The organism is Romboutsia sp. 1001216sp1 (assembly GCF_039841805.1).
Classification (GTDB): Bacteria; Bacillota; Clostridia; order Peptostreptococcales; family Peptostreptococcaceae; genus Romboutsia_C; species Romboutsia_C hominis.
Genome location: NZ_JBDPHA010000004.1, coordinates 115,343 through 173,013, shown reverse-complemented (window position 1 = coordinate 173,013; position 57,671 = coordinate 115,343). Strand labels below are relative to the sequence as shown.

57 protein-coding genes and 1 other annotated feature (2 of these 58 running past the window's edge) are annotated in these 57,671 nt (G+C 28.0%); of the genes, 5 read left to right on the top strand and 52 right to left on the bottom strand.

From position 1 onward, the window contains the following. The 3 genes from ABHC41_RS06330 to ABHC41_RS06320 form a co-directional block, all read right to left on the bottom strand. A protein-coding gene (locus ABHC41_RS06330; RefSeq protein ID WP_271892294.1) for a hypothetical protein crosses the window boundary here: on the bottom strand, positions 1 to 987 show its 5' portion. It extends 234 nt beyond the left edge of the window; only the first 987 of its 1,221 coding nucleotides appear in the window; its start codon is at positions 985 to 987; its stop codon lies beyond the left edge, outside the window. Between the two features lie 159 nt (positions 988 to 1,146). Then, positions 1,147 to 2,430 carry an FAD-dependent oxidoreductase gene (locus ABHC41_RS06325; protein WP_271892296.1) on the bottom strand — a complete coding sequence of 428 codons (1,284 nt, stop codon included), beginning with the start codon at positions 2,428 to 2,430 and terminating at the stop codon, positions 1,147 to 1,149. A gap of 11 nt (positions 2,431 to 2,441) precedes the next feature. Next, complete coding sequence (locus ABHC41_RS06320; RefSeq protein ID WP_271892298.1) at positions 2,442 to 3,410, bottom strand: hypothetical protein; 969 nt, start codon at positions 3,408 to 3,410, stop codon at positions 2,442 to 2,444. 202 nt (positions 3,411 to 3,612) lie between these two features. On the opposite strand from ABHC41_RS06320, the gene ABHC41_RS06315 reads away from it, so the two are divergent. Continuing rightward, positions 3,613 to 4,266 carry a YwaF family protein gene (locus ABHC41_RS06315; RefSeq protein WP_092924661.1) on the top strand — a complete coding sequence of 218 codons (654 nt, stop codon included), beginning with the start codon at positions 3,613 to 3,615 and terminating at the stop codon, positions 4,264 to 4,266. A gap of 201 nt (positions 4,267 to 4,467) precedes the next feature. Here the strand turns inward: ABHC41_RS06315 and ABHC41_RS06310 are convergent, their stop codons facing one another. The 3 genes from ABHC41_RS06310 to ABHC41_RS06300 form a co-directional block, all read right to left on the bottom strand. Next, the gene (locus ABHC41_RS06310; protein ID WP_092924659.1) at positions 4,468 to 4,908 is read right to left on the bottom strand and encodes a MarR family winged helix-turn-helix transcriptional regulator; all 441 of its coding nucleotides are present in this window, start codon (positions 4,906 to 4,908) and stop codon (positions 4,468 to 4,470) included. Positions 4,909 to 5,105: 197 nt separating this feature from the next. Next, complete coding sequence (locus ABHC41_RS06305; protein ID WP_242977251.1) at positions 5,106 to 5,498, bottom strand: spore germination protein GerW family protein; 393 nt, start codon at positions 5,496 to 5,498, stop codon at positions 5,106 to 5,108. Beyond that, on the bottom strand, positions 5,482 to 6,081 hold the full coding sequence (locus tag ABHC41_RS06300) for a DUF2953 domain-containing protein (RefSeq protein WP_195237298.1): 600 nt from the start codon (positions 6,079 to 6,081) through the stop codon (positions 5,482 to 5,484). Before ABHC41_RS06300 ends, ABHC41_RS06305 begins: the two co-directional genes overlap by 17 nt. Positions 6,082 to 6,271: 190 nt before the next feature. On the opposite strand from ABHC41_RS06300, the gene ABHC41_RS06295 reads away from it, so the two are divergent. Continuing rightward, a complete protein-coding gene (locus ABHC41_RS06295) occupies positions 6,272 to 6,514 on the top strand; it encodes a small, acid-soluble spore protein, alpha/beta type (protein WP_240275646.1) in 243 nt (80 codons plus the stop codon). Positions 6,515 to 6,700: 186 nt separating this feature from the next. Here the strand turns inward: ABHC41_RS06295 and scpB are convergent, their stop codons facing one another. The 10 genes from scpB to ABHC41_RS06245 form a co-directional block, all read right to left on the bottom strand. Then, positions 6,701 to 7,231, bottom strand: a complete 531-nt coding sequence (gene scpB / locus ABHC41_RS06290; protein WP_092924653.1) for an SMC-Scp complex subunit ScpB — start codon at positions 7,229 to 7,231, stop codon at positions 6,701 to 6,703. A 4-nt stretch (positions 7,232 to 7,235) separates the two neighbouring features. Beyond that, positions 7,236 to 7,958, bottom strand: a complete 723-nt coding sequence (locus ABHC41_RS06285; RefSeq protein ID WP_092924651.1) for a segregation/condensation protein A — start codon at positions 7,956 to 7,958, stop codon at positions 7,236 to 7,238. A gap of 15 nt (positions 7,959 to 7,973) precedes the next feature. Next, complete coding sequence (locus ABHC41_RS06280; protein ID WP_092924649.1) at positions 7,974 to 8,561, bottom strand: site-2 protease family protein; 588 nt, start codon at positions 8,559 to 8,561, stop codon at positions 7,974 to 7,976. Positions 8,562 to 8,727: 166 nt separating this feature from the next. Further along, positions 8,728 to 9,159 carry a M24 family metallopeptidase gene (locus ABHC41_RS06275; RefSeq protein ID WP_195237539.1) on the bottom strand — a complete coding sequence of 144 codons (432 nt, stop codon included), beginning with the start codon at positions 9,157 to 9,159 and terminating at the stop codon, positions 8,728 to 8,730. An 85-nt stretch (positions 9,160 to 9,244) separates the two neighbouring features. Then, complete coding sequence (locus ABHC41_RS06270) at positions 9,245 to 9,547, bottom strand: spore coat protein (RefSeq protein WP_166505808.1); 303 nt, start codon at positions 9,545 to 9,547, stop codon at positions 9,245 to 9,247. A 5-nt stretch (positions 9,548 to 9,552) separates the two neighbouring features. Then, positions 9,553 to 9,768: a hypothetical protein gene (locus ABHC41_RS06265; RefSeq protein ID WP_092924643.1), complete on the bottom strand. Its 216-nt coding sequence runs from the start codon at positions 9,766 to 9,768 to the stop codon at positions 9,553 to 9,555. A gap of 203 nt (positions 9,769 to 9,971) precedes the next feature. Continuing rightward, positions 9,972 to 11,147, bottom strand: coding sequence for a Xaa-Pro peptidase family protein (locus tag ABHC41_RS06260; protein WP_195237294.1), 1,176 nt, complete (start codon positions 11,145 to 11,147; stop codon positions 9,972 to 9,974). Positions 11,148 to 11,169: 22 nt separating this feature from the next. Then, on the bottom strand, positions 11,170 to 12,729 hold the full coding sequence (locus ABHC41_RS06255) for an AbgT family transporter (protein WP_092924639.1): 1,560 nt from the start codon (positions 12,727 to 12,729) through the stop codon (positions 11,170 to 11,172). A 167-nt stretch (positions 12,730 to 12,896) separates the two neighbouring features. Next, entirely contained in the window at positions 12,897 to 14,075 is a 1,179-nt protein-coding gene (locus ABHC41_RS06250; protein WP_166505810.1) for a MalY/PatB family protein, read from the bottom strand. 21 nt (positions 14,076 to 14,096) lie between these two features. Continuing rightward, the gene (locus ABHC41_RS06245) at positions 14,097 to 15,797 is read right to left on the bottom strand and encodes an FAD-dependent oxidoreductase (RefSeq protein WP_271892308.1); all 1,701 of its coding nucleotides are present in this window, start codon (positions 15,795 to 15,797) and stop codon (positions 14,097 to 14,099) included. A 196-nt stretch (positions 15,798 to 15,993) separates the two neighbouring features. Between ABHC41_RS06245 and ABHC41_RS06240 the strand changes: the two genes are divergently transcribed. Further along, on the top strand, positions 15,994 to 16,887 hold the full coding sequence (locus tag ABHC41_RS06240; protein ID WP_195928531.1) for a LysR family transcriptional regulator: 894 nt from the start codon (positions 15,994 to 15,996) through the stop codon (positions 16,885 to 16,887). A gap of 52 nt (positions 16,888 to 16,939) precedes the next feature. On the opposite strand, the gene ABHC41_RS06235 is transcribed toward ABHC41_RS06240, so the two are convergent. From ABHC41_RS06235 to ABHC41_RS06215, 5 genes are all read right to left on the bottom strand, one after another. Beyond that, positions 16,940 to 18,088 carry a D-alanyl-D-alanine carboxypeptidase family protein gene (locus tag ABHC41_RS06235; RefSeq protein WP_092924631.1) on the bottom strand — a complete coding sequence of 383 codons (1,149 nt, stop codon included), beginning with the start codon at positions 18,086 to 18,088 and terminating at the stop codon, positions 16,940 to 16,942. A 28-nt stretch (positions 18,089 to 18,116) separates the two neighbouring features. After that, a complete protein-coding gene (locus ABHC41_RS06230) occupies positions 18,117 to 18,308 on the bottom strand; it encodes a CD1290 family small acid-soluble spore protein (protein WP_092924629.1) in 192 nt (63 codons plus the stop codon). 110 nt (positions 18,309 to 18,418) lie between these two features. Then, positions 18,419 to 18,706, bottom strand: a complete 288-nt coding sequence (locus ABHC41_RS06225; protein ID WP_195237290.1) for a DUF503 domain-containing protein — start codon at positions 18,704 to 18,706, stop codon at positions 18,419 to 18,421. A gap of 47 nt (positions 18,707 to 18,753) precedes the next feature. Further along, positions 18,754 to 19,089, bottom strand: coding sequence for a YlbF family regulator (locus ABHC41_RS06220; RefSeq protein WP_092924625.1), 336 nt, complete (start codon positions 19,087 to 19,089; stop codon positions 18,754 to 18,756). Positions 19,090 to 19,145: 56 nt separating this feature from the next. Continuing rightward, on the bottom strand, positions 19,146 to 20,819 hold the full coding sequence (locus ABHC41_RS06215) for a ribonuclease J (RefSeq protein ID WP_092924623.1): 1,674 nt from the start codon (positions 20,817 to 20,819) through the stop codon (positions 19,146 to 19,148). Positions 20,820 to 21,121: 302 nt separating this feature from the next. On the opposite strand from ABHC41_RS06215, the gene ABHC41_RS06210 reads away from it, so the two are divergent. Beyond that, a complete protein-coding gene (locus tag ABHC41_RS06210) occupies positions 21,122 to 21,895 on the top strand; it encodes a metal-dependent hydrolase (protein ID WP_271892315.1) in 774 nt (257 codons plus the stop codon). Between the two features lie 149 nt (positions 21,896 to 22,044). On the opposite strand, the gene ABHC41_RS06205 is transcribed toward ABHC41_RS06210, so the two are convergent. The 21 genes from ABHC41_RS06205 to ABHC41_RS06105 all read right to left on the bottom strand — a co-directional run bounded on the left by ABHC41_RS06205 (position 22,045) and on the right by ABHC41_RS06105 (position 44,517). Continuing rightward, a complete protein-coding gene (locus ABHC41_RS06205) occupies positions 22,045 to 22,782 on the bottom strand; it encodes a flagellar motor protein MotB (protein WP_271892316.1) in 738 nt (245 codons plus the stop codon). A gap of 2 nt (positions 22,783 to 22,784) precedes the next feature. Then, positions 22,785 to 23,588 carry a MotA/TolQ/ExbB proton channel family protein gene (locus tag ABHC41_RS06200; RefSeq protein WP_166505816.1) on the bottom strand — a complete coding sequence of 268 codons (804 nt, stop codon included), beginning with the start codon at positions 23,586 to 23,588 and terminating at the stop codon, positions 22,785 to 22,787. A gap of 250 nt (positions 23,589 to 23,838) precedes the next feature. Next, positions 23,839 to 24,276: a Fur family transcriptional regulator gene (locus ABHC41_RS06195; protein ID WP_092924614.1), complete on the bottom strand. Its 438-nt coding sequence runs from the start codon at positions 24,274 to 24,276 to the stop codon at positions 23,839 to 23,841. A gap of 85 nt (positions 24,277 to 24,361) precedes the next feature. Beyond that, a complete protein-coding gene (locus ABHC41_RS06190; RefSeq protein ID WP_166505817.1) occupies positions 24,362 to 25,249 on the bottom strand; it encodes an LCP family protein in 888 nt (295 codons plus the stop codon). Between the two features lie 273 nt (positions 25,250 to 25,522). Beyond that, positions 25,523 to 25,795: a DUF1292 domain-containing protein gene (locus ABHC41_RS06185; RefSeq protein WP_092924610.1), complete on the bottom strand. Its 273-nt coding sequence runs from the start codon at positions 25,793 to 25,795 to the stop codon at positions 25,523 to 25,525. 67 nt (positions 25,796 to 25,862) lie between these two features. Beyond that, positions 25,863 to 26,288 (bottom strand): Holliday junction resolvase RuvX, encoded by a 426-nt coding sequence (ruvX, locus tag ABHC41_RS06180; protein WP_092924608.1) that lies wholly within the window; start codon positions 26,286 to 26,288, stop codon positions 25,863 to 25,865. Between the two features lie 53 nt (positions 26,289 to 26,341). Continuing rightward, positions 26,342 to 28,519: a hypothetical protein gene (locus tag ABHC41_RS06175; RefSeq protein ID WP_092924606.1), complete on the bottom strand. Its 2,178-nt coding sequence runs from the start codon at positions 28,517 to 28,519 to the stop codon at positions 26,342 to 26,344. A 9-nt stretch (positions 28,520 to 28,528) separates the two neighbouring features. After that, positions 28,529 to 28,786 carry an IreB family regulatory phosphoprotein gene (locus ABHC41_RS06170; RefSeq protein WP_092924604.1) on the bottom strand — a complete coding sequence of 86 codons (258 nt, stop codon included), beginning with the start codon at positions 28,784 to 28,786 and terminating at the stop codon, positions 28,529 to 28,531. A 21-nt stretch (positions 28,787 to 28,807) separates the two neighbouring features. After that, positions 28,808 to 31,453 carry an alanine--tRNA ligase gene (gene alaS / locus ABHC41_RS06165; RefSeq protein WP_166505818.1) on the bottom strand — a complete coding sequence of 882 codons (2,646 nt, stop codon included), beginning with the start codon at positions 31,451 to 31,453 and terminating at the stop codon, positions 28,808 to 28,810. Between the two features lie 65 nt (positions 31,454 to 31,518). Then, positions 31,519 to 31,735, bottom strand: a binding site (T-box leader). Positions 31,736 to 31,868: 133 nt separating this feature from the next. Further along, complete coding sequence (gene mnmA, locus ABHC41_RS06160) at positions 31,869 to 32,960, bottom strand: tRNA 2-thiouridine(34) synthase MnmA (protein ID WP_092924600.1); 1,092 nt, start codon at positions 32,958 to 32,960, stop codon at positions 31,869 to 31,871. Positions 32,961 to 33,118: 158 nt separating this feature from the next. Continuing rightward, on the bottom strand, positions 33,119 to 33,574 hold the full coding sequence (nifU, locus tag ABHC41_RS06155) for a Fe-S cluster assembly scaffold protein NifU (RefSeq protein ID WP_092924598.1): 456 nt from the start codon (positions 33,572 to 33,574) through the stop codon (positions 33,119 to 33,121). A 43-nt stretch (positions 33,575 to 33,617) separates the two neighbouring features. After that, complete coding sequence (gene nifS / locus ABHC41_RS06150; protein ID WP_271892321.1) at positions 33,618 to 34,811, bottom strand: cysteine desulfurase NifS; 1,194 nt, start codon at positions 34,809 to 34,811, stop codon at positions 33,618 to 33,620. A gap of 17 nt (positions 34,812 to 34,828) precedes the next feature. Beyond that, positions 34,829 to 35,275: an Rrf2 family transcriptional regulator gene (locus ABHC41_RS06145; RefSeq protein ID WP_092924594.1), complete on the bottom strand. Its 447-nt coding sequence runs from the start codon at positions 35,273 to 35,275 to the stop codon at positions 34,829 to 34,831. A 245-nt stretch (positions 35,276 to 35,520) separates the two neighbouring features. Then, positions 35,521 to 36,054, bottom strand: a complete 534-nt coding sequence (locus tag ABHC41_RS06140) for a VanZ family protein (protein WP_166505819.1) — start codon at positions 36,052 to 36,054, stop codon at positions 35,521 to 35,523. Between the two features lie 174 nt (positions 36,055 to 36,228). Beyond that, a complete protein-coding gene (locus ABHC41_RS06135; RefSeq protein ID WP_166505820.1) occupies positions 36,229 to 36,999 on the bottom strand; it encodes a GNAT family N-acetyltransferase in 771 nt (256 codons plus the stop codon). Between the two features lie 115 nt (positions 37,000 to 37,114). Continuing rightward, entirely contained in the window at positions 37,115 to 38,389 is a 1,275-nt protein-coding gene (locus ABHC41_RS06130) for a replication-associated recombination protein A (RefSeq protein WP_092924588.1), read from the bottom strand. 65 nt (positions 38,390 to 38,454) lie between these two features. Continuing rightward, positions 38,455 to 39,240 (bottom strand): GTP-sensing pleiotropic transcriptional regulator CodY, encoded by a 786-nt coding sequence (gene codY, locus ABHC41_RS06125; protein ID WP_092924586.1) that lies wholly within the window; start codon positions 39,238 to 39,240, stop codon positions 38,455 to 38,457. A gap of 139 nt (positions 39,241 to 39,379) precedes the next feature. Continuing rightward, on the bottom strand, positions 39,380 to 41,488 hold the full coding sequence (gene topA, locus ABHC41_RS06120; RefSeq protein ID WP_092924553.1) for a type I DNA topoisomerase: 2,109 nt from the start codon (positions 41,486 to 41,488) through the stop codon (positions 39,380 to 39,382). Between the two features lie 28 nt (positions 41,489 to 41,516). Next, positions 41,517 to 42,617 (bottom strand): DNA-processing protein DprA, encoded by a 1,101-nt coding sequence (gene dprA, locus ABHC41_RS06115; protein ID WP_271892327.1) that lies wholly within the window; start codon positions 42,615 to 42,617, stop codon positions 41,517 to 41,519. Between the two features lie 9 nt (positions 42,618 to 42,626). Beyond that, complete coding sequence (locus ABHC41_RS06110) at positions 42,627 to 44,162, bottom strand: YifB family Mg chelatase-like AAA ATPase (protein WP_195237286.1); 1,536 nt, start codon at positions 44,160 to 44,162, stop codon at positions 42,627 to 42,629. Between the two features lie 10 nt (positions 44,163 to 44,172). Next, positions 44,173 to 44,517: a YraN family protein gene (locus tag ABHC41_RS06105; protein ID WP_166505823.1), complete on the bottom strand. Its 345-nt coding sequence runs from the start codon at positions 44,515 to 44,517 to the stop codon at positions 44,173 to 44,175. A 128-nt stretch (positions 44,518 to 44,645) separates the two neighbouring features. On the opposite strand from ABHC41_RS06105, the gene ABHC41_RS06100 reads away from it, so the two are divergent. Next, on the top strand, positions 44,646 to 45,941 hold the full coding sequence (locus ABHC41_RS06100; RefSeq protein ID WP_166505824.1) for a CapA family protein: 1,296 nt from the start codon (positions 44,646 to 44,648) through the stop codon (positions 45,939 to 45,941). Positions 45,942 to 45,982: 41 nt separating this feature from the next. Here ABHC41_RS06100 and ABHC41_RS06095 read toward each other — a convergent pair whose 3' ends face one another. From ABHC41_RS06095 to rimM, 10 genes are all read right to left on the bottom strand, one after another. Then, a complete protein-coding gene (locus tag ABHC41_RS06095) occupies positions 45,983 to 46,999 on the bottom strand; it encodes an alpha-hydroxy-acid oxidizing protein (RefSeq protein WP_271892330.1) in 1,017 nt (338 codons plus the stop codon). 69 nt (positions 47,000 to 47,068) lie between these two features. After that, positions 47,069 to 47,836 carry a ribonuclease HII gene (locus ABHC41_RS06090; protein ID WP_092924541.1) on the bottom strand — a complete coding sequence of 256 codons (768 nt, stop codon included), beginning with the start codon at positions 47,834 to 47,836 and terminating at the stop codon, positions 47,069 to 47,071. Between the two features lie 181 nt (positions 47,837 to 48,017). Further along, complete coding sequence (gene brnQ / locus ABHC41_RS06085) at positions 48,018 to 49,319, bottom strand: branched-chain amino acid transport system II carrier protein (protein ID WP_271892333.1); 1,302 nt, start codon at positions 49,317 to 49,319, stop codon at positions 48,018 to 48,020. Between the two features lie 479 nt (positions 49,320 to 49,798). Then, entirely contained in the window at positions 49,799 to 51,172 is a 1,374-nt protein-coding gene (locus tag ABHC41_RS06080) for an MATE family efflux transporter (protein WP_271892335.1), read from the bottom strand. A gap of 13 nt (positions 51,173 to 51,185) precedes the next feature. After that, positions 51,186 to 51,605: a MarR family transcriptional regulator gene (locus ABHC41_RS06075; protein WP_271892336.1), complete on the bottom strand. Its 420-nt coding sequence runs from the start codon at positions 51,603 to 51,605 to the stop codon at positions 51,186 to 51,188. 581 nt (positions 51,606 to 52,186) lie between these two features. Beyond that, entirely contained in the window at positions 52,187 to 54,259 is a 2,073-nt protein-coding gene (locus tag ABHC41_RS06070; protein ID WP_271892337.1) for a methyl-accepting chemotaxis protein, read from the bottom strand. Between the two features lie 851 nt (positions 54,260 to 55,110). Next, positions 55,111 to 56,007, bottom strand: coding sequence for a ribosome biogenesis GTPase YlqF (gene ylqF, locus ABHC41_RS06065; RefSeq protein WP_271892699.1), 897 nt, complete (start codon positions 56,005 to 56,007; stop codon positions 55,111 to 55,113). Between the two features lie 215 nt (positions 56,008 to 56,222). After that, positions 56,223 to 56,567 carry a 50S ribosomal protein L19 gene (gene rplS / locus ABHC41_RS06060; RefSeq protein WP_092924533.1) on the bottom strand — a complete coding sequence of 115 codons (345 nt, stop codon included), beginning with the start codon at positions 56,565 to 56,567 and terminating at the stop codon, positions 56,223 to 56,225. A 98-nt stretch (positions 56,568 to 56,665) separates the two neighbouring features. After that, entirely contained in the window at positions 56,666 to 57,358 is a 693-nt protein-coding gene (trmD, locus tag ABHC41_RS06055; RefSeq protein WP_271892339.1) for a tRNA (guanosine(37)-N1)-methyltransferase TrmD, read from the bottom strand. Between the two features lie 8 nt (positions 57,359 to 57,366). Continuing rightward, on the bottom strand, positions 57,367 to 57,671 hold the 3' portion of the coding sequence (gene rimM / locus ABHC41_RS06050; protein WP_271892702.1) for a ribosome maturation factor RimM. 211 nt of this gene lie beyond the right edge of the window; the window shows 305 of its 516 coding nt (coding positions 212-516); its start codon lies off the right edge, out of view; its stop codon occupies positions 57,367 to 57,369.

Below are 57,671 nucleotides of genomic sequence, written 5' to 3'. Positions count from 1 at the left end.
AAAAAAATTGTTATCTTCAAATAACATCGTTATAGGCAATGTACTCATTATAACGTCTTCTGTTTCTTCATCTGTATAAGAATAATCCACCTGTATTTTGAATCCTATTATACTTTTTCCTTCTTTTATTTCTTTTTTTATTTTATTATGATTTTGTAAATTTTCTCCACCATATATTAAATCTGTTATTTTACAATCATTCTCAGTCTCGATTACTTCATTATTAAAGTATATCATCTTTATACCACACCCTGAGAAACATCCATCTTCTACTTCAAAGTGATTTAATAAATCCAGCATATGAACTGTTATTGGAGAAATACTATTACTTATTTTCTGATTACGTTTTATCCATTGCTCTGATATATTATTGTTAAATTTTGGGGCATTTATTTTTATCTTGTTTTCTATAATTAACTCTTCATTGTTAAACACTTGTTGTAAAAAAACTTTTATCGTCTTACTTTCAGTAATATTTTTTGAATGGATATAAATCAACCCATAATTAAAATAAATTTGTATATCAGCTTCTATTTGCTGTCTAAAAAATCTACTTTTTTCTTCCTCATAATCATATATTGCTTGCCTTTTAGTTCTTTCAATAGTAAATAAAAGATTATCTCCTAATTTTCTTATATTAAGTATATTTATTTTTATATTATTATTACTTTTTATTAATGCTGTCTTATTTAAGATGGATATAAACTTATCAATATTTAAGTCTATCATTTCCGTATTAAATTTATAAAAGAAACCGTCATAGAAATTTTTATTTATAGAAAAAGACCTTTGATGAACTTCCAAGTATACTTTTTCATTTAATTTGTTTTCATCCAACATTTTTAATAGACTATCTATAATCTCTACTTTTTTTAGTTTTTCGTCTATTTTTATATCATTTCTTTGAAATATATTTACAATTTCATTTATAGTTAAATTTGTTAAAGCATGTTCAAATGTACTCTTATCTATTACAATTTTAGACACTGTATATTTTCTCCCTTATTTAAAGTATTTTCACTATATAATATACCATATTTTTACATAAATATATAATTATATTAGCTCTAATACATTCTATAATTAAGTCTATTCCCACTAATCTCGCAACTATATAATCCCTATAAAAAAGGCTAGGCAAAATGCCTAACCTATAACCTTCTTGTCATATATACCTTCCAGACTAGCCTTTCTAACCCTATCCCTTATAACATCCTTATCTATAGTATAAAATCCTAGCTCCTTCATCCTATTAAAATAAATACTTCCTGCAAATGTAAATCTTAACTTATCTCCACCTTCTTTTTGCATTTCATTATTAGAATAAGCTAAAAAATCACCTATTAATAAATTAGTTGGAAGTTGAAGTAAATACATTCCAACACAGCTTCTAGCTGCATTATGTCCTGCCAAGCTTCCTGTACATATTGCCTCTGTATGACCTACATAAAATCCTGATTTTTCTCCACCAACAAATAAGTTATTTATACCTTTAGCTCTCATATAGTTATCTCTTTTGGCTACAGATAAATATCTAATAGAATTACCCTTACCACCAGCATATGGGTCAACTATACAAGCATTCTCAAAGCCTTTAACTTTTCTTAGTTTTTCTATAGCAAAAAATGGACTCATAAGTTTTGCATGACCTGTATCTAGTAAAACTATATTATCAGAAAATGCAGGTAGAGCATATTGTTGACATACCTTTAAGTCTAACTTCTTTTCATTTTTAAGTTCATCAGGTAGCGCTATTACTGCACATCCTTTTTCATTTAATTCCTTTTGTATATCTTCACTTAAAGATTCTTTTAATAGTTTCATAGAACCACTAAATGCACCAAAGTCACCATTATTTCTTCTTCCCATCATATCTTCTAATCCACAAGTTTCACTTATACTCACTCTTCCTCCAAAAGATGGACATCTTAGTACACACATTGCACACCCATTACCATACTTTGTACAGTTACCCATAGGACCTGCTGAACCTGTTGTTTCAACAAATGCTTCACCATATACTTTTTCTCCATCTTCTAAAATTACAGCTTTTATATTACCGTTTTCAACCTCTGTATCTACAACTCTGCTAAATAATCTAACGTCTATTCCCATTTCTATTAATTTATTTCTTACTTGTCTTTCTACCTTTGTTACATTATACAATGTAGCATGATCATGTCCTGGGAAATTTATATCTTTATGAGTACAATATTTATCAGTGATTTCAAATAACTCTCTAGCACCTAGTGCTATTGCTTCTTCTGCTGCTGTATATCTTCCGTTATTTCTCATTATTCCACCAACATTACCTAAACCTATTAATAGGTCTGTTTTTTCTAATACGGTAACATCAGCACCTGCTTTTTTAGCAGATATGGCAGCAGCACATCCTGACCATCCACCACCAATAACAACTACTTTAGGCATTACAACTCCCCCTATACATTGTTAGAATTTAAAAAATCTCTACTGTTTATTTGCATCTTACAAGATTTAACTTTTTCTCCATTTACATTGACTATGCAAGCACCACATATTCCTTCACCGCAACATATTAAATTATTATTTGATATAGCAAATTTTATATCTTTACTGCATTCATCTACAATGTCCATAATATATTTACTGAATCTATTGCCTCCAGCTGAATATACTAAGCTTATATCATTTCTTTTTATATAGTCTAATAAGAAGTCTTTATTTTCATTTATATCAGTTATATATACATTTATTCCTAATTTTTCTAACTTATCTACTACTTCATCTAATATATCTGCTTGGTTATTTATAAACACTTCTACCTTGTTATTATTCTCTATAAGTCTTTTGACTACATTTATAGAGTTTACTAAAGATAATCCATTGCCTATTACAACTACATTTTCTCCGGATGTAGATTTTATTTCTTTAATCCCAAATATTCCATTAAAATACGGTCCTTTTACTCTTATTTTTTTAAAGTTTATTATATTTTTAGTCTTTACTCCTACTGGCTTTATGATTATTTCTAGTATGTTTTCTTTATCATCCACATCCATAACAGATATAGGCGTGTTAAATATATCTCTATCCTTGTCTATCCCCTTAATAAGCATGTAAGCGCCTGGGCTTTTTAAATCTATTATGATATTTTTAGGAACTTGTATTTTTATAAGGTATACATTATCCTTAATTTCTTTTATATCTTTTATATCACAGATATATTCTTCTCTTTGTTTAATTTTTGAATTCTCACTATGCTTAAGTTCATTATAAATACATACTCCTTGCCATGAACAACTTGAGCATTTTTCTCCTCTTATAAGAGGACATTTTATACAATCCCCTGAGTAAGCAAGATGACACGGGCAATACTTGCTCCCAGCATCTGCACATATTTTCCCACTACCCTTTTTCAATATATTCACATCCTTAAATTGTTTATTTTTTAATGTCTTGAATAGTATATTATCAATTTATTATTTTAATTTTTTTTTGTTACACTACCACAAATTAATACAAATTTTATTACTTCTATTTTTGTAGCCTCAAAATATACTTTAGTATATATAAAATTTTTGGATATGCCGTATACTTGATTTTATTAAATTTATCTTAGGAGAGTTATTTATGAATGGAGATTTCATTTTTTCTAAAGAACATCTAACTATACTTTTATTATTTTCAATATTTCTATATGTTTGTCCAAAGCTTACTAAAAATTTATTACCTTATAGTTATATTGTTGAGAAAGTAATATGTGCACTTATTATATTAGAAATAGTATCTGAACAAGTTTCATTAATATCTATGGGAGGCTATGATACATTAAATTCACTACCTATTGGACCAGGTCGATTTTGTTCTTATATTTGCATAGCAATTTTATATTTTAAAAGATATCAATTGTTTAATGTATTTTTTTCATGGAGTTTGGTTTGTTCTATAGGTGAGATAATATTTTTTAAAAGTATTCCTTATAGATTTCCAAATATACTTTATTTCTTACTTATATTTTCTAAAATGATATTAGTATATGCTAATGTATATCTAATAGAAGTTAGAAAATTTAAGGTAAGCTCTAGTGCTATTAAAGATAATTTAATTACTTGTATAATATATTTTTCATTTTTATTTTTCTTAAATATTTTTACAAACTTTAATTTTAATCGTGATTTTTCCAATTTTAATATTTTAAATATCATTGTATTTATAATTTCAACTAATATAGTATATATACCAGTACTTTTATTTGATAAATTTAATTTTAATATTAAAAGGTAAATTTTTAAACCTATTAATATATATTATTTTCATGAGTTATCAATAGATTTATGCTTAATATAATTTAATTACATGTAAAAAAATGCTCGCTAATTTAGCGAGCAAATATACTTTTATTTCCTAATAATAAATGTAAGAAGAAAATAAAAATCTTAGGTTATTTTCATTATAACATAATTTGGTATGATTTTTTATTTTATTTTATAATAATTCCTTAAATATAACGCTTGATTCAACCATACAGTTGTATAACCTTTCTTTTTTATCTTCATCTAACTTTTCTATTCTATGACCTATTACATCTAGTAAATGGTCTACTTCAGCTTTGATTAAAACATGCCCTTTTTCAGTTATACAGTAGAAAGTATTTCTTCTATCCTTTGGATCTTCTTCTCTGTACACATATCCTTGTTCCACCAATTTGTTTAATAATATACATAAACTAGAAGTTGATACATATAAATCTTTACTTAAATTTTTAAGCTCGATTTTTTTATGCATATTTATTCTGCTTAATGTAACAAATTGCCTCTCTGTTAAAACACTATCATGTTGCACCCTCTCCGCACTTATAAGCTTTACTAAGTTAGCAAAGTCATTCATACTGTCCACCATTAATGTAGAAATTTCTCTGTTGTTCATAGCTCTTCACCTCGAAATTTTGCTCTATACACCCTATAATACCCTCTACATTAGTTAGTATTTTAACTATACACTTTATTATACTACACAATTTTAATATTTACCAATTAAATTATTTGCTTTCAAAGTATTTGCTAAAATAAAGCTATCTATAATTTATTTATTTTAAACTCTAGATAGCCCTAATTTACTTACTATTAGCATTGTTTTTTGTTTAAATCATCCTTCTTAGATAACTTTTGAATTTTTTCTATAACCTTTGGTGTAACTGCTAATATATTGTCTACCATATTTATATTGTTATCTAAGCTCATAAGTCTTGTTTCACCATCTTCAACTACTACAAATGCTACGGGTTGTATAGATATGGCTCCTGCACTTCCTCCTGCAAAGTTTGTTTCATTGTCCCATTCTACTTTTGAAATTCTATTTTCTTTATGTGGACCTCTAGAGTAATCTCCTCCACCTATACCAAATCCTATTGTTATTTTTGATATAGGTACAACAACTGTTGTATCTGTTTTTATAGGGTCTCCTATTACTGTATTTGCATCTATTGAGCCTTTAATAGTTTCAAATGTTGTCTCCATAAGACTTTTTATTGAGTTTGTCGATTTCAATATTACCACCATTCCTTTTACCTTTATTAATTTTAATGTAAATTTTATATATAGCAATCGATATTATTATTATATCTTTTATTGTCGGTTTTATTTCTATCTTTGAATCACAATTTATAAAGTTTTTAGTAAAATCTGGTTTTACATTTAAATATACCTTATTAGAGTTTATAATGTTTATTATGCTAGAATAAATAAAATTTATAAGTACATATATAAAACTTGTAAAAGGTATATTTTCACTGCCGAAATTTATATCTATATATATTTCTTCTATCTTAACTCTTTTTAGTAACCCAAATACTACTTTTATTTCTTTTAAATTTGAATTGTATATGCTTCTATTTCTTTTAATTTCTCCCTTCTTAGTTTTGGTACATTTTTTATTAGTTGGATAAAGTGGTATATTTATATTTATTATATTAAAGAAATACTTTATCCTTAAATCTACCCTTATATGTTCATTCTTTACTTTAGAAATGATTAATATATGTAACTTTGAGTTAAATAGTATTAGTAATAATACTATTACTATACAAATAATTAATAACACACTGTATCTCATAGTTTTATTATTTCTAAATATTGAATATATATACAAAAAAATACAGATATTAATTTAAATATAAAGTTATATAAGCAGTAATTTCATATACTTTTATATAGAATTTTAATATCTTGTATTATATTTTAAATTACGTATATCCTATTTTATAAATACAACAAATGAAAGGATGTATTCTATGAATAAACCAATTAACCAAAATGCAAAACAAGCTTTAAATATGCTTAAAATGGAAATTGCTAATGAACAAGGATTTAACTACAATGAAGTTAGTGATAAAATTGAAAGTAATGCCCCTCAAAACACACTAGAAGGGATATCTAAGAATGTTCTTGCTGGAGAGCTAGTTGGAGGAGCTATGACTAAATCATTAGTTACTAAAGGCGAAGAAATACTTTTAAAGATGTATAAAGAAAAGTAAGTTTTTTATTAAAATTAATATAATTAAAAAAATTCGCTTCGCTCATATCGCCAACGACTTTGTCCGTTGCTTAAAATATTATTTTTTACATTTTCAAAGCTATTGAAATATCTTACCTTTATGAGTTATCAATAGTTTTATACTTAATATAATTATCTTGAATGTAAAAAATCCAATAGGATAAACCTATTGGATTTCTTTTTCTTCATTTAATGGTGGTAAATCATCTAAGCTTTCTATGCTTAGTAATTTTAAAAACTCATCAGTAGTTTTATATATTATAGGTTTCCCTATTTTTTCTAACCTTCCAGCTTCTTTTATAAGTTCATTTTCAAGTAAAACAGATATTGCTCTATCACATTTTACTCCTCTTATATTTTCTACTTCAACCTTTGTTATAGGTTGTTTGTAGGCTATTATAGTTAGTGTTTCAAGAGTTGCCTGACTTAGTGTTTTCTTTTTTTTTGGTTCTAATAATTTTTTTATAAATCCTGCATACTCTTTGTTAGTAGTCATTTGGTATTTATTTTCTAATTTTATTATTTGTATACCTCTATTGTTTTCCTTATACTCTTCTATTAAAGAGTTTAACATTAACTCTATCTCTTTGCTTGATAGCTCTTCATTTATTATACTATTTAGCTCACCAATACTTATAGGTTCTGAGTAAGCAAACATTATAGCTTCTATAATATTTTTAATATCTTCACGTCTCATTTTATCACTCCGAGCTTTTCTTTATTATTATGTCATCAAAGAATAAGTCTTGTTCTACTATTACTTCTTTTCCTTTTATCATTTCTAATATAGATAAAAATGTTGCTATAACTTCATCTTTATCACAAGACTCTATTATCTTTGTAAATCTTACTTCTTTTTCTACTTCTATTATACTTCTTATAAAAGATATCTTTTCTTCAACAGGTATTATTCTACCTCTTACTATTTTGTCTAATCTTTTATCTTCTACTTTTTCATCTTCAACAGATTTTACTTTAAGTATTAAAGGAAGTATATTTTTTATAGCCTCTATAGATATATCTTCTAATTCTACTTTTTCATCTGTTATTATTTCTTCTTTTTTTCTAAAGAATAATTCATCTATATAAGTTATGTTATCTTTTATAGAATCTGTTGCTAGCTTGAACTTTTTATATTCTTCTAATTGTTCTACTAATTCAAGTCTAGGGTCAACACTTTCTTCATCTTCTTTTTGTTTATATAATAAATACTTAGATTTTATTTGAAGTAACTTAGATGCCATTGTTATAAATTCACTAGTTACCTCTAAGTCCATTTTCTCTAGCATTTTTATATAATTTATGTATTGTTTTGTTATTTCTATTATTGATATGTCCTTTATATCTATCTTTTGCTTAGATATCATATCATATAATAAATCTAGTGGTCCATCATAAACCTGTAAATGTATATTATACTTCATGGATTACCTCTTAAATTATGCAAATAAAAATACTATGTTAATTATTATATCTCTTATTGGTTCTACAAATATACCAACTAATCCTGTAAATATTAAAACTAAAAATATTATACTACTCATATTTTCATATCTATAAACATATTCATTGTATTTATATGGTATAAATGTTGATACTATTCCCCATCCATCAAGTGGAGGTAGAGGAAGTAAGTTAAATGCAGCAAAACCTACATTATATATCATAGTCATAGAAGCTATTAAATTAATAGCATACATATTTATATACTTATTTATAAGCACACATATTATAGCAGTTATAATGTTTGCTATAGCTCCTGAAAATGAAACTAACACATTTCCTATCTTGTAGTTTTTAAAATTATTTGGATTAACAGGAACAGGTTTTGCCCAACCTATTTTAAATATAATCATCATTAAAAGCCCAATAGGGTCTATATGCTTAGCTGGATTTATAGTCATTCTTCCATACATCTTAGCTGTATCATCCCCCAGTAAGTGTGCCGAATACGCATGACCAAACTCATGAACGCTTATAGCAACAGCAATTGCAACTACCGTTGACAATATATAATCTAAATTCATTTTTTCATCTCCTATATTTAGTTTTAATTTTATTATATCAAGTAATTAATTCATAATCAAAACTTTTGTATAATCAGATACTTATATGTTAACCACTAATCTATTACATTAAAAGGCAGCTACTAATTATTTATTAATAGCTGCCTTTTTAATTTATATATTATTTTTAATGTGGTGTAAGTGGTGTTAATACTTCACAACCATCTTCAGTAACTAATATCATATCTTTTATATTAAATCCACCAAATCCAGATATATAACATGGTGTTTCTATACAAAGTATCATACTAGCTTCTAGTTTTCTTTTTTCGATTAATGATATAAATGGTGTCTCCACCGTTTGAGGTCCCATACTTATACTATGTTCTAAATGACCTCTTTCATAGAACTTATACTTTTCCTTTACATAATTAAATCCTATTGAGAATAATTCATTAAAACCAAGTACTGGCTTAACTAAATCTATCATAAGCCTTTGAGCTTTAACTAATCTTTGCTTTAACTCACTAAGTACTGGGTGAGCATCTCCAACTATCCAACTTCTAGATAAATCTGTTGTATAAAAGTTAGTGTCTCCATTTACCCCCCCCCGTCGAATTTAACTACGCTCCATTTTTTATTATCCTGTCGGTTGAATGACAAAATAAAGGTTACAATTTAAGTTCTTTAAAATTGAAATATAACTATCTATTTTCGCTAATAACATGTTTTGATTCATTATAAGCACATGTTAATTGTTGAATAGGAGTATCATATGGCTTAATCCATCCCTTATTAAGACTTAATTCAGTAAGTGCTGTATGACCTCCAACCATTTGAGTTAATGATGCTGAATATAGCGCTCTTAATTCTGGTGTACTACTTGTTAATGTAGAATTAAGATACATGTCTGCAGCTTCTTTTGCAGATGAAAGCATACCTAAAGCTATTATTTCATCGTTTAGATCTGCATTATCTTTTATTAAATTTCCTAGCATATTTCTCATAGTATCTATTCCTCCTCAGTAGCTGGTATTTTATTCTCAACTATAAATTGTTGTATTGCTTTAATTCTTCCTTCTGTTGCTAATATACTAGCCTCTGATTGTCTCTTTAAGTCTTCATCTGATATTAAAGAATCTATTGCTCTTTGCATAATTAAACCATCAGATTCCATTTTTAACACTGCTGCTAAAGATAGATTTTCTATTTCTGAAAGTGCTCTCATTCAATTACCTCCTACAATATATTTTCATATAATATTATGCGTATTAATATTTAAAAGTAATCATGTTAATATCTACCTTATTAATAAATTCAAAATAAATATATAAACTTACTATACAACAATTTTTCATAACTTTTAAAATATTATAATTTCATCAGTATATAAAAAGGTAGTGTTAAGCACTTTAACACTACCTTCTATTTTTATTTATAATGTGGTGTAAGTGGTGTTAATACTTCACAACCATCTTCTGTAACTAATATCATATCTTCTATATTAAATCCACCAAATCCAGATATATAACATGGTGTTTCTATACAAAGTATCATACCAACTTCTAGCTTTCTTTTTTCGCTTAATGATATAAATGGTGACTCTGCCGTTTGAGGTCCCATACTTATACTATGTCCTAGATGACCTCTTTCATAGAACTTATACTTTTCTTTTACATAATTAAATCCTATTGAGAATAATTCATCAAAACCAAGTCCTGGTTTAACTGAATCTATCATAAGCCTTTGAGCTTCAACTAATCTTTGCTTTAACTCACTAAGTACTGGGTGAGCATCTCCAACTATCCAACTTCTAGAAAAATCTGTTGTATAAAAGTTAGTGTCTCCATTTACCCCCCCGTCGAATTTTACTACATCTCCATTTTTTATTATCCTATCAGTAGATCGACAAAGTCTTCCTGAATTTTCACCTGCACAAAATGATGACCATCCACTTGGGAAGCATATTCCTGATTCCATTACCTTTTTACAGTATATATCAAACAGTTCTCTTTCACTTACTCCCTCTTTAACAAACTGACTTGTATGTAAAAGTGCCTCATCAGCTACTCTAGCTAACTTTCTAAAGTATTCTATTTCATCATCTTCTTTAACACTTCTAGCTTCTATAAATAAATTAGAAACATTTACAAAATCCACATTAGGAAGAGCTCTCTTTAAAGAATCAAAATATGTTGCTGATATAAAATCAAGTTCTATACCTACTTTTTTATCTTCAAGATTTAATTCTTTTATACTTTCAACTACTACATCTAATGAAGTTACAAAAGTTTTATTAGATACAACTTCTTTATTAGCTAAAACTTCTTCAAAAGTTTTTCCCCCAACCCATGTACTATATTTTTTAACTATACAGTCCATATAATCAGAAAATGCTTCACTTTCAAAATCCATTCCTATAGCTATAGCCCTACTTTCTTCTTTGTTATCTAATACACTTACAGCAAAATGTGCTTGTCTAGATACTGTATGTTGATGTGAAGAATAAGCTGTTATATAAGTAAAATTTTCCGGAGAGTTTACTATAACTCCATCAATATTATTTTCTCTTAATAATCTCTTTATTTTTTGAACTTTAGGTTTCATATTCACTATCTCCTAATTTAAATTATGCTCCGTAAAATAATGGTGATCCTGGTCCTATTGGTAAACCAAATGTATACCAAACTATAAATAATAACGTCCATCCTATTAAAAATGCTATTGAGTATGGTAACATTGTTGTTATTAATGTACCAACCCCAGCTTTTTTCTCATACTTTTGACAAAAGGCTACTATAAGTGCAAAGAATGGCATAAGTGGTGCTATAACATTAGTACATGAATCTCCTATTCTAAATACTAATTGAGTAAGCTCTGGTGATAATCCTATTTGCATAAACATAGGAACAAATATTGGAGCCATTAAAACCCATTTAGCAGAGTCAACAGCTATTATTATATTTAAAAGAGCTGTTAAAACTATAAAGCATATTATAAGTGGTAATCCTACAAAGCCTGTATTTTCTAAGAAATGTGCTCCATTAACTGACATTATAGTTCCAAGCTTTGAATAGTCAAAGAACTTTATAAATTGTCCTGCAAAGAATACTAAAACTAAAAATCCTGCTATACTAGTTACACCTTTTATCATTAACTCTATAACATCTTTATCATTTTTTATAACCTTAGCTCCTATTCCATAGAATATTCCAGGTACCAAAAATAAACATGCCATTATAGGTATAATACTACTCATAAATGGTGAAGTTAATATTGAACCAGTTTCTGGGTCTCTAAGTACTCCATTTTGAGGAAGTACTAATAATCCTATAAATGCTATATAAACTATTAATGATAATACTCCCCACTTCATACCTCTTTTTTCAAGGTCTGTTATATCTTCAACTACTGCGTCTTCATCTGATACATATTTTCCAAGTCTTGGCTCTACTATTTTTTCTGTTACAAATGTTCCTACTGCTACTATTAAGAAAGTTGATGCTATCATAAAGTACCAGTTAGCTGTTGGTTGAACAAAGTATTCTGGATTTATCATATTTGCAGCTTCTGTTGATATACCTGCAAACATTGGGTCATTTGTACCTATAAGTAAGTTTGCACTCCATCCTCCAGATACTCCTGCAAATGCTGCTGCCATACCTGCTATTGGATGTCTTTTAAAACTCATAAATATTATTGCTCCTAATGGAACTAATACAACATATCCAGTAGATGATGCTACATTTGACATTATTCCCAAGAATATTATCATAGCTGTAACCATCTTCTTTGGTGTAACTTTTGCTACTTTTCTTAAGGCTGCTGATAAAAATCCTGTTCCTTCTGCAACTCCAACACATAGTATTATTACAAATACTGGTCCTAGTGCAAAAAAGCTAGTAAAGTTTGATACTATAGAAGTAAACATATATCTAATACCATCTGGTGATAGTAAACTTTCTGCTACAACTTGAGTTTCAACTATAGCTCCAGTTGCTTGGTCATAAGCATCATAACTTACAGAAAGACCCATACTACTTGCAATAGCTGATCCTAATATTACAACTGCTGTTAATATTATAAATATTGTCGCTGGATGAGGTAGCGAATTACCTACTCTTTCAACTGTGTCTAAAGATCTTAAAAGAAAGCTCTTTTTTGACTTTGCCTGTGCTTTAATTTCCATAATAAACCCCCGTATTATAAAATTTTATTTAAAACAATGTATAAAACCCTTTTCCTTTTGAGCAAAATTATTATTAGTTATATAAATCATTAACTCTTAGATAAATTTATTTTCAAGAGATTATAACTAAACTAGCTATAATCCCTTATTTTAAAACCTATACTCCCCTATAAGTTTTTCTTATCTACTGCTTCTTTTAATTGATTCATAGCTTTTTCTAATAACTTTCTAGAACAAGCTACATTTAATCTCATATAGCCTTCTCCACCTATTCCAAAACTTCTTCCATCATTTAATCCAAGTCTAGCTTCATTTGTAAAGAAATCAACTAATTTATCTCCCTCTAGCCCTAAATCCTTACAATCTAGCCACATTAAATATGTACAGTCTGGAGTATTTGGCTTTATTTGTGGTATATGTTCTTTACAGAAGTTATTTATAAACTCAACATTACCTTCTAAGTAAGTTAATAATTGCTCTAACCATTCTTCACCATGAGCATAAGCTGCCATATTTGCCACTACACTAAATGCATTGTTTCTTTTAGAATCCAACTTTCCTTGTACATCTTCATATATCTTTTTCATTTCTAAGTTAGGAAATACTGTAGTTGATACTTGAAGACCTGCTAAATTAAAAGTCTTTGTAGCTGACATACAAGTTATAGTATTCTTTTTAAAGTTTTCATTTATAGATGCCATTGGTATATGCTTGTTATTAAATAATATTAAGTCTGAATGTATTTCATCAGATATAACCATAACATTGTTTTCTAAACATAAATTACCAAGTTTAGTTAGTTCTTCTCTACTCCAAACTCTCCCAACTGGGTTATGAGGATTACAAACTATTAAAAACTTAGCCCCATCTTTAAGCTTCTTTTCTAAGTCTTCAAAGTCCATTTGATAATCTCCATCTACTAGCTTTAAAGGATTGTATACTAATTCTCCTCCCCAATCTTTTACAGCTGTAAAGAATTCCGAATATACTGGTGGTTGAACTATAACCTTATCACCTTCATTTAAAAACTCTCTCATAAAATGACACATCATTGGCATTACTCCTGTAGCATGTGCCATATACTTTGTATCAACATCCCAATTATTTCTCTTTAATTGCCACTCTCTTACTAATTCAAAGTATCTTTCTGGCCTTGATACATATCCAAACATCCCTTGATTAGCTCTTCCTATTATTGCATCTATTATAGGCTGTGCTGTTTTTAAATCCATATCAGCAATCCAAAGAGGTATTATATCATCTCTCCCAAATTTATTTTTAGCCTCATCATACTTTGCTGAAAAATTGTTACTACGATCCATTATTTCATCGAAATTATATATCATATTACTCCTCCAAATTGTCCCCTAATTAAAATTATATTGTGTAACTATAGGCTTTCTATTTTTAGTCTTATCATTAAAATATTCATATAAGCATATACCTAAAAAGCTTCCAGCTATATTATATACATTTTCAAATCCTAACTGCTTAAGTGCTAATACTGCATTATAACTTCTTTGTGCACTTCTACAGTGTACATATAATGTTTTATCCTTTGGTATTTCATCTAATCTATCTCTTAATTGACTTAAAGGTATGTTTTTAGCCCCTACTACATGACCTAATTCAAATTCATTTTCTTCTCTAACATCTATTATATATTCCCCATTTTCTACTAGCTCTCTAACCTTTGTAACAGGTACTTGCTTAAATGTATTGTTAAGTAAATTAGATGCTACATATCCAGCATGGTTTACTACATCCTTTGCAGTTGAAAATGTTGGTGCATAACATAACTCTAAATCTTTTAAATCTTCTACAGTTGCACCAAATTTTATAAGAGTTGCTATAACATCTATTCTTTTGTCTACACTTCCTTTACCTATAGCTTGTGCTCCTAGTATTTTTCCTGTTGGTACTTCAAATATTAATTTAAAGTGCATTGGATTTGCTCCTGGCATTAATCCAACTTTATCTGAAGGTATAACCCTTGCAACTTCATAGTCTATATTAATGTCTAATTCCTTTATCATATTTTCATTAAGACCAGTAGATGCTCCATTTAAATCAAATACTTTTATAACTGAAGAACCTATAAATCCAGTATTTCTAACTTGAATATTGTTTATATGATCTGCAACAGCTCTTGCTTGTTTTTGAGCAGGCCCTGCAAGTGGTAATCTAGTCTTTCTATGAGTTAAAGCATTATATACTTCTATTGCATCCCCTACTGCATATATGTCTTTATCATTTGTACAGTAATTGTGGTCTACCTTTATAGATCCAGTTTCACCTATATCTAACCCTGCTTGTTTAGCTAACTTAGTATCAGGAGTAACTCCTATAGCCATAATAACTACGTCTGACTTTATTTTTCTTCCTGAATCTAAAACAGTATGTCCATCTTCAAATGCTACTACCTTATCTTCTAATATTAAGTTAACTCCTTTATCATCTAGCTCTTTATGAAGTATTTGTACCATATCATAGTCAAATGGCTTCATTATTTGCTTAGATGCTTCTATTAATGTTACATAATATCCAGCTTCTCTAAGATTTTCAGTAACTTCAACTCCTATAAATCCTCCGCCTATTACAGTTACTTTATTTTCATATGACTTATTAGCAAAATATTTTAATTTTGCTATATCAACAACATTTCTAACTGTAAATACATTTATATTTTCAATTCCAGGTATATTAGGTACTATTGGATTTGCACCAGGAGATAATATTAATTTATCGTAACTTTCTTCATATTCTTTATTATTTATTAAATCTTTAACTTTAATTTTTTTATTTGTTCTATCTATATCTATAACTTCATTATTTATTCTTGCATCTATTCTATATTGATTAAAGAACTTATCTGGTTGCATAAGAACTAAAGACTCTGCATCCTCTATAACTTCACTTAAGTGATATGGTAAACAGCAATTTGAGAAAGATACATGTGGCCCTTTTTCAAACATTATTATTTTATCATTTTCATTAAGTCTTCTAAGCCTAGCAGCAGCTGAAGCTCCACCTGCAACTCCACCTACTATTAAAATTTTCCTACTCAATTTCTTCACCTCTTTGAAATATTTTTTATAATATTAATTACTCGTTAATTTTATATCAAGTTCATATTTAAATATTAACATAGTTTTTATATCATTTTATATAAGTATTTGTTATATATGATAACGTTTTGTTATATAATGTATTTATTGTAAGAATTAATTATCATTTATTTGAAAAACTTTTAGGAGAGTGTTTATGAATCTTATACATTTACGTTCGTTTTACAATACTGTTAAATTTAAAAGTATATCTAAAGCTGCTAAGATGCTTCACTTAAGTCAGCCTGGTCTTAGTATGCAAATCCAAAGTCTTGAAAATACTCTTGGAGTATGTCTATTAAATAGAGGACGTCGAGGCGTTGAACTTACTGAAGAAGGTAAGATAGTTTATGATTATGCAGATGCTATATTAGCACTTGAAGATAATATACATCTTTCTTTAAAAAAACTTGAAGAAAGAAATACTGATTTAAATATAGGTTCATGCAGGAGTATGGGGGACTATGCCCTTCCTTGTACTTTATATACTTTTAAACAAATATACAGTGATATAAATATATCCATGCATATAGATAGTACTTTTTCAATTATAAAAAAAATACAAGATATGACCCTAAACTTAGGAATAATCCAAGAATCATCTGTTCCTAATGACTTAGAATGTGTATCTATACTTTCTGATGAACTTGTTTTAGTTGCAAGTCCAGATTCTACTTATAATAAAATATCTATAGATGATATTTATAATATACCAATAGTAATGAGAGAAGATTCATCTGCTACTAGGCTTAATTTAGAGAATATACTTAGAAAAAATGGTTTAGATGTTAATAAACTAAATATAATATTTTCATTTAATTCCCCTGAAGCAATAAAACAATCTGTAGTTTCTGGTAGAGGACTTTCTTTTGTTCCTAAAATTACAATTAGACAAGAACTTAGAAATCAAACTCTAAAAAAAGTTGATGTAAAAGAATTAGATACTAAATTTAATTATTATATATCTTATAGAAAAAATCATAAATTTAGTAAATCAGAAGAAATTTTTATGAAATTTATAACATCTAAATCTAGATGTTTTTGTTATTAGTAAAAATAGGTGCCTTATTCTAACTATAAAAGTTGTTTAAGGCACCTATTTTTTAAAACATGTTTTCTATAACCCTTTGTAGCATTTTCATATATCCAGCTTTATTTATATCTTTATTATTTACTAAGTCCACTTTCCCTATAGACTTTTTATTTTGATATATTTCCATCTGTCCAAGTACACTTCCCTTTTTGATAGGAAGTTTTAGATTTTCATTTAACTTAACTTTTCTTTCAAAGTTTTTATTTCCACCCTTTTTGATTAAAAGGCTTAAATCATCTTTTGCAACTAATTCTATATTTTCATCTTCAGCTTTATCTATCTTTATGTTTGCTATTTTATCATCTTTTGTACAAAGATTAACACTTTCATAATTTGCAAATCCATAGTTTAGTAAGTTAGAAGAATCTTTAAATCTTTCTGGTGAAGTTTCTGCACCTAATGTTACTGCTATTAAATGAGTATTTCCTCTTTTAGCTGATGCAGATAAACAATATTTTGCCTGTTGTGTAAATCCTGTTTTAACACCTGTTGTACCTTGATAGTGTTTTACCATCTTATTAGTATTAGCAAGTCCTACTTCTACCTTTTTCTTTCCTACTACAACCTTGTCCATCCAAGTTGTAAGGTACTTACTTATAGCTTCATGCTTTAATAGCTCTCTAGACATTAAAGCTATATCATAAGCAGTAGTGTAGTGATTATCAACTGGAAGACCATTAGTGTTTACAAAGTTAGTATCCTTCATACCTAATTCTTTAGCCTTTTTATTCATCATATCTACAAAGCCTTCTACACTTCCTCCAATATGTTCTCCCATAGCTACACAAGCGTCATTTGCTGATGCTACTGCTATACCTTTTATTAACGTATCTACATCTTGTACTTCTCCAGCTTCTAAAAATATCTGACTTCCACCCATACTAGATGCATTTTCACTTATTTGCACTTCATCTGTTAATTTTAGCTTACCACTTTCTAGTGCTTCCATACATAAAAGCATAGTCATTACTTTTGTTACACTAGCTGGTGGCAACTTTTCATGTGCTTGTTTTTCATATAAAACTTTTCCGCTACCTACATCCATAAGTACTGCGGATTTTGAGGATACATTTATGTTTCCCGTATCATTTGCAAAACTTGTATTAATAGGTATAATAGCCATTATAAATGCAACTAATATACTAGCTAGCTTTTTCATATTATACACCTCTTATGCTTAAGTTATATTAATTTTGATTATTTAATTTGTTAGAAAAATAAGTCTTATGTTCTTCTACTCTTTTTAAATGATTAGCTAAAACTTCATTTACATGTGCATTTTCTATTATTTCAAATGCATCATCATAAGTCATCCCGTAATCAGCTGCAACTTCCATTTTTAGTTGCTTTAGAGCTTTTTTTGCATTTTGCTTGCTCATATTTTTACCTCCTATTAGTAAATTTCTATATGTTTTTATCTTTTACTAATATAAGGTATTTATGATTGTTATTTTTTGTAATAAAAAAAGGACTTAACTTTAAGTCCTTTTTAGTAATTTATTATTTCTTCTTCTATTTCAAACATTAATGCATCAGTATTATCTTCTATAAAGTTTATTATTTTTTCTTTTATTGAATCACACATACTAAATTCTAAACTTATACTACATATTCCTATTGATATTATCTGATGAACATCTTGATTATCTACTTCTATAATAGATACATTAAAATTATTTTGTAGTTTTTTTATTATACTTTTTACTATCATTCTTTTTTCCTTAAGGGAATGAACCCAATTTGCTCTTAAACTTATTTTTAAGACTAGTATCTTCATATATTATTTTCTCCTTAGTGAGTCTATGAAATTTATTAATAGTATTTCTATTTATAATCCTTTTCAACACTTTTAGCAAGTATTTTATTTATATCATCCATCATAGATTTAAATTTTTGCTCACTATTTAAGTAGTTATATAATTTTTTATTATTAGATACCTTTTTTCCTACAGATTCTAATTTCATAATGACTTTTTTATCTACCTCTTGGTTTCTTAGTACATATCCTTGTGCTTTAATTTGAATATCTTGATATTCCTTTAAAAGTTTTTCACAAGATTTATCTTTTTTTACTTCATTCATATTTTTTCTAAAGTCTTTATATTCCTTACTATTTCTTATTTCATTTGCTAATTTCATAGCGCTATCTTTTACTGACATAGTTTCCCCCCATAAAAAAAGATTGAATATAATAAATTATATTCAATCTTTTCTAATTATACCTCCATTATTATAGGAAGTATCATAGGATTTCTCTTTGTTCTTTGGTATAAATATTCTTTTAAGTTTTCTTTTATACTATTTTTTAAATAAGCCCACTCTTTAATATTTTTATCTTCGCAGTCTCTTAATACATCTTTTATAACATTTTTAGCTCCATCCATTAAATCTTCAGATTCTCTTACATATACAAATCCTCTAGATATTATGTCTGGTCCTGCTAATACTCTTCCTTCTTCTTTAGATATAGTAACTACAACTATCATAAGTCCATCTTCTGATAAATGCTTTCTATCTCTTAAAACAATGTTTCCTACATCTCCCACACCTAATCCATCAACTAATACATTTCCTGTTTGTATAGTTCCTGTTACCTTAGCTGAATTTCTATCTATTTCTAAAACATCTCCTGTTTTATTTACAAATATATTTTGACTAGGCATACCTAATTCTTCTGCTAGTTCCGCATGCTTTTTAAGCATCCTATACTCACCATGTGCTGGCATGAAAAACTTAGGTCTAGCTAATCTATGGATTAACTTTAATTCTTCTTGCTTAGCATGTCCTGATACGTGTATGTCTACTTCATCATAGACAACTTCTGCCCCTTTTTCAAATAAGCAGTTTATTACTTTAGATATTAATTTCTCGTTTCCTGGTATTGGATGAGCTGATATTATTATAAAATCTCCATTTCTTATTTCCACTTTCTTATGATCAGAACTTGCCATTCTAGCAAGAGCTGACATTGGCTCTCCTTGAGAACCTGTAGTTATTATAACTACTTCACTATCTTCATATCTGTGAAGATCGTTTAGATCTATTAGCATATTTTCAGGTACGTCTAAATATCCTAATTCACTAGCAACGCCTACTACATTTACCATAGATCTTCCTGAAACTGCAACTTTTCTTCCAAATCTTTCTGCTGCATTTATTATTTGTTGCAATCTGTGTATATTAGATGCAAATGTTGCAACTATTATTCTATTATTTTCAGCTTTTCTAAATAAATCATATAATCCTAATCCTACTGTCTTTTCAGATAATGTAGATCCTGGTCTTTCAGCATTAGTACTATCAGCTAACATTAAAAGTATACCTTTTTTACTTAGCTCACATATTCTATGCATATCCATTACATCCCCATCAATAGGTGTTAAGTCTATTTTAAAGTCACCTGTATGATATATTATTCCTTGATCTGTATGAACAGCTATAGAACAAGCATCCGGTATACTGTGATTATTTCTTATGAATTCAACATCCATATGATCTAACTTTATTATTTGTCTTGGTGTAGTAACGTTTAACTTAACGTTATTTAACTTATGTTCCTTTAACTTAACTTGTATAAGACCTATGCTTAACTTAGAACCGTACACAGGTACATTAATTTTTTTAAGTATATAAGGAAGCGCTCCTATGTGGTCTTCATGTCCATGTGTGATGAATATACCCTTTATTTTATCTCTGTTTTTGATTAAATAAGTTATATCTGGTATAACTATATCTACCCCTAACATATCATCATCTGGAAAACTTAACCCCGCATCTATAACAATTATTTCATCTTTGTATTCGATAACTGTCATGTTTTTGCCGACTTCGTTAAGACCGCCTAGTGCCATTACTTTTATCTTATTGGCGCTTTTTTTGAACAACTGCATCATCTCCTCTATGTCTATTCAGTTTTTATTAAAATTTCAACACGTTCTAAAATTTTAAATAATATCGATTCACGCACTCTTTACCAGTTATTATCATTGTACCATAATTTCATCAATAAATTAAGTAGTATTTGAAATACATTTATTGTATTATTTTGACAAAGTCAAATTATTCTGATATTCTCAAACTATAAAATAAAATATTATTATATACTTAAATATGCATTTTATTTAGGTATTGATTAAATAAAATTTAGCGATAAATATACATTATATTTATCTAAATTATAATGGGAGGTTTTATGAGGGGTAAAACTCATTGTACTATAGGTGTTTTAAGTGTTATTCAAGCCTCATTATTATTTAATATACCAATATCTATTTTTAATATCATATTATCTGCATTTTTCTCTATTCTACCAGATTTAGATGAATCAAATTCAATAGTATCTGAAATATTTTTAAAAAAGAATACTTCTAAGTTTATTTTAAAAATCACAATATATTTGATAAATGTATTTATATTTTTTATATCACTTAAAATAAATGATAACTTTTTTTTAAGCTCATTAATAACATTTATATCTATTTTTATAATAGAGTCAAAGCTTAATCATACTTTCTTAAGAAAAGTATTTATATCATTAATATTTATACTTCTCGGATTTTGTCTTTATTTAGTTAATATTAAAATATACTTTTCTATATTTTGCTTTATGCTTGCCACATTTCCTTGGCTAAAACATAGAAGTTTTTCTCACAGTATATTTGCAATAATTATAGTATATTTTTTATTAAAACAAATCGAGCTAATAACTAATATATTAAATTTATCATTTTTTGGAACTATAAGTTATGCTAGTCATATATTTTTAGGAGATTTATTTACAAGATCAGGTATTCCTCTTTTATATCCTATTAGTGATAAAAAGTTTTCTCTAGGATTTTTTAAAGTAGGTGGCTTTTTAAATAACGCTATAGAAATAATATTTATTATGATTTTAACTACATTAGTAGTTTTCACTATAATAAATAAATTTAATTTATTAAATTTATCAATGTTATGGCCCTTTTAGTTATTTTAATAATTTAATAAAAAAATACTTAAAGTATTAAAACTTAGCTAAATAAAAAAGATATTAACACAAATTGTGTTAATATCTTTTTTATTTAAATCATATTTAAACTAATAATCTTATGTAAATTGTTAATTAGAGCATATACCTTACTTTTTATTATTCTCAACTTCATTAAATTTAGAATTTAATATTAATATATCTACTCTTCTATTTTTAGCCTTACCTTCTACTGTATTATTATCAGATTTTGGTCTATATTCTGAATAACCTATTGCTGATATTTTTTGAGGATTTATTCCACCATTATTTATTAAAATCTGCGCTACGTTACTAGCCCTCATTACTGATAAATCCCAGTTAGATTTAAATATTTCATTGTGCATAGGCACATTATCTGTATAACCTTCAACTCTTATATAACTATCCTTTACTAAGGATTTATTTATAATCTCACTTATTTTAACAAGTTTATTAACTTGATCTGGTTTTACGTCTGCTTTACCACTATTAAAGAATAATGAATCATTAAAGCTAACAACTAATCCTCTTTTTTCTATTGTTGTATTAACACTACCTGAAAGATTATTTTCTTTTAGATACTTATCTAACTTTTCTTTTACTTTCTCTAACTTTTCATTTTCACTTAGGCCATTTCCAGTTTCTCCACCCATATTGCTTCCAGTATCTGCTATAGCTGCTCCATCACCCATAGCCTCATTTAAAGCAGTTGTAAGTTTTTCATATTTCCCTTTATTTATACTACTCATTGCATACATTATAATGAAAAATATCATTAATAATGTTATAAAGTCTGCATAGGAAAGCAACCAACGTTCATGGTTTTCATGCTCTTCTTCTTCTTCAAATCTATTTCTTTTTTGCATGATTAACCCTCCAATTCAACGTGTTCTAAATATCTTTCTTCTAACTTAGCTTGATCCTTTTTATCTAAAAAACCTTTAAGAGTTTCTATAAATATTGTTGAGCTTACTTCTTGTTGAATTAATGTTATACCTTCCATTATAATTTCTTTTTCTAATTGTTCATTTTTTCCTAAATTTTTAAGTCTAGTTCCAATTGGAAGGAATATTAAGTTGGCACTTCCAAGTCCATAAAGAGTTGCTAAGAATGCAGCCGATATACTACCTCCTAGTGCATTCATATCTGCACTTGCTAGTCCTCCAAGAACGTGTATAAGACCTAAAACTGTACCAACGATACCCATAGTTGGTGCTGTTCCTCCAGCAGAGTCAAATATAGCTGCACCAACCTTATGTCTTTTAAAACTCATTGATGCTTCAATTTCTAACATATTTCTAAGCTCTTCAGGGTGAACCCCATCAATAGCTGATAAAAGTGCCTTTTTCATAAAAGGATCCATTTTTTCTTCTTCGTCTACTTCAGCTTCAATACTTAAAAAACCTTCTTTTTTTACTTTGTCTAATACATGATTAAGATATGCTATTACTTCTACTAAGTCTGCTGATTTTCTAGTAAAAGCAACTTTTAAAATTCTACCTATATTTTTTAATTGTTTAGGAGTAAATGATGTACCTAAGGAACCAATTGTTCCTCCAAATACTATTACAAGAGGCGTCCAAGAAACAAGAGCACTAGCATGCCCTCCTTCACCCATGAAACCTAGTAATAAAAATCCAAAACCTAAAAATAATGATATTAAACCAGTCATAATTCAATGTCCCTTCTATATTTTTTGTATCTTTAGAAAGCTTTACTATTCTAATATTTATAATTTATATTATCGGCTTTTATCATCATATATTAAGTATGTTTTTATATATTTAACATGTTTTTATTTATATAGCTTATGTAGCTTTTATACATTATTAAGTAAACACATTTAATAAATATCCATAATCAAAAAGGCATCTATCTTTTGATAGATGCCTTTTTATCTAGTAAAAAATATAATTATATTTTTATTTAGAACAATCTTCACATAGTCCGTAAAACTTTAAATCATGATCCATTATTTCAAATTTGTATGTTTCTTGTATTTGTCTTTCGATTGAGTCTAGTAAATCTTCTTTAACCTCTATTATCTTTGAACAGTTTTTACATATTAAATGATGGTGATTATGGCTATCTTCTTTATCTAGGCATATTTCATATCTTATACATCCATCGTCTAAGTTAAGCTTTGATATAACCCCAACATCATCTAATAACTGCATAGTTCTATAAACTGTTGCTAATCCGATTTCAGGACAATCTACTCTAACTAAATCATATATTTCTTCACTGCTTAAATGTTTATCTGTATTTTTTATAAGTATTTCAACTATTGCTCTTCTTTGTGGTGTTATTTTAAATCCTGTTTCTTTTAATTTATCTTTTAATAACTCCATTGTATTCATATAATATCACCCTTATTTTCAATTGATAATCTTTATTAATTATTTTATTTGATAATGGCCATTTTGTCAATAATTTATAGACATTTTATTTGTTATATATAAAACCATTTAGAATTTTCAGATTTTCTTCTTTGTCCCACTTTATAACATACTTTTTACTTTCATTGCTTATACCTTCATCTCTATACTTTTCTACTGGAAACTCCAATTGCTTTATCTCATAATTAGCTAACTTTTGAGATATTAATGCTAATTTAAATATTTTATCAATAGATATATTTACATCTATATGTTTAACTACACTACTTATAACCTTTGGATAATCTTTTAAAGGTATATTAGTTAATTTGTTTGCTATATCAGTTAATATTTTTCTTTGTCTTTCATCTCGCTTATAAATGGTATCCATCTTCCTTATTCTTGCATAAGCAAGAGCTTGGTATCCATTTAATTTATTATTTCCTACTTTGTCTATATACTTTATATTACCCTCATTTTGAGAATTTAAATCATAACAGACTTCTATAGTTTTATTAAGGTATTCTATTTCTTTTTGACTAACGTCTACTTCTACCCCTCCTATAGTATCTACTATTTCTATAAATGATTTAAAATCTACTACTGCATAATCCTTTATATCTAAATTAAAATTATTATTTATTGTTTCTAAAAGTAGTTTTTCCTTACCATAAGCATATGCATGATTTAATTTTTCATATCCTATATTAGGTATATTAACTAATGTATCTCTGGCTAGGGACGTAAGCCTTAGAGCTTTATTTTTAGTATCTATAGTTAGTATTATCATACAATCAGACCTTGATGGTTTATTAGTATTTGAACTATCTGTCCCAATTAGAAGTATATTTTCAATATCATTTTTACTATTTTCTAAACTACTATTTTCTAATGAGTCAATCTTTTGTGTTATACAAATAAGTATTATAAAAAGACATAATATAAATTTTTTCATTATCATTACTCCTTATTCTTATTTGTAAATATTTTGCCTCACTATTATATTTTTACTCAAAAAATTTACTATGCTTAAGCGACGTATCGACGAAATATTTCATTTTACCAATTATATATCTTATCTAACTTATGTTTGCATCAATCTCTCAAACTAAGTATCAGTAAAATATTTTAAATTTTATATATTAAACTACTATAAATTATCCTAAAACTAAATAGTTTATAATACCTTAATATATAAAAAACTACCTATTGCTAGGTAGTCTTTTTATTATTCTTCGTCTTCGTCGAAGTTTAATCCTTCTTCTTCCATTAATGTGTTGTATACATCAACAACTATTTCATATTCTTTGTCATCTTCTAATGGAACTAATATTTCGCCTTCTTCATCTTGGTCAATTCTAAATACTAAAGCTTCTTCTGTTTCTTCTTCTAAAGGAACTAATATAGCATATTCTTTTCCTTCTGCTTCTAGTGTTAATATTATTTCAAAAGCACTTTCTTGGCCATTTTCATCGATTAAGTTTATTATATTTTCTTGCATGTTATCCACCTCTAATTCTATTTATTAACTATATTATATATCATAAACTAGTTAATTTATATATATTTTAAAAATTTCTTTGTCTATCTAAGTATCCTTGAAGTATTATTACAGCAGCTACCATATCTATAACACTTTTTCTATTTTCTCTTCTAACATTACCTTGTATAAGTGTTCTTTCTGCTGCTACTGTTGATAATCTTTCATCCCAGTATTCTATTGTTATTCCCGTTTCTTCTTGTAATAATTCACAAAACTTTATTACTTTTTCACCTTGTGGACCTAATGTTCCATTCATATTCTTAGGTAACCCTGAAACTATCTTAGTTACTTGTCTTTCTTTTATTATTTCTTTTAATGCTTCTATGTCTTTTTTCTTCCCTATTCTCTTTACTGTTTTAACTCCTTGTGCTGTAAGACCCATTAAGTCACTAACTGCAACTCCTATAGTCTTATCACCAACATCAAGTCCCATTATTCTTCCGTCTAGCATTTTTTTCTCCTTAAATTTTAAGATAGGTCAGGTTTTAACCTGACCTTTATGGTTTAATTTTTATTGTCTTCTTTGTTAAATATTATCATATTTATACTTATAATTATTATTGGTATAAGTATGTATATTGATGCAGTTGAAGCTGCTACTATTCCTGAGTCATTAACTAAAAGTGTAACTATACATCCTACCATAGATGCAATAAATCCTTTAAATAATATAGGATATTTCTTAGCTATGTCTCTAAAGTGTCTAGGTGGCTTAAATATAAACATAGCAATTATAAATATTCCTGCTAGCAATATATTAACCCATACACTAGTTTGAGCTAACTTCATATTCATTTGTATCTTTCTACCAAATGTTTGTAGTATAGCTCCTGGTCCATTTACTAGTATTTGATTTACAAATACAGATAAATGAGATTCACTTCCTGATACTACGTCTAATACTGCAAAGGCTACAACTACAGCTACTGCTGCTACTCCTAGTAATATAACCTTTTTAAAGTCTAATTTTACATCATATATAAGTAGTATAAATAATAAGTATGCTACTGATTCAGATATAGCACCACCAACGTTGGCTCCCATAGAAGGATATGCACTTGTTATTAGTATTACTATACTCATTAGAGCTACTAACCACTTAGGTATTTTTTTGTAATTTAGAAGCACTGCCATAGCAAATACAGCACTTGCTATTGTTACTCCTTCATATTCATTACCTATACCGTAGTATCTTGCACCTATTATAGCATCATAACTCATTATATTGTTTCTCATTAAATATGTTCCAAATACGGAGTCAATAACTATAACAATTATAGTTACTAAAGCAAAGAATCCCATTTGCTTTATATCATCTTTAAATAGCTTTCTACCTAATATATAAAGAATTAGTGTAGTAAGTACTATCCCAGCTGTTATAGTCATAGGTGTCTTAAAATTAAATACAGGTGCCAGAAGTAGTGCTAGTGGCATTATTATCCCTAATTTTATAAGCTCTTTTAATACATTAAATACTCGTTCTTTGTATGGTACATATTTTCTAAGTAATATAGCAATCATTCCTATTACCCAAGAAGCTGACACTATACCAACAAATGTATTTACTACATTTGCTCTTATGTCAGATACTGAAACCATTTTTACAAATTCATGTTGAATATAACCTATGTTATCATCCTTTTGAATTAATTCATAGCTTCTACCTACCATATTTTTATTTTTAAGTCCAAATTCATTTAAGATATCAACACCAACATCTATATTAGCAACTATTCCTTCTCTTCTAGTAGTTGCTGATGATAACAATCCTTTTTTATTTCCTTCAAACTTTATTATAGGAGATAATCTTCTTCTGTTTTTGTAGTCTAGATCATTTGGAAATGCACTACTTATATATACAACATCATTTTCTCCTACCATATTAAATACTTCTTTAAGGTATTTATTTATATTTTTAACTATATTTGCCTTCATACTTTTGTATGTATTATCATTTAAGAATAATCTATATTGATCTAATCTATATGTATCTCCTAAGTCAACAAATATAGCATCACTTTCATTGTAATATTTTTGAGTTTCTTTTATAAGTTTATTATAATCTGTTCTTATTCCATACGGCATAGATTCATCTTTTACATTAATATTATCAATGTTTCCACCATCTATTCTTCCGTACTCATCCATTGCAACTAAGCCTATATTTCTATTTTTTACAAGCTCTCCATTTTCAATCTTGTCACTATTTCCAAGAACTGCTGTTTTTAAATTATTTTCAGATAATGTTTGTCCAAGGGCACCTAGCATTGATCCATATTGGCCATATTCTATATTATCATTTATAGATTTATTTATATCTATATTGTTTATTGCCTTTGGTTCTTTACCTGTTACGGATTTAAAAACTTTTCCATTTTCTTTAGTTAACTCTTGAAAATCTATATACTCTTGTGCAGATACATTAACTCTTCCTCCTGCACCCATACTAGCATAAGATCTTCTATCATCAGTACCTCCATCACCTCTTATATTCATAAGGGCAACATATCCTCTATTTTTTAATTCTTTTTTAAGAGTTGGTACACTTAGCATAGTATTTAAATTAGTTCTATTCATATTAATAAATATAACTTTGCCGTGTTCATCGGCAAAGCTATATTTTGGAATAGAAACTAGGAGTATCATTAATGTTATCAACACTGATACAACCTTTTTTTTCATAAGATTGACCTACTTTCTATTTAGATAATGTGTTATTACTTCCTCTAGTATTTCATCCCTTTCAAATCTCTTTATAACAGCCCTTGCATTGTTATGACTAGTTATATAACTAGAATCACCTGATAAGATATATCCTATTAATTGGTTTATAGGATTGTACCCCTTTTCAACTAGTGATTGATATACAAATTTTATTGTATCACTAATACTCATATTTTCAGATTCAAATCCTTCAAATTTCACAGTACTATCAAAATTATTATTCATGTTAAATCCCCCTTATTAAAATTATTTTATTTGAGATTTTACAACTTCACTAGCTCCATTTAATACTTCTTCTACTTTTTCTACATCTGGTGCACCAGCTTGAGCCATATTAGGTCTTCCTCCACCTTTTCCACCAGCTATAGCTGCTATAGATTTAACTATATTTCCAGAGTGTATTCCTTTATCTACTGCATCCTTAGTAGCAGTTACAACAAGATTTAACTTATCATCAGCTACATTTGCTAAAACAACAACTCCACTTTGTAATTTGTCTCTTAAGTTATCTGCTACTTCTTTTAAAGTATTCATATCCATTCCTTCGAATTTAGCAGTAACTAAGTTAACTCCATTTACATCAACCTTTGAATCAAGTACTGATTCTATTGATTGTAAACTCATCTTAGTTTTAACATCGTGTAATTCTTTAGCTAAGTTTTTGTTTTCTTCTAATAAAGCTACTACTCTTGTAGTTAAGCTATCTTCTTTAGTTTTTAAGCTTGAACAAACATTAGCTATTACATCTTCTTTTCCATTTAAGTAGTTGTAAACTGCCTTACCTGTTATAGCTTCTATTCTTCTAACTCCTGCAGCTACTCCACCTTCAGATAATATCTTAAACATTCCTATTTGAGAAGTGTTAGTTAAGTGAGTTCCTCCACAAAGTTCTATAGAATAATCTCCCATAGAAACAACTCTTACTTCATCACCATATTTTTCTCCAAATAAAGCCATAGCACCTTTATTTTTAGCATCTGTTATACTCATATTTTCACAAGTTATATCTAAAGCATCAAATATTATATCATTTACTTTTTCTTCTATAACTTTTATTTCCTCTTTAGTTATAGCTTCAAAATGAGTTACGTCAAATCTTAATCTATCTTCTGTAACTAAAGAACCTGCTTGATTAACATGTTCTCCTAATACTTCTTTTAATACTTTATGAAGTATGTGAGTAGCACTATGGTTTCTAGCACAAGCCATTCTTCTTTCTTTATCTACTTTAACAAATAAAGTTTCTCCTACATTTATTTTACCACTTCTTACAACAACTATGTGTTTTATAGTATTGTTTGGACCTTTTTTAGTATCAACAACATCTATTACGATATCTTCATTTTTATTAACTAAAGTACCTTTATCTCCTGCTTGACCTCCACCTTCTGGATAGAAAGTAGTTTTATCAAGTACTATTATAGCTTCATCACCTGCTTCAACACTTTCAACTATTTCATTATCTTTAACTATTGCCTTAACAGTAGCTTCTTCATTTAAGTTGTTATATCCTTCAAATGATGTGCATATAGACTTATCTAATTGAGATACTGCATCTTTTTCCCAAGCTACAGAGTCCATATTTCCTCTAGCATCTCTTGCTGCTTGTCTTTGCTTTTCCATTTCAGCATGGAATCCTTCTTCATCTATAGTCATATGTTCTTCTTCTAATATTTCTCTAGTTAAGTCAACAGGGAATCCATAAGTATCGTATAGTTTGAATGCATTTTCTCCACTTAATACTGTCTTTTCTTCTTTTCTTAAATCTTCCATATAAGAAGCTAATATTTCTATACCTTTATCTATAGTTTCATTAAACTTTTCTTCTTCTATTCTTATAACTTTTTGTACATAGTCTCTCTTTTCAACTAGCTCTGGGTAAGCTTCTCCACTTACTTTTATAACTTCGTCAACTAATTTATATAAGAATGATTCCTTCATTCCAAGTAATTTTCCATTACGAGCAGCTCTTCTAAGTAATCTTCTAAGAACGTATCCTCTTCCTTCATTTGATGGAAGTACACCATCTGATACTAAGAAACTAACACTTCTTATATGGTCAGTTATTATTCTTATAGATTTATCATTCTTAGCATCTTTTCCATAAGTTGTATTAGTTATTTTTTCAACAGAGTTTAATATATGCTTTATAGTATCGACTTCAAATATAGTGTCAACACCTTGCATTATACAAGCCATTCTTTCAAGACCCATACCTGTATCTATGTTTTTATGCTCAAGTGGGTTGTAGTTTCCATCTTCATCTTTGTTAAATTGAGAGAATACGTGATTCCAGAATTCTAAGTATCTATCACAATCACATCCTGGCTTACAATCTGGATTGTCACACCCATATTCAGGACCTCTATCAAAATGTATTTCTGAACAAGGACCACAAGCACCAGTACCTATTTCCCAGAAGTTATCTTCTTTACCAAGTCTAACTATTCTTTCTTTAGGTATACCTATTTCTTTTTCCCATATTTCGTAAGCTTCATCATCTTCTAAGTATACACTTACCCATATTTTATCTTGAGGTATGTTTAAATGTTCTGTAACAAATTCCCATCCCCACTTTAATGTTTCATGCTTAAAGTAATCTCCGAAAGAGAAGTTGCCTAGCATTTCAAATAATGTAGCATGTCTAGCTGTAACACCTACATTTTCTATATCACCTGTTCTTATACATTTTTGACAAGTTGACATTCTCTTGCTTGGTGGTACTTCAGCACCTGTAAAGTAGTTTTTAAGCGGTGCCATACCTGCATTTATTAATAATAAACTTTTGTCATTTTGTGGAACTAGTGAATAACTTGGTTGCACTAAATGACCTTTAGATTCAAAGAAGTTTAAAAATTTACTTCTTATTTCATTTAATCCCATTGATTGCATTATTTTTTCCTCCTTAATTATGTATTACAAATTTGCATATAAAAAAGCTCGCCACTATAACATAGTATAGGGGCGAGCTTATTCTCGCGGTACCACCCTACTTACTGAATATTCAGTATCTTCGGAAAACCTTAAGTTATAACGGAACTACCGTCGATTCATACTATTATTTCAAAATCGATACTCAAAGACTGCTTCAATTAATCTATCATAAGAACTCTCACCAATATTCTCTCTCTGTAAAGCTTCAATTAATTTACTATTTCTTTTCACTGCATTTAATATATTTGTTTTATTACATTATATTACTAAATTATGTTGAAATAATCAATAGTATTTTGCTACACATATAAATTTATATTCATATTGTTTCACAAATACTTGTAATTTTATCTTAGTTATTAATAAAATAGCTTTATAAAGCTAAGTCTATGATTCCTCCGCCAACTACAACATCACCGTTGTACATAACAACTGATTGACCTTTAGTTATAGCCCTTTGTGGCTCATCAAATACTATCTTTATAGCATCTTCTCCGTGCTTGTATACAGTAGCTGGTGATGGCTTAGCTGAATATCTAATTTTAGCTTCAACTCTTATAGGTTCGTCTTCTTTTACACCATCTATTGATATAAAGTTTACATCTTTAGCTATTAATACTTTATTAAATATATCTTCATTATCTCCAAGTACAACTGTATTTCTAACAGGGTCTATATCAACAACAAACATAGGCTTACCAAGCGCTATTCCTAGACCTTTTCTTTGACCTATAGTATAGTTTATTATACCTTTGTGTTTTCCTAATACATTTCCTTTAGTATCTACAAAGAATCCTTCTTCAATTCTTTTTTTAGAATGTTTTTTAACATATCCAGCATAATCATTGTCTTTAACAAAGCATATTTCTTGACTATCTGGCTTATTGTGAACATCCATGCCCATTTCTTTTGCTATTTCTCTAACTCTATCCTTTTCATAATCTCCTATAGGAAGTAAAGTATGTTCTAACTGTTCTTGAGTTAAGTTGTATAAAGCATAAGTTTGGTCTTTTTTATCCGTAACTGATTTTTTAAGTAAAAATCTTCCATTTTCTTCATCTTTTTCTATTTTCGCATAATGTCCTGTAGCTACATAATCACACCCTATTTGACGAGCTTTTCTAAAGAAGTCATCAAACTTTATGTGCTTATTACAAGCTATACAAGGATTAGGAGTTCTTCCATTTAAGTATTCATCTATAAATGGTTCTATAACTTTTTCCTTAAATACATCACTAAAGTTTAATACATAAAAAGGTATACCTATCTTGTCAGCAACTTTTCTAGCATCTTCAACAGCTGCTAATGAACAACATCCACCTTCATTTTCTATAAGTTCATCATCATCATCTTGCCATAGTTTCATAGTAACACCTATTACATCATATCCTTGCTTTTTTAAAAGATATGCTGCAACAGAGCTATCTACTCCACCACTCATACCGATCATAACTCTTTTTTTCATAACGTCACCTTCTTTTGTTAATTACATTTATCTCTTTATTATATATATTTTTATAACTTTTTAAAAGGATAATAGCATAATTTTTCAATATATAAAATATAATATCCCTTTTAAGTATTAACTTAAAAGGGATATTATATCATCTATTACTTAATAAATTACATTTCTTCCTCTTCTATATCATGGTGATGATCATGATCATCATCTATAACAACACCATCTAATTCTGGTATGTGTATATTGTGCTTTTTAGAATAATCTATTAAAGCTGATTTTATAGCTTGTTCAGCAAGTACTGAGCAGTGCATTTTAACTGGTGGTAAACCATCTAGCGCTTCAGCAACAGCTTTGTTTGTTACTGCTAATGCTTCATGTATAGTTTTTCCTTTTACCATTTCTGTAGCCATTGATGAACTAGCTATTGCAGATCCACATCCAAAAGTTTTAAATTTAACGTCTTTTATAACTTTTGTATCTTCATCTATATCAAGATATATTCTCATTATATCTCCACATTTAGCGTTTCCTACTTCACCTATTCCACTAGCATTTTCTATTTCTCCTATATTTCTTGGATTCATGAAATGATCCATAACTTTTTCACTATATTGCATGATGTTATCCTCCTTTAATTTTATATATTAAATCTTCCCGATATTATTTGTCTTTGTTTTCTTTTATAAATTTATCATATAGAGGTGACATACTTCTTAGTCTCTCTATAACTTTTGGTAATTGTTCTATTATATAATCTATATCTTCTTCAGTTGTAAAGTCTCCTATAGATAATCTTAAAGAACCATGAGCTATTTCATGAGGTAATCCTATAGCCATTAAAACATGTGATGGATCTAATGAACCTGATGTACATGCAGAACCACTTGATGCAGCTATACCTAACATGTCTAGCATTAATAGTATTCCTTCTCCTTCTATAAATTCAAATGAGAAGTTAACATTTCCTGGTAATCTATGTTCCATACTTCCGTTAACTCTTGTGTATGGTATATTTTCAAGTATTCCATCTATTAATCTTTTTCTTAATGCAGTAAGTCTTTCTATATGGTTATCCATATTTTCTTTAGCCATTTCTGCTGCTTTTCCATATCCAACTATTGCAGGTATATTTTCAGTACCAGCTCTTCTTCTTCTTTCTTGTGCTCCACCGTGTACAAATGAATGTAACTTTGTTCCAGTTTTGATGTATAAAGCACCTATTCCTTTAGGTCCATATATCTTGTGAGAAGACATACTCATTAAGTCTATATTTAATTCTTTAACATCTATATTAATATTTCCAGCTGCTTGAACTGCATCTGTGTGGAATATTATATTATGTTTTTTAGCTATTTCACCTATTTCTTTTATAGGTTGTATAGTTCCTATTTCGTTATTTGCAAACATTATAGTTATTAATATTGTAGTGTCTTTTATAGCTTTTTCTAATTCATCTAATTTAACTCTACCTTCAGCATCAACATCTAGGTAAGTTACTTCAAATCCATGATATTTTTCTAAGTATTCGCATACATGAAGTATACCATGGTGTTCTATTTTAGATGTTATTATGTGGTTTCCTTTATGTTTATTAGAGAAAGCAACTCCTTCTATTGCCCAGTTATCACTTTCTGTTCCACCAGCTGTAAAGTATATTTCATTTGGTTTTGCATTTATAAGGTTTGCTACTTGCCCTCTAGCTTTATCTAATGCAGCTTTTGCTTCTCTTCCGAATGTATGAAAACTAGATGCATTCCCAAAATAATCTGTTAAATAAGGCATCATTTCATCTAGTACTTCTTTTTTAACAGGTGTTGTAGCTGAATAATCCATATATAATCTTTTTTTTTCCATTTTGTATTCGCTCCAATCTACTTTAATAAATTTGTTATATCACAGTCTAATTTGTTTTTGTTGTAATCATCTATCATGTCTTGAAGGTTTATAGCATTTATTACATCCTCTATTCCCTTCTTTAATTTTTCCCAAACGACTTTTGTAACGCATATATTTGAATTTTCACAAATATCCTCATCTATAACACAATCTGAAATTGATATAGGTCCTTCTAGCACTACTAAAATATCCCCTACTTTTATTTCTTCAGGTTTTTTAGCTAGCAAATATCCACCTTGTGCACCTCTTACACTTTTAACAAGTCCAGATTTCTTAAGTGATGAAAATATCTGCTCTAAATATTGTTCTGATATATTTTGTTTTTTAGCTATATATTTTAATGGAACTGGTCCATTCTCTTCATTTAGAGATAATTCAAACATAGCTTTAAGCCCATATCTACCTTTAGTTGATAGTTTCATATATTATCACCCTTTACTCAATTACAATTCATAGTAATTTACTAGGTTTTATCTTCAATATTATTTTATTATATCCTAGTAATTTTGTCAACATTAAATTCATACTAATTTACTAGGTTTTATTTTTTCACATTCACTAATTAAAATGCTTTATTTATACTATATATATACCACCTTTTTTATAGCGTAAACATATTATTTTTTTAATTTTTCTAAATATTTTTTATAAGTAAAAAAGACCGTATTTAAACAGTCTCTTTATAATTACTTTTTTTGAATAGGAAATTAAAAAATCCTCTTATTCCATTAAACATAACTATTATTACAACCAGTATTATTATTCCAGTAATAGCTCCACTTGAATCTATAAATACATCCTTTATACTTCCAACTCTTCCAGCTACTGATAGTTGTCTCATTTCATCGTAATAAGCATATAAAGCACTTATTATAAATGCTAGTGTAGCTGATATAAATACTCTTTTAGTAAATACATAAAGCATTAAACATAAAGAAATGCCAATACATGCATATATACTGAAATGAGCTAATTTTCTAACTATATAACTTTTGCTTCCATATCTTTTCAAAACATTAAATACTTTATCTTTTATACTTATTAACTTACTATCTTTTAGAGTAACCTCTTGTCTTACTTCATCAACTATTTTAACAACTTTATCTGATTGTATTTTAGATACATTACCTTCTTGGCTTGAAAAATAATACATAGTTCCCATTGCTAAAATAACTAATACTAAGCAAATTATTTTTTTCATGGTAGTATCACCTCTTTTATATTTAATAATTATACATTATATAATTATACAAGTCCAATTTTTACAAAAAATATATCCTATAATACTCACTAAATAATAAAGTTTTTTCTTAAACTTTAGTCATGTCTATATTGTTTGAATATAAAATAGGGTATCTCCCAATAAGAGGACACCCTAAGCATAATAAATACTCCATTTTCCTATTTCTTTAAATCCTAATTTTCTATATATCTTTCCTGCTTCTTCATTATCATAAAATAAACACGGAATTTTTCCTTCTTCTAATAATTCTCTGCATAACTTGCTTATACATACAGTTGCATAACCTTTATTTCTGTAATTTGGATGAGTCCCTACACCAACTATAAGTCCATATTTTTGGCTTTCTAATGTACTCTTTGCCATAGCAACAACTTGTTTATCACATGGTATATAATAACCCCTTCCAGTTTTTAGAAGATTTTTTATGTTTTCTACTGTAGTGTTTTCAAATTCTTCTATAACTTCATATAATTTTACCACTTTACCTATATTACCAAATCTAATCTTTTTTACATTTGAACTTCTCATTGTATTTTCTAAATTTTTGGTTGTAAGTAACTTACAAAAACTAACTATTCTTTTTCTATTGATATTTAAATTATTTTCAAATTTTTCTAAACATGCTGTTTTACCACTTATTTCAGTATAATCTAATTTGTCTATAAAGTTAGAAAATCTCTTTACATTAAATTTAGAATGAGAATAAAATGTTAAAAAATCTAAATATTTAACTAATACTCCTTCTATATTGCCACTTCTATCTATATCTGCCCATACACTAAAAAAACTATTATCATATCCAAATCTTTCAATATCCCCAACTATAAATAAATTAAATTCAGGTTCCTTGCTTAAATAATCAACTACCTTCTTATGATATTTTTCATCTATTTTCAAAATCATATACTTCCCCCTGATATAAAAATCAATATATATATGAAAACTACCCTTATAATATTTTTATTATCAATAGTGGTTTTTATGATAATTTTATAATTGTTAATATATCTCCTTCTTATTAACCTTTATTTTTTAAATTTTCCCAATAAGCTTTAAAAGCCATCTCATTTTTATTTTTACCTGGATTGTAATATTTTTTATCTTTTATAAGTTCTGGCATGTATTGCTGACTTACATAATTATTTTCATAATTATGAGGGTATTTATAGTCTATACCTCTACCTAGATTTTTAGCACCACTATAGTGTGCATCTTTTAAGTGGACTGGTATATCTCCAACTTCTATATTATCTAAATCATATATAGCTGATTGTATAGCAGCGTATGTAGAATTAGACTTAGGACAATTTGCTAGATATATTGTAGCTTGTGCTAAAGGCAATTGTGCTTCTGGAAACCCTAGTTGATTTGCTGCGTTGACACAAGCCTCAACTATAGTTATAGCTTGGGGTACAGCTAGTCCTACATCTTCACATGCAATACACAAAAGCCTCCTAGTTATACTATTTAAGTCTCCTGCCTTTATAAGCCTTGCTAGATAATGTATAGATGCATCTATATCAGAACCTCTTATAGACTTATGAAATGCAGACAATATTGAGTAGCTATCATCTCCTTTATTGTCATAATTAAGTATCTTAACAGAAGAACATTCTATTGTATTATCTAGAGTTATGTTAATTTCATCAGAATTACTATCAATGCTAACATTAAATACAAGTTCTAATTTGTTTAAAGCACTTCTCATATCACCATTGCAAGTTTCTGCTATATATCTTATAGCCTTTTCTTCAACTTTTATTGTTTTGCTTTTATAGAGATTTCTTAATTTTTCTATTGAATTCATAAGGCCTATAAATATATCTTGTGAATTTATTTGTTTAAACTCAAATACTGAACATCTACTAAGTATTGCTTTATATATAGCAAAGTATGGGTTATCTGCTGTACTTGCTATTAAAGTTACTGATCCTTCCTCTATAACTTCTAGTAATGATTGTTGTTGTTTTTTATTTAGAGCTTGTATCTCATCTAACATTAAAATTATACCATTATAAGAAAATAGGTCTCTTTTAGTGGCCTCTATTACTTCTTTTATTTCTTTGACACCGCAGTTTACAGCATTTAGTTTTATATACTTTTTTCCTGTTGCGTTTGCTATTATGTTTGCTAAGGTAGTTTTACCTGTTCCTGGAGGGCCATATAAAATCATATTTGGTATAGTTTTATTTTGTATTAATTTATTTAATATTTTCCCTTTTCCTATTATGTGAGATTGCCCCACCATATCATCTATACTTTGAGGTCTAAATCTATCTGCTAACGGTTGCATATTACCTCCTAATATACTTGTATTAAATAAAGGTACCTATAAACATTTATAGATACCTTTTATTATTAGTAATTTGATTTTAATTTCTTTAATTCTTCTATAAGCTTGTCATTAAGTATTTTTATATGTGTCCCCTTCATACCTAACGATCTAGATTCTATTACTCCAGCACTTTCAAATTTTCTAAGTGCATTTACTATAACTGATCTTGTTATACCAACTCTATCAGCTATTTTACTAGCTACTAATAAACCTTCTTTGCCATCTAATTCTTCAAATATATGCTCTACAGCTTCAAGTTCTGAATAAGATAAAGTGCCTATAGCCATTTGTACTACCGCTTTCTTTCTCATTTCAACTTCTAATTCTTCACCTATAGCTCTTAATATTTCAAGACCTACAACTGTTGCACTATACTCTGCTATAACTAGATCATCATCATTAAACTCTTTATCATACCTCGATATAAGTAGTGTACCTAATCTTTGTCCACTTCCTAATATAGGAACTATTGTATTATATTTTTGTGCTCTTTCTGCTTCTAGAGGGAAGAACTCTAATAATTTTTCTCCTGTTAAGTTCTCTAATGTATCAGATACTTTTAGCATATTTTTAGTATACTCTTCTGGGAATTTTTTTTGTCTTGTCCCCTCTTCTTCTACTACCGAACTATCTTTTTCATCATTTAGGAATAAGCCTAATACTTTACCTTTAGAGCTTAGTATGTATATATTTGCACTTAACACCTCACCTAATGCTCCAGCTAATAAGTCAAAAGAAACATTACTGCCACCACTTGTTTGTAACGTTTTATTTATCCTTCTAGTTTTTTGTAATACTTCACTCGCCATTATAATTCATCTCCTCATGAAAATCAGCCTTTTCAGCTTTTCCCTATTCATCTATCTAAATTTTTATTCTTAATACGCATTATGCAATAGAATATTATCACAAAATCAAACCTTTTTCAATATAATAGGCCTTATTTTTCTAATTTTCGCTATTTTCATTCACTGGTTTTATATTATCGTTTTCTTTATTATTTAAATTCTTACAATCTTTATTAGAACATACAACTTTAGTTTCACCCTTTGTGACCTTTTCTACCATATATGACCCACATTCTGAACATAATTCTCCTGTTGGTTTATTCCATGCTACAAAGTCACACTCTGGATACCTAGAACAACCATAAAATGCTTTCCCTCTTTTAGATTTTCTAAGAATGATATCTCCTTCATGACACTTAGGACATTTTACGCCTATTTTATTAACTAGTGGTTTTGTCGTTTTACATTCCGGATAGTTTTTACATGCTATAAACTTTCCAAATCTACCGTATTTTATAAACATCTTTTCTCCACAGTTTTCACATACTTCATCTGTTTCCTCATCCATGTTTATTTTTTCTATACTTTCTTTAGCTATTTCTATAGCTTCTTTTAGTGGTTCATATGATTCTCTAACTACATCTTTCCACTTCATATGACCTTCTTCTATTTCATCTAGCTTACTCTCCATTTGAGCAGTAAAATCAGCATCTATAAACTTTTGGAAGTTTTTTTCTAGTATATCTGTGACTATTATCCCTAATTCTGTAGGATGTAAACTTGTACCTTGTTTTTCAACATATTCTCTATTTAGTATAGTTGCTATAGTAGGCGCATATGTACTTGGTCTACCTATACCTAACTCTTCTAAAGTCTTTACTAAACTTGCCTCTGTAAATCTAGCAGGTGGCTGAGTAAAGTGTTGAGTTGGTATTATATCTTCTATATCTAATATGTCACCTTCATTTATAGTTGGTAATATTTTATCTTCTCTGTCAGTAAAATTATATATTTTTGTATATCCATCAAATTTTAATTTTGATCCTGTAGCTTTAAATATATAATCATCTATCTTACACTCTACATTTAATATATCAAATACAGAGTCTTCCATTTGACTTGCAACAAATCTTCTCCATATTAAGTTATATAACTTAAATTGATCTTTAGTAAGATATTCTTTTATACTATTTGGAGTCTTTTCTACATATGTAGGTCTTATAGCTTCATGTGCATCCTGAACTTTTTTACTTTCTTTTTTATCTTTCTTGTCTTCTACATTTTTATAGTAGTTTTCTCCTATTTCACCTAGGATATAATCCTTAGCCTTTTCTTTAGCTTCTTCTGATATTCTCTTAGAATCTGTTCTTATATATGATATAAGACCGACAGTTTCTTTTTCTATATCTATACCTTCATACAACTCTTGTGCTATACTCATAGTTTTTTTAGTTGTAAAAGATAGTTTATTTGCAGCTTCTTGTTGAAGCATACTAGTAGTAAATGGCTTTGGCGCTGATTTTCTTCTACTCTTAGATTCTATTGATACTACATTCAATTTCTTACCTTTTATATCATCTAAGATGTTATTTATCATCTCTTCATTTTCAATTTCTATCTTCTCATTTTTCTTTGAATGAAATTTTAAATTAATATCTTCATTTTTTTCTGTTTTTGCATTTAGCTCTAATGTCCAATATTCTTTTGGTATAAATGCATTTATTTCTTTTTCTCTGTCGCATATTAATTTTGTCGTTACTGATTGAACTCTACCTGCACTAAGACCTTTTCTTATTTTTTGCCAAAGTATTGGGCTTATTTGATAACCCAAAAGCCTATCTAAAACCCTTCTAGCTTGTTGTGCATCTACTAGACTTAAGTCAATATTTCTAGGACTCTTTATAGCTTTTTTTATTGCATCTTTAGTTATCTCATTAAATTCTATTCTACACTGTTCATTTTCATCTAGATTTAATATATGAGCTAAATGCCAAGATATAGCTTCACCCTCTCTATCAGGGTCGGTTGCTAAATATACTTTCTTAGATTTTTTAGCTTCCTTTTTAAGTTCCTTTATTACGTCGCCTTTTCCTCTTATATTTATATATTGAGGATCAAAGTCATTTTCTATATCTACACCTAATTTACTTTTAGGTAAATCTCTTACATGACCGACCGAAGCTTTTACTGTATAATGGCTCTTCCCTAAAAATTTCTCTATCGTTTTAGCTTTAGCAGGCGACTCAACGATGACTAATGTTTTGGCCATAACCACACACCCCCACTTTTTATGTTATTTATGAATTTAAAATATATCTATTATTATTAATCTGTACTAAAATATCTCTTAATACTAATTCATTTAAAATTATGTTTACATATTTTATATCCATTCTAGTATTATCACAAATTTCATCTATATGCAAGGTTCCTTTATTTTTTATAGTATCTATTATAATACGAGATTTCTTATCTAAATTAATATTATCATACTTTTTTAAATTTTCTTGATTTTTATTATTAATAATTTTATATTCTTCTAAAATATCTTCTATACTGCATACCAACTTTGCACCTTCTTTAATTATTTTATGGCATCCTTCACTCATGGCAGAATGTATACTTCCTGGTATAGAAAATACTTCCCTTCCTTGTTCTAATGCAAAATCTGCAGTTATTAGTGCTCCACTTTTTATGGCAGCTTCAACCACTATAACTCCATCACTTATTCCACTTATAATTCTATTTCGCTGTACATAATTACTTGGATAGACTTTAGAATCTATACCATATTCAGATATTATAAGTCCATCATTTTCTAGTATTTCTTTACTCAAATATAAATTTTTTCTTGGTAAAATATTATCCACAGATGAACCTATTACAGCAACCGTTTTTCCACCACCTTTTATACAGCCCATATGCGAGTATGAGTCTATACCAGTAGCTAATCCGCTAACCACATTTATATTCATTTCTGATAATTTACTACTAATTGTTGTTGCACAGTGTTTACCATATGCAGTTGCTTTTCTTGATCCAACCATAGCAATTGATAGCCCTTCATTTAAAAGGTTTATATTTCCTTTATAATATAATAACTTTGGTGCATTATATATATTTTTTAGCTTACTCGGGTAATGATTATCTTCTATACTTACATATTTTATATTTCTCTCTCTTAATTTTTCTTTTATATTATCTAAATAAGCAAGACTTTTATATTTTACTATATTTTCCTTAATATTTAAATTTATATTTTCCATTTCATTTATTTCTTTATCACTTAAATGAATTATATCTTCTACTTTTAATCCATTTTTTAGCATTTTATCTATTATGTTATTACTTATCTTATCTATTGATTTTAGCCATAAATAAGCATCTTTTTTATCCATATGAGTCTCCTATTTAAAATATGTGTAATAAGCTTTTCTAAATGAAAAAGCTTCCATTATATGACTTGAATTTATATTTTCACTTTCTTCTAAGTCTGCTATAGTTCTCGATACTTTTAATAGTTTAGTGTAACTTCTGTTACTTAATTTATATTTTCCTAATATTAGATTTAATGTACTTAAACCATCACTTTCTAGCTTACAATAATCTAGTAACTTTGATGATTTTATCTCATCATTAGTTTTAATTAAATCATTTTCAAATCTTTTATTTTGAATAATTCTTGCTTTCTCCACTCTATCTCTTATAACATCAGAATTTTGTGAATTATCACTCTTAATTAACTCGTCATATGGTATTGAGTTAACTTCCACAAATATATCAAATCTATCTAATAGTGGTCCTGACAATTTATTTATATATCTATCTATGTCAATTTTTTTACATCTACACTCCTTATCGGACATAAAATATCCACAAGGACAAGGGTTCATAGCACCTACTAAAAGCACATTACAAGGATAGGTTATATTTTGCTTCACTCTAGATATATTAATAACTTTATCTTCTATAGGTTGTCTTAATGTTTCAAGTATTTTTCTATCAAATTCAGCTATTTCATCTAGAAATAATACACCTCTATGAGATAAAACAATTTCACCTGGAGTCGCTTTTTGACCCCCTCCTATTAATGCTTGCTTAGTTGAAGTGTGGTGTGGTGATCTAAAAGGTCTTTTTGTAATAATACCTTCATTATCAGAAGTCATTCCACATGCACTATAAATTTTAGTAACTTCTAACATTTCATCTTTTTGAATTTTCGGAAGAATCGTTCTTATTCTTTTTGCTATCATAGTTTTTCCCGAACCTGGAGGACCAATCATTAACATGTTATGATTTCCTGCTGCTGATATTTCTGCTGCTCTTTTTACAAAATAATTACCATAAACATCTTTAAAGTCTTCATCATAACCTATATTTTCTTTTCTATCTTGTTTTTTAGTTTTTATAATTTCATCTTTATCTATATCTATATCACCATTTAAATAGTCTATACATTCTTTTAAGCTGCTAACAGGTATTATATCTATACCATCAATAAAAGAACTTTCTAATATATTATCTTTAGGTATAAATACTCTTTTTATCTTGTTTTCTTTAGCCCCTATTACCATAGGAAGTATTCCTTTAACTTTTCTTATATTTCCATCTAAAGATAATTCACCTATAAACAAACTACTATTTAAATACTCATCATCTTTTTTTATAAGATTTTTAAGTATACCAATGGCTATTGGCAAATCAAAATAAGCTCCTTCTTTTTTCATATCTGCAGGAGATAAATTTATTACTATTCTAGAATTTAAAAACTTATATCCACTATTTATTATTGCTGATTTAACCCTATCTCTTGATTCTTTTATTTCTACTCCTGCAAGACCTACAATATTAAAACAGGGTATACCATTTTGTATATCAACTTCCACCTTAACAATAAAAGATTCTATTCCTATTAAATTACTTGAATTTATAATACTTAGCATTTTAACTCCTCTAAAAAGCATTTTCTATATGGTTAATCTTTTTATCCATAAAATATACTTCTATAACATCAAATCGAATTTTACTATCATAAATTTTTTTTGCAAATATATAATGTTTTGCTGTATTTGTTATCTTTTTTATTTTTTTATTATTTATTGCATCTCTTCCATATCCAAATCTTAAATCCATTCTTGATTTAACTTCTACAAATACTAATTCATCTTCAAATTTTGCTATTATATCTATTTCTCCACTTTTTATTCTATAATTAGTATCTAATACCTTAAATCCTTTTTGTATTAAAAATTCACAAGCTATTTTTTCTCCTAAATTACCTTTTTCTTTATTATTCATAGCTTCTCCTAATTCAAAAACTTTTTTGTAATTATATCCTCCTATATATTTATGTATACTACTTTTTACTTTTTTGATTGAATTTTTTATAAGTTGCTACTAATATTACTTGTAGAGGGGGGATTTTAATGTCTAGGTCTAAAAGACTTATTTATAAAAAGAAAAAGAAAAGATTATTAAAAAATAGAATTATCTTTTTATCTTCTTTCCTTTTTATACTAACTTTTTCATTTTTAATATTTACATATGGTAATAATCAAAAAAATAATAATACTACATCAAGTAATCCTAAAGTTGTACAAGCTCTATCTTCAGCTAAAGAAACTTCGACTCTCACCTTAAGCACTGCAGGAGATATTATGACCCATATGCCTCAACTTAAAGCTCAGTACGATAATTCATCTAATACATACAATTTTGACAATAACTTTCAGCATGTAAAACACATCTTAGAAAATGACGACTTATCAATAGCTAACCTAGAAACTACTTTAGCTGGTACCTCAGTACCTTATTCTTCTTATCCTACTTTTAATACGCCTGATAATATTATAGATAGTTTAAAATATGCAGGTATTGATATTTTATCTACCATTAATAATCACTCTTTTGACAAAGGTGATTTAGGTGTTAAAAGAACATTGGATATTTGTAAAGAAAAAGAAATAGAAACTATAGGCACCTCTAATAAAAATGAAAATAGGCACATTATAAAAGAAATAAATGATATATCTTTAGGTATAATTGCATTTAGCTATGGTGAAATAATAAATAATAACAAATATTTAAATGGAATAAAAATATCAGATGGATCTAAAGATAATATGAACATATTTGATATGCATGATGTTAACAAGGCTTTTAATACTATAAAAAAAGAACTAGATAAAATAAGAAATACAGATACACAAATAGCTGTTTTACATTGGGGTAATGAATATCAAAGGACTCCCAGTAAATTTCAAAAAGAGTTAGCTCAGAAGCTATGTGATTATGGAGTAGATATAATAGTAGGTTCTCATCCTCATGTTGTACAACCTGTAGAAATAATACGTTCTAAGGATAATTATACCAATACCTTAGTTATATATTCTTTAGGAAACTTCATATCAAATCAAAGACAAGAACTTTTAAACACACCTTACACAGAAGATGGCCTTATAGTATCTATCGAACTTACTAAAGATCATACAAAAAATCAAACCTTAATATCATCAGTAAATTGTATTCCAACTTGGGTTAATAAATATAAAGGCTTTAACAAGGATGTATATGAAATAATTCCAATATACTCTAAAGAACAACTACTTGAAATTAACAATTTACCTATGGAAAGACTAAAACTTTCTTATGAAAATACAGTATCTCAAATAAAAACTTCAGATATAATTAAAGTTCCGCAAAATATTTTTGAGCAAAAGTAAAAGTCTCTCCTAATTATTAGGAAAGACTTTTATTTTTATATCTATTTATATATAACCTTTTCATCTATATCATCTATACTTTGACATCCTGTTAATATCATAGTTGAACTTAATTCATTTTTAAGTTTTTCTACATAAGATTTAACACCTTCTGTTTGACCTCCAAAAGATGCTGTTACAAATGGTCTTCCTATAAGTACTGCATCTGCCCCTAGTCCTATCATCTTAAGAACATCTACACCACTTCTAATTCCACCATCTACAAGTATAGTTATTTTTCCTTTTACTGCCTTAGATATATTAGGAAGTACATCTGCTGCTCCAGGAGTACAGTCTAAAACTCTACCACCATGATTAGATACAACTATTGCATCAACTCCAGCCTCTACTGCCATTAAAGCATCTTCAACTGTCATTATACCTTTTAGTATAAATGGTAAATTTGTAGACTTTTTAAGTTCTTTTATAGCATTTACATCTTTAGGTACAACCTTTTTACCATGCATTGAAAGTGTTACAAGGCCACATGCATCAACATCTACACCTACTGCTATTGCCCCTGCTTCTTCTGCAAGTTTTATTTTATTTATTATGTCATGATTTTCCCAAGGCTTTATAAACACTATACCTTTACCATTATTTTCTTTAAGTACTTTTAAGTTTTCTATTAAAAATTCATCTATAGCAGTATCTCCTACCATAGCATATACCCCTGAATCAATACATCCTTTAACTACAGGTTCTATATATTCTCTTTCTGATATTTGTCCACCCATATTTAAAGTTGTTCCTGTAATTGGTGCAGCAAATATTGGAGCATCCATTTTTTGACCAAATAACTCTATACTAGTATCAGGATTACATACATTATGTACTACCCTCATATTTATCTTAACTTTTTCTAAACTCTTATAGTTCTCAGTGAAAGCTGATCCACTTCCTTTACCTCCCATACCAGGCACTTCTCCTGCACAGGCTACACCATTACAAACTTTACAAACCCTACAGCTTCCATTAAACTTTTCTCTAGCATTTTTTTCTAGTTCTTTAAAATTCATCTTAACTTCCCCCATCTTAAATTGTATAGTTTTGCTTTATAATTTATGGTATTTTTATATTTGTATTAATTATAGCACATTTTTTAAGAAACTCTTTCTATGTATAGGAGTTATACCATGCTTTTCTATAGCTTCGTAATGTTCTTTAGTTCCATATCCCTTATGGCCTTTAAATCCATATTCAGGATACATCTCATCATACTGATACATTAAATTGTCCCTTGTAACCTTTGCTAATATACTTGCTGCAGCTATTGATATAGATTTTGAATCCCCTTTTATTATAGGATTTTGAACAATATCTACTCCTGGTATAGTAGCTGCATCTATTAATAGATAGTCTGGACTTTTCTTCAAGCAGTTTAAGGCTTTTTTCATAGCCATATAAGTTGCATTTAATATATTGAATTTATCTATTTCTTCATTATTTACTATTCCTATACCATAATCTAGGGCTTCTTCCTTTATTATATCAAATAGTTCTTCTCTTTTAGCTTCACTTAGCTTCTTAGAATCATTTATTCCTTCTATCTTAGTTCCTTGTTTAAATACTACAACACTAGCTACCACAGGCCCTGCTAATGGACCACGTCCTGCTTCATCTATACCACCTATATATATATATCCTTTTTCATAACCTTCATTTTCAAATTCGTTTATCTTTTCTAATCTCTCTTCTTCTCTTCTTATAGCATCTAATTTTTTAGCCATTTTTACAGCTAAACTTTGAACTGATTTTCTCTCATCTATTTTCAAAATTTCTATATATTTCAAATATTCATCAGTACTTATATTTTCTATTATTTCTTTAATTTCTTTTACACTTTTATCTTTCATAAATTTCTCCTTGGATTACTTTATATTGTCTATTTATATATAAATATATATTTTTATTTCCTTCTATTAATATATTAACATATATTTGATAAACTATAATATAGTTCATTGTTTATATATTTATACCTTATAAATTTATAAAATAAAAAATCGTTGGTAATTAAACCAACGATTTTTTATTTTATCCAACTCTATTAATATCAGCACTTGATAAATCTTTAGATGTTGGTATAAAGTTACCTACTAATAATCCTATTAATACTGGAACTATCCAGTTAAATCCTAGTGGTGCAAAAGGTAATTTTGTTACAAGTGGTATTGATATTCCCATTGAATTAGCAACAGTTAATACACTTATAAGTAATGCAGCATATGTGGCACCTTTGAATGCATTATCATTTTTAATTCTTTTACCGAATATTGTCATTATAACTAATACAACTGTCGCTGGGTATATCATATCTAATATTGGAGCTGAGAATTGTATTATTGTACTTACTCCAAAATTTGAAACTATTGCACTAAATATACAAACTACTGTAACTATAACTTCATACTTTAATCTTCCATTAGTTATTTTTTCAAAGTATTGAGCAGTAGCTGATGTAAGACCTATAGCTGTCGTTAAACATGCTAAACCTACTATAAGTGCTAGTATTATTTTTCCTGGTTGTCCAAGTAAAGATGCAGTCATCTCTACTATTAAAGATGTTTGAGATACATCTACTCCATATATTTTAGAAACTGTAGCTCCAAGATATGTTAGTCCTCCATATACTAAACATAGACCTAAAGCTGCAACCATTCCTGCTTTTAATGTTAACTTAACTTTTTGATTTTCTTCTGTATATCCTTTATTTACAAGAGATCTTATTACAACAGTTGAAAGTGCTACTGCACCTAACGCATCCATTGTTTGATATCCTTGCTTAACTCCTTCGGCAAATACTCCATCAATCATAGGACTTGGATTTATTTCGCCTAATGGAGATATTATCCCTTTAACTATTAAAACACCTAAAGCTACTAATAATGCTGGTGTTAAAAACTGGCCTATTATGTCTACAACTTTTGATGGCTTTATAGTTAGTACAAATGTAATAGCAAAGAATATTACTGAGAATAATACCGGATTAAATCCATTAAATAAAGGGTGAACTCCCATTTCGAAAGTTGTTGCTGCTGTTCTTGGTATTGCTAATAATGGTCCAAGACATATCATTATAGCTGAACCTAAAATTATTGCTAATGTTTTTCCTGATCTTCCCAGAACTTTACTTACTTCTCCATTACACTTTGCTGATGCTGTTACTGCAAGTAATGCAAGTCCTACATCGGCTAGTATAAATGCTACAAATCCTATTAGCCAACTAGACCCTGATATTACTCCTAAATATGGAGGGAATATTAGGTTCCCTGCTCCAAAGAACATGGCAAATAGTGCAAATCCTACAACTACTACATCTTTAGTTGTTTTGTTCATATTAACGCCCCCTTAAATTCCTTCGAATTTACATAGATAAGTTTAAATATTAAATTATTTTTATATTAATGAATTATTTAATATTTTGAATTAAGTATAACATCTTTATTTTCAAAACGTCAACAATATTAAAAATATACTAACTTTTTTAAATATTCTGTATATTTTCATTTTCGCTTTGTATTACATCATTTTTCTACAAATATCTTTCCCTATTTCATATTTTTTATTACCTTTTTCAATATTTTCAGTATATTTTTTAATCTTATTTAAATTTTACAATATATGGTTTAATACTGTCAATTCATTTTTGTTATTTTTCTAACTATTCTATTTTTTACAATTATATTTTAATAACGTTTTCTTACTATTTTCAATAGTTTGAGCGTTATTTTATATTTCTAAATTTTTTTATTATTTTGTATAAAAATATCTAAAAGAATGTAAAAAAAGCATAGATAATTATCTATGCTTTTTCATTAAATTACAGCTTCTTGTTTGTGTACTTTTTCATCTTCTTTTTCTGCTTTTAATTCTCTATATAAAACAAATGCTGTTATTGCAGTTGCTAGAAAATCTGCTACTGGTTGAGCATACCAAACCCCATCTAATCCAAAGAATTTTGGAAGAATCATAATCATAGGCATAAGTAATATAAATTGTCTAAGTAAACTTAAGAACATTGCTATTTTAGCCTTACCTATAGATTGTATATAGTTTGATCCTGTTATAGATATTCCTATTATAGGTATCATTAATAGATATATTTTAGCTCCATTAATTGATACTTCCATAAGCTTAGGATCTTTATTAAACATTCCTACTATAACATCTGGTATAGTTTGTATTAATATCCATCCTGCAGTTAATATAACTATAGATATTAATGCAGATATCTTGAAAGCTTTATTTGCTCTTTTATATTTTCTTGCACCAAAATTAAATCCTATTATAGGTTGGGAACCTTGGTTAAGACCAAATATTGGCATTAAGAATATCATTGATATAGACGATATTGTAGCCATAGCACCTATAGCTAAATCTCCCCCATAAATCTTTAAAGCATTATTTGATATAACTTGAACTAGGCTTGTAGCAAGCTGCATAGCAAAAGGTGCTGACCCTATAGCAAATATTATTTCAACTAAATGTTTATCTAGCTTTAAACTAGACTTATGAAACTTTAGATTAGATTTACCTCTTGCATAATACATAAGACCCCATAAAGCAGTTACTATTTGAGATGTTACTGTCGCAATAGCTGCTCCTTGTATACCTAATTTAAATCCAAATATTAATACTGCGTCTAAAACTATATTTGTCATACATCCTACTATCATTATTAATGCTGCAAGTTTTGGATTTCCATCACCTCTGATGGTATTGTTTAATGTATACGCTAGTACATTAAATATAGTACCACCTAAAATTATATATATATATGATTTCGCATAACCAATTGTACTACTACTTGCACCAAATATTCTAAGTATTTGATCTCCAAATATTATACCAAATGCGCTTATTAATAACCCTATTATTATTGATAAAGTTATACTATTTCCTATAATTTTTTCTGCATCTTCTTTTTTCCCTTGACCTAATTTTATAGATATATTAGTAGTAGCTCCTATACCCACCAACATTGCAAAAGCTAACATTATAGTCATTATAGGAAGACATACTCCAACACCAGTTATAGCTAATGGTCCAACACCTGGTATATTACCTATAAATATTCTATCTACTACATTATAAAGTGCATTTACCATCATACCTATAATAGCTGGAACTGAATATTTTAGTAATAATTTACCAATGGACTCTGTTCCTAGTATTTGTTCATTTTTCATAATTTTCCCTCCTTTATATTGCACTACATATTTTTTTTAATAATATAATCATATTTTCTGATTCTTCTTTGTCTAAATTAGACGTTATAACTTCTTCCCAACTAGACATTATTGCATAAATATCATTTTTTAAGTCTTTACTTTTATCTGTTAAATATACCTTATATGCTCTTTTATCATCTATGTTCTTTTCTCTTATTAAAAATCCTTGTTCTTCTAGCTTCTTTATCGCTCTTGCAGTTGTTCCTTTATCTATATTTAACACATCTGATAGTTCTTCCTGATTTCTACCATCCTGTCTGTAAAGTTCTAATAAAAACATAACTTGCCCAGAACCTATTCCTAATTCATTTAATCCCTTTGATATAAATGAATTGCCTTTTCTATATATTTGAGATATATATCTACCTATATGTTCTCGTTTTTTACCCAAAAAATCACCACCTAAATATAACACATATTTTAGAGTAGTTGCATAGACAACTATATTAGTATATCTCATTTTAGTTGTCATTGCAACTATTTTATCATATAATTTTTTAACTTTAATTAAACCACTTAAACTCAAAACCTGTTGTAATATAAATACCAACTATATTTCATAAAAAGTAGATTTTCTAAAGGATACAAATCCCGAAATTTCAATATATACATGTGAGCAAAAACTGTAAAATAAATATATAACCTTAATGGAATTTTTCATAAAGGAAATAGATACTATCAATAAAACGCAAAAAATAAATAATAGGATTAGTCTAAAAGCAATTAGGTTCTTCATTAAATATCTTAGTTAATGCATTAAGAATTTTAAATATATTACTAAGATAAACTATTAATAGAAATGCTGCTATTTATAGTTATTTTTATGCTAAATTATCACATAATTCTTTAATATATCCTAATTAAAATAAAAAGTTGCTCCTTTAAATTTAAGGAAGCAACTTTTTATATACATAAATATTTTAAGCTTATATTTTTTATTATATAGAATATTAATATCCTATGATTTATTGATTAAAATTGTTCATCGTTAAATGATATTTTTCCGTCAAAGTACTTATTTTCTTCATCTTTTAAATTAAACTTACCTATAAGTTCCTTTAACATTTGAGCTTGTGCAGATAATTCTTCACTTGCAGCAGCACTTTCTTCAGCAGTTGCTGAGTTAGTTTGTACAACTACAGATATTTGTTCAACACCGACATTTACTTGACTTATATGATTAGCTTGTTCATTACTTACATCTGCTATATACTGTATAACATTTGCTGAATTTTTAGCGCCTTCAACTACTGCTTCAAGAGATTTAGCAGTATCTGAAACTATTATAGTCCCCTTTTCTATAGCTTTAAGTGATTTTTCAATTAATTCTGCTGTATCTTTTGCACTTTGTGCAGATTTAGCAGCAAGATTTCTAACTTCATCTGCAACTACAGCAAATCCTTTACCAGCTTCTCCAGCACGTGCTGCTTCTACAGCTGCATTAAGTGCTAATATATTTGTTTGGAATGCTATATCATCAATATTTTTAATTATATTTCCTATTTCATTTGATGTAGTATTTATATCATCCATTGCAGTAATCATTTCTTTCATTTGTTCTTTACTTTTATCTGTCGCCTTACTTGCTTCTATAGATATATCTTTTGCTCTTAATGCCTGTTCTGCTGTTTCTTTTATTTGTGATGAAACTTCATTTATAGTTGCTGAAAGTTCTTCGATTGAACTTGCTTGTTCTGTAGTACCTTGAGAAAGTACTTGTGCTCCTTCTGATAATTGATAAGAACTAACTGCTACTTGCTCACCAGCTTCATTTATTTGTATTAAAGTGTTATTTAAATCATATACTATTTTATTTAAAGCTATCAATATAGGCTCAAAGTCTTTTACAAATAGATTTTTGTATTCTTCGCTATCTGCATGAATGTCTAAATTACCATCACTAACTTCTGTTAATATATATGTTAAAGCATTTATCATACTTCTAAAATCATTAACTATTTTATATGTAGCATCTGCTACTAGACCTATCTCATTGTCTTCATCTATAACTGGGACTTCTGAGTTTAGATCCCCTTGAGCTAACTTATTTAATCTTTCACTACATTCTTTTAATGGATTTCCTATTTTTTTAGAGAATCTTATAGCCACAAATATAGCTAAAACTGTAACTACTACAGTCAATATTCCTGTATATATGATTGATTTATACATCTCACCAAGGAAATCACTTTTGTTTACCATTATACCCATACCCCATCCATTACTATTTTTTACTGGGGCATATCCTAAAATCCAATCTTCACCATTTAAATTTGCATCAGAAAATCCTGTTTCTCCTGAGATAAGTTTTTCATCTGCTTGTGCAAAAGGTTTTAGACTTTCATTACTTTCTGCTTCTTTTATAGTATTTTTTGCATTAACTAAACTTGCATCTCTATGAGCAATTGTAGTTCCTTGATTGTCTACAAGATAAGCATAACTATTTTCACTTATATCTATGCCTCTAACTATATCATTTAAATAATCTTTATCTAAATCAAAAGTTACAACTCCCACAACTTTACTATTTTCTACTCCATTTTCCCAAATAGGTGCTGAAACTACTAGTATATTCTCTCCTGTTACCTTACTAAGAACTGGACTACCTAAATATGCCTTACCATTTATAGAAGCTTTAAAGTAATCTCTGTCAGAGTAATCGTTTCCACTAAAAATATCTTTTCCATTTGTATCTATTATTTGACCCACTTTCATTCCATATAATTTTTCTTGTCTATCTATAATACTTTCTTTTTCTTCCTTACTTACTTTTGGGTCTGAAATTTCCTTAATGATACCTGTTTGAATTGTTGCATTTTTTATATTTGTAATTTTTTGAGTTGCAGTTTGTGCTGCTTGCTTAGTAGTTTCTACTATGGTTTTTGATAATACACTGTTAGCACTCTTATAATTTAAGTAACTTGTAACAGTACCTAAAAGTAAACAACTTATAACTGAAAAACTTACTATTATCAAAGTTAGTTGAGTTTTTATACTTTTGCTTTTACTTTTACCTTTTATCCTATGCCATAATTTAGTTTCCATTAATTGCCTTCCTCCTCTTATCACACTTATTTTCATACATTCTTTTCATTAAATAACCCTGCATTATAAATCATTAGATTTTAAATATACTCATTCCAAATAATTTATTCACCTCAAACCTTCCATATTAAAATTTGCTCTCATTAAATCATTTAAGATTTGTTGATTTGTTTTGTGCTAAATATCATAATATAATTTCCATATTATGGTTAATAATACGGACGTTTCTATAATTTTTTTAGACTTATTAATAACTATTTCTACTACAAAAGTTTAAAACATACCTTATAATTACATGTACAGCGTCCCTAGTACTATATAAGTCAAAGCAACAGCTGTAAGTAAAACTTAAAGTGAGAAACAAATATTACAGTAACAGTAACTAAAAATTCATTAAGATTAAAACTAAGATTTGATTGTATAAAAATTAAGAAACAGATAAGACAATAATAAAAATAAGACTTATTCAAATATAAACCCAGGTTCACTCAATGATGATGTACATACAGTAGGAGTTATATTATCACTTAAAAACTTTACATTATTAGAAGTGGCAAAAATAGATAATTCAACATTGTCTGAATAAAAATTTACCTCATTCTTTTTGTATATTAAAATTTATAGAGAATAATTTTATAGAAATTAAAAAGAAATTATTAATGAGTTTTAAAAACTACATCAGGTAAAAGGAATCAATATATAATCTTAAAGTAAATTTAACAAAAAAAGAAATAGAAACAGTCATGTCTATAATAGTTTCTAAAAATATATTAGACATAAAATAAAGGTAGAGCTTTTGCTCTACCTTGTTTTAGTTAAGTATACTAATTACAAAACTTTCTAACAGAACCTTAATTTTTTATATCTTCTGGAACCTCTAAAGTTATTTTTCCTATTTTTCCATCTCTAAACTCATTTAATACAGTAGTTGCTATACGAGTATAATCTAACTCTTTTCTTCCTGTTACAAATCCTCTTTTACGTCCTATCATGTCCATAGTTTCTATATCACTATTACCTAATTCCTCTAACTTATATCTAGCTTTTAATTTTTCTGGCTCTATCTCCATAAGCTTTCCTATAAGTCTTAAAGCAAGTGTATCAATATCTAGTATTTCATCTTTTATCGCTCTACAAAACGCTAAATTAAGGGCTACATCTTGATCTTCAAATTTAGGCCAAAGTATACCTGGTGTATCTAATAATTCTAGGTTTCCTTTTAATCTTACCCACTGTTTACCTTTAGTAACACCTGGCTTATCTCCTGTTACTGTACTTTTTCTACCTGTTAATTTATTTATTATAGACGATTTACCTACGTTTGGTACTCCAACTATCATTATTCTTATAGGTCTTTCTTTTCTACCTTTTTCTTTTAATGCATCCATCTTACCTTTAGTTACATTTTTACACTCATCTATTAATTTATTAAGACCCATACCTTTAATAGTATCTATTGGTATAGCTTTTATACCTTTTTCTTTATAGTATTTTATCCATCTATCAAGCTTTGCTCTATCTGCTAAGTCACTTTTATTTAATATAACAACTCTTGGTTTATTTCCTGCAAGTTTGTCTATATCTGGATTTTTACTACTAAATGGTATTCTAGCATCTAAAAGTTCTACTACAACATCTACTAATTTTAAATTATCTCTAACTAAGTCCTTAGTCTTTTTCATGTGTCCTGGATACCAGTTTATATGTAAATTATCGTCTCTTAGATATTCATCATAATCGGTTCTCATTTTATCTCCTCTTGCCATGATTATCACTCCTTTTTATATTAATTCGCTCATTTTATTTCAACTTATCTATTATACCATAATATTTTTTTATTTGCTTGTTTAATATTTGATGCTACATTACTTCTATTATAACTATAACATATATTTTTTAAACCTCTTTATATATATAAAAAAAGGACTGTAAATCAGTCCTTTTTATCTATAGTAAAGTTTAATTATCTAGCTTCTTTTATCTTAGCAGCTTTACCTACTCTACCTCTTAAGTAGTTTAACTTAGCTCTTCTTACTTTACCTTTTCTAGTTACTTCTATCTTTTCTATTCTTGGAGTGTGAACTGGGAAAGTTCTTTCTACACCAACGTTGAAAGATATTTTTCTAACAGTGAAAGTTTCTTTTATTCCTCCACCTTGTCTCTTTAATACTACACCTTCGAATACTTGTATTCTTTCTCTTTTACCTTCAACTATTCTAACGTGTACTCTTACTGTGTCCCCAGGTCCAAAGTTAGGAACTTCTTTCTTTAATTGCTCTTGCTCTAATGATCTTAATATTTCGTTCATTTTTTTCCTCCTGATATCATAGACATTCTTAATTACTGACCAACGTAACAGAGGAATGCCCGTTTTTTCAACATTTTAAATTATACTATACTTTAAACTTATTTACAAGCTTTTTTGTACAAGTCTGGCCTTCTTTCTTTAGTTATTTTTATAGACTGTTCATGTCTCCAATTATCAACATTTTTGTGGTTTCCAGATAATAAAACATACGGTACTTCTAACCCCATAAATTCTCTAGGTCTAGTGTAGTGAGGGTACTCTAATAAGTTATCTTTGAAAGATTCTTCTTCAAAAGATTCATTTTGGCTTAATACTCCTGGTATTAGCCTTGATATAGAATCGATCAATATAAGAGCTGGTAACTCTCCTCCTGTTAATACATAATCTCCAATAGATATTTCATCTGTTACTATTAAATCTATAATTCTTTGATCTATGCCTTCATAATGTCCACAAAGTAATATTATATCTTCTTCTGTAGAAAATTCTTGTGCTATAGACTGGCTATGCACTTTACCTTTAGGTGTTAAATATATTACTCTAGGGTTATCTATACCATGAGTATCAATAATATGCTTATATGTATCATATATAGGTTGAGGAGTCATAACCATACCTGCTCCCCCTCCAAATGGGTAATCATCTACTTTTTTGTGCTTACTATTTGAAAAATCTCTAATGTTATATATAAATACTTCTATTTTTCCTTTTTCAATAGCCCTTTTCATTATACTTTCACTCATATAAGAGTTAAATATATCAGGAAATAATGTCATTATATGAAATCTCATTTTATCACCTAGTCTAACATACCTTTTATAGGATTTATTATCATTTTCTTCTCATTAATATCTATAGTAGGTACAAACTGCATAACAGCTGGTATTAAGTATTCTTTGTTATTTTCATCTTTTACAACATATACATCATTAGCAGCATATTGTAAAACTTCTGCTAATTTTCCTACATATTGCCCATCAATAGTTTCTACATCCATTCCTATCATATCAGCTACAAAGAATTCATCTTCATCAAGTTCTCTAGAATTTTCTCTAGATACATATATAAATTTATCTCTTAATTTTTCTGCATCTTCTATTCTAT

Excerpts from the sequence above, each read along its gene's own strand:
- ABHC41_RS06325 (WP_271892296.1), bottom strand. The coding sequence starts at position 2,430 with ATGCCTAAAGTAGTTGTTATTGGTGGTGGATGGTCAGGATGTGCTGCT.
- ABHC41_RS06315 (WP_092924661.1), top strand. The coding sequence starts at position 3,613 with ATGAATGGAGATTTCATTTTTTCTAAAGAACATCTAACTATACTTTTA.
- ABHC41_RS06310 (WP_092924659.1), bottom strand. The coding sequence starts at position 4,908 with ATGAACAACAGAGAAATTTCTACATTAATGGTGGACAGTATGAATGAC.
- ABHC41_RS06305 (WP_242977251.1), bottom strand. The coding sequence starts at position 5,498 with ATGGAGACAACATTTGAAACTATTAAAGGCTCAATAGATGCAAATACA.
- ABHC41_RS06295 (WP_240275646.1), top strand. The coding sequence starts at position 6,272 with ATGAATAAACCAATTAACCAAAATGCAAAACAAGCTTTAAATATGCTT.
- scpB (WP_092924653.1), bottom strand. The coding sequence starts at position 7,231 with ATGAGACGTGAAGATATTAAAAATATTATAGAAGCTATAATGTTTGCT.
- ABHC41_RS06285 (WP_092924651.1), bottom strand. The coding sequence starts at position 7,958 with ATGAAGTATAATATACATTTACAGGTTTATGATGGACCACTAGATTTA.
- ABHC41_RS06280 (WP_092924649.1), bottom strand. The coding sequence starts at position 8,561 with ATGAATTTAGATTATATATTGTCAACGGTAGTTGCAATTGCTGTTGCT.
- ABHC41_RS06270 (WP_166505808.1), bottom strand. The coding sequence starts at position 9,547 with ATGAGAAATATGCTAGGAAATTTAATAAAAGATAATGCAGATCTAAAC.
- ABHC41_RS06265 (WP_092924643.1), bottom strand. The coding sequence starts at position 9,768 with ATGAGAGCACTTTCAGAAATAGAAAATCTATCTTTAGCAGCAGTGTTA.
- ABHC41_RS06260 (WP_195237294.1), bottom strand. The coding sequence starts at position 11,147 with ATGAAACCTAAAGTTCAAAAAATAAAGAGATTATTAAGAGAAAATAAT.
- ABHC41_RS06255 (WP_092924639.1), bottom strand. The coding sequence starts at position 12,729 with ATGGAAATTAAAGCACAGGCAAAGTCAAAAAAGAGCTTTCTTTTAAGA.
- ABHC41_RS06250 (WP_166505810.1), bottom strand. The coding sequence starts at position 14,075 with ATGATATATAATTTCGATGAAATAATGGATCGTAGTAACAATTTTTCA.
- ABHC41_RS06240 (WP_195928531.1), top strand. The coding sequence starts at position 15,994 with ATGAATCTTATACATTTACGTTCGTTTTACAATACTGTTAAATTTAAA.
- ABHC41_RS06235 (WP_092924631.1), bottom strand. The coding sequence starts at position 18,088 with ATGAAAAAGCTAGCTAGTATATTAGTTGCATTTATAATGGCTATTATA.
- ABHC41_RS06230 (WP_092924629.1), bottom strand. The coding sequence starts at position 18,308 with ATGAGCAAGCAAAATGCAAAAAAAGCTCTAAAGCAACTAAAAATGGAA.
- ABHC41_RS06225 (WP_195237290.1), bottom strand. The coding sequence starts at position 18,706 with ATGAAGATACTAGTCTTAAAAATAAGTTTAAGAGCAAATTGGGTTCAT.
- ABHC41_RS06220 (WP_092924625.1), bottom strand. The coding sequence starts at position 19,089 with ATGTCAGTAAAAGATAGCGCTATGAAATTAGCAAATGAAATAAGAAAT.
- ABHC41_RS06215 (WP_092924623.1), bottom strand. The coding sequence starts at position 20,819 with ATGCAGTTGTTCAAAAAAAGCGCCAATAAGATAAAAGTAATGGCACTA.
- ABHC41_RS06210 (WP_271892315.1), top strand. The coding sequence starts at position 21,122 with ATGAGGGGTAAAACTCATTGTACTATAGGTGTTTTAAGTGTTATTCAA.
- ABHC41_RS06205 (WP_271892316.1), bottom strand. The coding sequence starts at position 22,782 with ATGCAAAAAAGAAATAGATTTGAAGAAGAAGAAGAGCATGAAAACCAT.
- ABHC41_RS06200 (WP_166505816.1), bottom strand. The coding sequence starts at position 23,588 with ATGACTGGTTTAATATCATTATTTTTAGGTTTTGGATTTTTATTACTA.
- ABHC41_RS06195 (WP_092924614.1), bottom strand. The coding sequence starts at position 24,276 with ATGAATACAATGGAGTTATTAAAAGATAAATTAAAAGAAACAGGATTT.
- ABHC41_RS06190 (WP_166505817.1), bottom strand. The coding sequence starts at position 25,249 with ATGAAAAAATTTATATTATGTCTTTTTATAATACTTATTTGTATAACA.
- ABHC41_RS06185 (WP_092924610.1), bottom strand. The coding sequence starts at position 25,795 with ATGCAAGAAAATATAATAAACTTAATCGATGAAAATGGCCAAGAAAGT.
- ruvX (WP_092924608.1), bottom strand. The coding sequence starts at position 26,288 with ATGCTAGACGGAAGAATAATGGGACTTGATGTTGGTGATAAGACTATA.
- ABHC41_RS06175 (WP_092924606.1), bottom strand. The coding sequence starts at position 28,519 with ATGAAAAAAAAGGTTGTATCAGTGTTGATAACATTAATGATACTCCTA.
- ABHC41_RS06170 (WP_092924604.1), bottom strand. The coding sequence starts at position 28,786 with ATGAATAATAATTTTGATAGTACTGTGAAATTTGAAGGATTTGAATCT.
- alaS (WP_166505818.1), bottom strand. The coding sequence starts at position 31,453 with ATGCAATCAATGGGATTAAATGAAATAAGAAGTAAATTTTTAAACTTC.
- mnmA (WP_092924600.1), bottom strand. The coding sequence starts at position 32,960 with ATGAAAAAAAGAGTTATGATCGGTATGAGTGGTGGAGTAGATAGCTCT.
- nifU (WP_092924598.1), bottom strand. The coding sequence starts at position 33,574 with ATGCAATATAGTGAAAAAGTTATGGATCATTTCATGAATCCAAGAAAT.
- nifS (WP_271892321.1), bottom strand. The coding sequence starts at position 34,811 with ATGGAAAAAAAAAGATTATATATGGATTATTCAGCTACAACACCTGTT.
- ABHC41_RS06145 (WP_092924594.1), bottom strand. The coding sequence starts at position 35,275 with ATGAAACTATCAACTAAAGGTAGATATGGGCTTAAAGCTATGTTTGAA.
- ABHC41_RS06140 (WP_166505819.1), bottom strand. The coding sequence starts at position 36,054 with ATGAAAAAAATAATTTGCTTAGTATTAGTTATTTTAGCAATGGGAACT.
- ABHC41_RS06135 (WP_166505820.1), bottom strand. The coding sequence starts at position 36,999 with ATGATTTTGAAAATAGATGAAAAATATCATAAGAAGGTAGTTGATTAT.
- ABHC41_RS06130 (WP_092924588.1), bottom strand. The coding sequence starts at position 38,389 with ATGCAACCGTTAGCAGATAGATTTAGACCTCAAAGTATAGATGATATG.
- codY (WP_092924586.1), bottom strand. The coding sequence starts at position 39,240 with ATGGCGAGTGAAGTATTACAAAAAACTAGAAGGATAAATAAAACGTTA.
- topA (WP_092924553.1), bottom strand. The coding sequence starts at position 41,488 with ATGGCCAAAACATTAGTCATCGTTGAGTCGCCTGCTAAAGCTAAAACG.
- dprA (WP_271892327.1), bottom strand. The coding sequence starts at position 42,617 with ATGGATAAAAAAGATGCTTATTTATGGCTAAAATCAATAGATAAGATA.
- ABHC41_RS06110 (WP_195237286.1), bottom strand. The coding sequence starts at position 44,162 with ATGCTAAGTATTATAAATTCAAGTAATTTAATAGGAATAGAATCTTTT.
- ABHC41_RS06105 (WP_166505823.1), bottom strand. The coding sequence starts at position 44,517 with ATGAATAATAAAGAAAAAGGTAATTTAGGAGAAAAAATAGCTTGTGAA.
- ABHC41_RS06100 (WP_166505824.1), top strand. The coding sequence starts at position 44,646 with ATGTCTAGGTCTAAAAGACTTATTTATAAAAAGAAAAAGAAAAGATTA.
- ABHC41_RS06095 (WP_271892330.1), bottom strand. The coding sequence starts at position 46,999 with ATGAATTTTAAAGAACTAGAAAAAAATGCTAGAGAAAAGTTTAATGGA.
- ABHC41_RS06090 (WP_092924541.1), bottom strand. The coding sequence starts at position 47,836 with ATGAAAGATAAAAGTGTAAAAGAAATTAAAGAAATAATAGAAAATATA.
- brnQ (WP_271892333.1), bottom strand. The coding sequence starts at position 49,319 with ATGAACAAAACAACTAAAGATGTAGTAGTTGTAGGATTTGCACTATTT.
- ABHC41_RS06080 (WP_271892335.1), bottom strand. The coding sequence starts at position 51,172 with ATGAAAAATGAACAAATACTAGGAACAGAGTCCATTGGTAAATTATTA.
- ABHC41_RS06070 (WP_271892337.1), bottom strand. The coding sequence starts at position 54,259 with ATGGAAACTAAATTATGGCATAGGATAAAAGGTAAAAGTAAAAGCAAA.
- ylqF (WP_271892699.1), bottom strand. The coding sequence starts at position 56,007 with ATGAGAACCGATTATGATGAATATCTAAGAGACGATAATTTACATATA.
- rplS (WP_092924533.1), bottom strand. The coding sequence starts at position 56,567 with ATGAACGAAATATTAAGATCATTAGAGCAAGAGCAATTAAAGAAAGAA.
- trmD (WP_271892339.1), bottom strand. The coding sequence starts at position 57,358 with ATGAGATTTCATATAATGACATTATTTCCTGATATATTTAACTCTTAT.